The sequence below is a fragment of the Streptomyces uncialis genome (assembly GCF_036250755.1).
Taxonomy (GTDB): Bacteria; Actinomycetota; Actinomycetes; order Streptomycetales; family Streptomycetaceae; genus Streptomyces; species Streptomyces uncialis.
In genome coordinates, this window is sequence record NZ_CP109583.1 from 7188093 (window position 1) to 7245763 (window position 57671).

The 57671-nt window shown below is 73.9% G+C and carries 44 protein-coding genes, 1 pseudogene and 1 riboswitch (2 of these 46 cut by a window edge); of the genes and pseudogenes, 17 read left to right on the forward strand and 28 right to left on the reverse strand.

Translation table 11 applies throughout. From position 1 onward, the window contains the following. Positions 1–1482, reverse strand: the 5' portion of a protein-coding gene (locus OG711_RS30065; RefSeq protein ID WP_329561624.1) for an MFS transporter. The gene continues 216 nt to the left of window position 1, outside the view; only the first 1482 of its 1698 coding nucleotides appear in the window; it begins with the start codon at positions 1480–1482; the stop codon falls past the left edge of the window. 194 nt (positions 1483–1676) lie between these two features. On the opposite strand from OG711_RS30065, the gene OG711_RS30070 reads away from it, so the two are divergent. From OG711_RS30070 to OG711_RS30090, 5 genes are all read left to right on the forward strand, one after another. Further along, positions 1677–1997 carry a DMT family transporter gene (locus OG711_RS30070; RefSeq protein ID WP_073790778.1) on the forward strand — a complete coding sequence of 107 codons (321 nt, stop codon included), beginning with the start codon at positions 1677–1679 and terminating at the stop codon, positions 1995–1997. Next, positions 1997–2530 carry a TetR/AcrR family transcriptional regulator gene (locus OG711_RS30075; RefSeq protein WP_266514039.1) on the forward strand — a complete coding sequence of 178 codons (534 nt, stop codon included), beginning with the start codon at positions 1997–1999 and terminating at the stop codon, positions 2528–2530. The genes OG711_RS30070 and OG711_RS30075 overlap by 1 nt, the downstream gene beginning before the upstream one ends. A 58-nt stretch (positions 2531–2588) precedes the next feature. Then, positions 2589–3578 (forward strand): 2,3,4,5-tetrahydropyridine-2,6-dicarboxylate N-succinyltransferase, encoded by a 990-nt coding sequence (dapD, locus tag OG711_RS30080; protein ID WP_073790774.1) that lies wholly within the window; start codon positions 2589–2591, stop codon positions 3576–3578. A 197-nt stretch (positions 3579–3775) separates the two neighbouring features. Continuing rightward, complete coding sequence (locus OG711_RS30085; RefSeq protein WP_079184814.1) at positions 3776–4408, forward strand: SigE family RNA polymerase sigma factor; 633 nt, start codon at positions 3776–3778, stop codon at positions 4406–4408. Beyond that, on the forward strand, positions 4405–5586 hold the full coding sequence (locus OG711_RS30090; protein ID WP_329561629.1) for a WD40 repeat domain-containing protein: 1182 nt from the start codon (positions 4405–4407) through the stop codon (positions 5584–5586). The genes OG711_RS30085 and OG711_RS30090 overlap by 4 nt, the downstream gene beginning before the upstream one ends. A 62-nt stretch (positions 5587–5648) precedes the next feature. On the opposite strand, the gene OG711_RS30095 is transcribed toward OG711_RS30090, so the two are convergent. Then, positions 5649–7496 carry an endonuclease/exonuclease/phosphatase family protein gene (locus tag OG711_RS30095; RefSeq protein ID WP_329561631.1) on the reverse strand — a complete coding sequence of 616 codons (1848 nt, stop codon included), beginning with the start codon at positions 7494–7496 and terminating at the stop codon, positions 5649–5651. Between the two features lie 543 nt (positions 7497–8039). Between OG711_RS30095 and OG711_RS30100 the strand changes: the two genes are divergently transcribed. After that, positions 8040–9584, forward strand: a complete 1545-nt coding sequence (locus tag OG711_RS30100) for a hypothetical protein (RefSeq protein WP_329561633.1) — start codon at positions 8040–8042, stop codon at positions 9582–9584. Between the two features lie 259 nt (positions 9585–9843). Here the strand turns inward: OG711_RS30100 and OG711_RS30105 are convergent, their stop codons facing one another. Next, on the reverse strand, positions 9844–12597 hold the full coding sequence (locus OG711_RS30105; protein WP_329561635.1) for a protein kinase domain-containing protein: 2754 nt from the start codon (positions 12595–12597) through the stop codon (positions 9844–9846). Positions 12598–12828: 231 nt separating this feature from the next. Then, the gene (locus OG711_RS30110; protein ID WP_329561637.1) at positions 12829–15519 is read right to left on the reverse strand and encodes a protein kinase domain-containing protein; all 2691 of its coding nucleotides are present in this window, start codon (positions 15517–15519) and stop codon (positions 12829–12831) included. Positions 15520–16023: 504 nt separating this feature from the next. Between OG711_RS30110 and OG711_RS30115 the strand changes: the two genes are divergently transcribed. Then, positions 16024–16728, forward strand: a complete 705-nt coding sequence (locus OG711_RS30115) for a GntR family transcriptional regulator (RefSeq protein ID WP_329561639.1) — start codon at positions 16024–16026, stop codon at positions 16726–16728. Positions 16729–16849: 121 nt separating this feature from the next. Here OG711_RS30115 and OG711_RS30120 read toward each other — a convergent pair whose 3' ends face one another. The 6 genes and pseudogenes from OG711_RS30120 to OG711_RS30145 all read right to left on the reverse strand — a co-directional run bounded on the left by OG711_RS30120 (position 16850) and on the right by OG711_RS30145 (position 23436). Further along, positions 16850–18058 (reverse strand): TerD family protein, encoded by a 1209-nt coding sequence (locus tag OG711_RS30120; RefSeq protein WP_329564144.1) that lies wholly within the window; start codon positions 18056–18058, stop codon positions 16850–16852. A 246-nt stretch (positions 18059–18304) separates the two neighbouring features. Further along, a complete protein-coding gene (locus tag OG711_RS30125) occupies positions 18305–19186 on the reverse strand; it encodes an alpha/beta fold hydrolase (RefSeq protein WP_329561641.1) in 882 nt (293 codons plus the stop codon). A 38-nt stretch (positions 19187–19224) separates the two neighbouring features. After that, on the reverse strand, positions 19225–20505 hold the full coding sequence (locus OG711_RS30130; protein ID WP_329561643.1) for a hypothetical protein: 1281 nt from the start codon (positions 20503–20505) through the stop codon (positions 19225–19227). A gap of 111 nt (positions 20506–20616) precedes the next feature. Beyond that, on the reverse strand, positions 20617–21195 hold the full coding sequence (locus OG711_RS30135; protein ID WP_329561645.1) for a TetR/AcrR family transcriptional regulator: 579 nt from the start codon (positions 21193–21195) through the stop codon (positions 20617–20619). 117 nt (positions 21196–21312) lie between these two features. Further along, a pseudogene (locus tag OG711_RS30140) lies at positions 21313–21516 on the reverse strand (Tn3 family transposase); the annotation flags it as partial. 714 nt (positions 21517–22230) lie between these two features. Continuing rightward, complete coding sequence (locus OG711_RS30145) at positions 22231–23436, reverse strand: MFS transporter (RefSeq protein ID WP_329561647.1); 1206 nt, start codon at positions 23434–23436, stop codon at positions 22231–22233. Between the two features lie 227 nt (positions 23437–23663). Here OG711_RS30145 and OG711_RS30150 point away from each other — a divergent pair, with 227 nt between their 5' ends. Continuing rightward, positions 23664–24428: a TIGR03086 family metal-binding protein gene (locus OG711_RS30150; protein ID WP_329561649.1), complete on the forward strand. Its 765-nt coding sequence runs from the start codon at positions 23664–23666 to the stop codon at positions 24426–24428. 134 nt (positions 24429–24562) lie between these two features. Next, positions 24563–25099: a GNAT family N-acetyltransferase gene (locus OG711_RS30155; RefSeq protein WP_073790752.1), complete on the forward strand. Its 537-nt coding sequence runs from the start codon at positions 24563–24565 to the stop codon at positions 25097–25099. Positions 25100–25161: 62 nt separating this feature from the next. Here the strand turns inward: OG711_RS30155 and OG711_RS30160 are convergent, their stop codons facing one another. The 4 genes from OG711_RS30160 to OG711_RS30175 all read right to left on the reverse strand — a co-directional run bounded on the left by OG711_RS30160 (position 25162) and on the right by OG711_RS30175 (position 30226). Further along, positions 25162–26616 (reverse strand): penicillin-binding transpeptidase domain-containing protein, encoded by a 1455-nt coding sequence (locus OG711_RS30160; RefSeq protein ID WP_266513995.1) that lies wholly within the window; start codon positions 26614–26616, stop codon positions 25162–25164. 86 nt (positions 26617–26702) lie between these two features. Further along, entirely contained in the window at positions 26703–27392 is a 690-nt protein-coding gene (locus OG711_RS30165) for a response regulator transcription factor (RefSeq protein ID WP_329561652.1), read from the reverse strand. Between the two features lie 159 nt (positions 27393–27551). After that, complete coding sequence (locus OG711_RS30170; protein ID WP_329564147.1) at positions 27552–28865, reverse strand: sensor histidine kinase; 1314 nt, start codon at positions 28863–28865, stop codon at positions 27552–27554. 80 nt (positions 28866–28945) lie between these two features. Continuing rightward, entirely contained in the window at positions 28946–30226 is a 1281-nt protein-coding gene (locus OG711_RS30175; RefSeq protein ID WP_329561654.1) for a hypothetical protein, read from the reverse strand. A 160-nt stretch (positions 30227–30386) separates the two neighbouring features. Here OG711_RS30175 and OG711_RS30180 point away from each other — a divergent pair, with 160 nt between their 5' ends. The 3 genes from OG711_RS30180 to OG711_RS30190 all read left to right on the forward strand — a co-directional run bounded on the left by OG711_RS30180 (position 30387) and on the right by OG711_RS30190 (position 33184). After that, entirely contained in the window at positions 30387–31022 is a 636-nt protein-coding gene (locus tag OG711_RS30180) for a DUF1349 domain-containing protein (RefSeq protein WP_073791602.1), read from the forward strand. 139 nt (positions 31023–31161) lie between these two features. Further along, a complete protein-coding gene (locus OG711_RS30185; protein ID WP_099283514.1) occupies positions 31162–31914 on the forward strand; it encodes a DsbA family oxidoreductase in 753 nt (250 codons plus the stop codon). 187 nt (positions 31915–32101) lie between these two features. Continuing rightward, on the forward strand, positions 32102–33184 hold the full coding sequence (locus tag OG711_RS30190; RefSeq protein ID WP_405674191.1) for an aminotransferase class V-fold PLP-dependent enzyme: 1083 nt from the start codon (positions 32102–32104) through the stop codon (positions 33182–33184). Between the two features lie 173 nt (positions 33185–33357). On the opposite strand, the gene OG711_RS30195 is transcribed toward OG711_RS30190, so the two are convergent. Further along, positions 33358–33894 (reverse strand): MarR family winged helix-turn-helix transcriptional regulator, encoded by a 537-nt coding sequence (locus OG711_RS30195; protein ID WP_329561660.1) that lies wholly within the window; start codon positions 33892–33894, stop codon positions 33358–33360. Between the two features lie 332 nt (positions 33895–34226). On the opposite strand from OG711_RS30195, the gene OG711_RS30200 reads away from it, so the two are divergent. Further along, positions 34227–35309 carry an alkene reductase gene (locus OG711_RS30200; RefSeq protein WP_073790713.1) on the forward strand — a complete coding sequence of 361 codons (1083 nt, stop codon included), beginning with the start codon at positions 34227–34229 and terminating at the stop codon, positions 35307–35309. Positions 35310–35403: 94 nt separating this feature from the next. Here OG711_RS30200 and thpD read toward each other — a convergent pair whose 3' ends face one another. The 5 genes from thpD to OG711_RS30225 form a co-directional block, all read right to left on the reverse strand. Beyond that, complete coding sequence (gene thpD / locus OG711_RS30205) at positions 35404–36303, reverse strand: ectoine hydroxylase (protein ID WP_073790710.1); 900 nt, start codon at positions 36301–36303, stop codon at positions 35404–35406. A gap of 3 nt (positions 36304–36306) precedes the next feature. Then, on the reverse strand, positions 36307–36705 hold the full coding sequence (locus OG711_RS30210) for an ectoine synthase (RefSeq protein WP_329561662.1): 399 nt from the start codon (positions 36703–36705) through the stop codon (positions 36307–36309). Between the two features lie 220 nt (positions 36706–36925). After that, positions 36926–38197 (reverse strand): diaminobutyrate--2-oxoglutarate transaminase, encoded by a 1272-nt coding sequence (gene ectB / locus OG711_RS30215; RefSeq protein ID WP_073790704.1) that lies wholly within the window; start codon positions 38195–38197, stop codon positions 36926–36928. Between the two features lie 88 nt (positions 38198–38285). Next, entirely contained in the window at positions 38286–38840 is a 555-nt protein-coding gene (gene ectA, locus OG711_RS30220; protein WP_099283518.1) for a diaminobutyrate acetyltransferase, read from the reverse strand. Between the two features lie 464 nt (positions 38841–39304). Further along, positions 39305–40348 carry a pyridoxal-phosphate-dependent aminotransferase family protein gene (locus tag OG711_RS30225; protein WP_329561665.1) on the reverse strand — a complete coding sequence of 348 codons (1044 nt, stop codon included), beginning with the start codon at positions 40346–40348 and terminating at the stop codon, positions 39305–39307. A gap of 126 nt (positions 40349–40474) precedes the next feature. Between OG711_RS30225 and OG711_RS30230 the strand changes: the two genes are divergently transcribed. Together OG711_RS30230 and OG711_RS30235 are read left to right on the forward strand one after the other, a co-directional pair. Then, on the forward strand, positions 40475–41566 hold the full coding sequence (locus OG711_RS30230) for an amidohydrolase family protein (protein ID WP_266513966.1): 1092 nt from the start codon (positions 40475–40477) through the stop codon (positions 41564–41566). A gap of 347 nt (positions 41567–41913) precedes the next feature. Beyond that, positions 41914–42861 (forward strand): SCO1860 family LAETG-anchored protein, encoded by a 948-nt coding sequence (locus OG711_RS30235; RefSeq protein ID WP_329561668.1) that lies wholly within the window; start codon positions 41914–41916, stop codon positions 42859–42861. Positions 42862–43092: 231 nt separating this feature from the next. Here the strand turns inward: OG711_RS30235 and cobC are convergent, their stop codons facing one another. Next, on the reverse strand, positions 43093–44658 hold the full coding sequence (cobC, locus tag OG711_RS30240) for an Rv2231c family pyridoxal phosphate-dependent protein CobC (RefSeq protein WP_329561670.1): 1566 nt from the start codon (positions 44656–44658) through the stop codon (positions 43093–43095). A gap of 115 nt (positions 44659–44773) precedes the next feature. Between cobC and OG711_RS30245 the strand changes: the two genes are divergently transcribed. Further along, entirely contained in the window at positions 44774–45502 is a 729-nt protein-coding gene (locus OG711_RS30245) for a ZIP family metal transporter (protein WP_073790693.1), read from the forward strand. Positions 45503–46704: 1202 nt separating this feature from the next. On the opposite strand, the gene OG711_RS30250 is transcribed toward OG711_RS30245, so the two are convergent. From OG711_RS30250 to OG711_RS30280, 7 genes are all read right to left on the reverse strand, one after another. After that, positions 46705–48228, reverse strand: coding sequence for a cobyrinate a,c-diamide synthase (locus OG711_RS30250; RefSeq protein ID WP_329564149.1), 1524 nt, complete (start codon positions 48226–48228; stop codon positions 46705–46707). Positions 48229–48235: 7 nt separating this feature from the next. Beyond that, positions 48236–48862 carry a cob(I)yrinic acid a,c-diamide adenosyltransferase gene (cobO, locus tag OG711_RS30255; protein ID WP_073790690.1) on the reverse strand — a complete coding sequence of 209 codons (627 nt, stop codon included), beginning with the start codon at positions 48860–48862 and terminating at the stop codon, positions 48236–48238. After that, positions 48862–51015, reverse strand: a complete 2154-nt coding sequence (locus OG711_RS30260; RefSeq protein WP_329561673.1) for a putative cobaltochelatase — start codon at positions 51013–51015, stop codon at positions 48862–48864. The genes cobO and OG711_RS30260 overlap by 1 nt, the downstream gene beginning before the upstream one ends. Before the next feature lie 115 nt (positions 51016–51130). After that, entirely contained in the window at positions 51131–52672 is a 1542-nt protein-coding gene (locus OG711_RS30265; RefSeq protein ID WP_329561675.1) for a cobyric acid synthase, read from the reverse strand. Further along, a complete protein-coding gene (locus OG711_RS30270) occupies positions 52672–53631 on the reverse strand; it encodes a cobalamin biosynthesis protein (RefSeq protein ID WP_073790686.1) in 960 nt (319 codons plus the stop codon). Before OG711_RS30270 ends, OG711_RS30265 begins: the two co-directional genes overlap by 1 nt. A gap of 146 nt (positions 53632–53777) precedes the next feature. After that, a riboswitch (cobalamin riboswitch) is annotated at positions 53778–53902 on the reverse strand. 402 nt (positions 53903–54304) lie between these two features. Continuing rightward, the gene (locus tag OG711_RS30275; protein WP_073790683.1) at positions 54305–54541 is read right to left on the reverse strand and encodes a hypothetical protein; all 237 of its coding nucleotides are present in this window, start codon (positions 54539–54541) and stop codon (positions 54305–54307) included. Positions 54542–54552: 11 nt separating this feature from the next. Then, on the reverse strand, positions 54553–55815 hold the full coding sequence (locus OG711_RS30280) for an inorganic phosphate transporter (protein WP_073790680.1): 1263 nt from the start codon (positions 55813–55815) through the stop codon (positions 54553–54555). A gap of 865 nt (positions 55816–56680) precedes the next feature. Here OG711_RS30280 and OG711_RS30285 point away from each other — a divergent pair. Then, positions 56681–57671, forward strand: the 5' portion of a protein-coding gene (locus tag OG711_RS30285) for an alpha/beta hydrolase (RefSeq protein WP_329561678.1). 209 nt of this gene lie beyond the right edge of the window; 991 of the gene's 1200 nt are visible here — the first part of the coding sequence; its start codon is at positions 56681–56683; the stop codon falls past the right edge of the window.

Genomic DNA, 57671 nt, shown 5'->3' on the forward strand with positions numbered 1-57671 from the left:
GACCAGCACCCCGGCGACCGCCGTACCGAACGCCGTGGCCAGCGAGGTCACCGTCGCGATGGCCGCCGCCGCCCGGCCGCCCTCCCCGGGATCGGCGGTGGACGTCATCGCGGCCACGGACAGATGCGGGTACGCCGCCCCGATCCCCGCGCCCGCCAGGAACAGCACCGGGACCCAGACGGCCACCAGCGCGAGCGGCGCGTCCGCGCGCTGGAGCAGCCCGAGGACCGCGAGCCCCGTCGCCAGGACCACCGGTCCGGCGACCAGCAGCCGCCGCACGGTCCCGGCGCGGGTCACCGACGAACTGGCGATCTGGGTGAGCGACCAGCCCAGTGACACCGCCGCGCCGAAGAATCCGGCCGCGAGCGGCGGGAGCCCGCCGAGCCGCTGGCCGAACAGCGGGACGAACGCCTCCACGGCGACCCCGAAGGACAGCAGCGCGAGCGTCAGGTACACCCACTTCAGCGGGGAGTCCGACCGGTAGGTCGCGGCGGGGAACACCCGTACCGGACCGCGCCGCTCGTACGCCACGAACGCGGCCGTCAGCACCAGCGCCGCGGCGATGCCCAGGGCCATCGCCCAGGCCCGCTCCAGGACAGCGGTCACGCTCACTGCCGTGGTCGCGGCGGTGACCAGCGCGAGCGACCCGAACGGCACCGGGCCCGGTGTATCGCTCCGGCCACCGCGCGGGACCACCCGGACCACGGCGGCGCAGCACACCGCCGCGACCACCGCCATCAGCGCGAACGCCGTCCGCCAGGAACCGAACTGCGCGAACAGCCCGCCGAGCGCCGGACCGGCGAAGTTCCCGACGCCGTACATCGCGGACATCAGCGCGTTGCCCCGGGTCCACAGCCGCCGGGGCAGCGCCGTACGGATCACGGCGAAGCCGAGGCCGGACAGCAGTCCGCCGCCGAGCCCCTGCACGGCCCGCCCCACCAGCAAGGTCGGCATCCCCGGACTCACCGCGCAGACCAGCGACCCCGTGAGGAACAGGGCGAAGCCCGTGACATAGGCGCCGGTGTTCCCCCAGCGGGCCAGCGACCGGCTCACCAGCATCGTCGCGATCACCATGGCGACCAGGTAGACCGTCATGCCCCAGGCGTACAGCCGCTCACCGCCGATGTCGGCGACCGTCGTCGGCAGCAGGCTGGACGCGAGATAGATGTTGACCGCGCCGACGAGCACCCCGGCCGCCATCACCAGCGCGGCGCCCCGGTGCTCGGGCCCCAGCAGTTCCCGCCAGCGGGGCGGGGCGTCGGCAGCGGGGGTGGGGGCGGCGGGAAGGGCGGGTCCCGGCGGTGCGGAGGGGCGGGTGCGGTGGCGGCCGGCGGGGGCACCGTGGCTGTCGGGGTCGGCGGTGGTGTCGGGGTCGGCGGTGGTGTCGGGTCGGGCGTGCCCGGCGCCGCCGTCGGAGGCACCGGGTCCGCCGGGTCCGCCGTGGTTGTCGGGGCCGGTGTTCCGGCCGTTCGGGGGAGTCATGTATTCGAGCGTTCCATTGAAGGAACCCCGGAGACTTCGCCCCCGAATCAGGCGGCAGGGACCTCGCTGACCTGGGGGTTTCGTCGTTCCGCTCGGGATCGGGTCTCCAGTCGCGGTGCGGGGTGCCGGGGTCCGCCGGTGCCGGGGAGCGCCGATATGTACGGCCGTACCCATCGATAGGTACACTCGTACACATGGGATATCTGTTCCTCGCCGGTGCCATCGCCGCCGAAGTCGTCGCGACCACCTCGATGAAGTACAGCGAGGGGTTCAGCAGACTGTGGCCGTCCGTGATCACCACGATCGGCTACGTCATCGCGTTCACCCTGCTCGCGCAGACCCTCAAGACCGTGCCGGTCGGCTCGGCGTACGCGATCTGGGCCGGGGTGGGCACCGCGGTGATCGCCGCGATCGGGATGCTCTTCCTCGGGGAGGCCCTGACCGCCTTCAAGGTCGCGGGCATCGCCATGGTCATCGGCGGCGTGGTCCTGCTCAATATGGGCGGGGCCCACTGATGGCCCGCCGGTACGACCCCGAGCGGCGGCAGCGGATCATCGACGCGGCGATCCGGGTGGTCGCGGACCAGGGCATCGGCGGCCTCAGCCATCGCACGGTGGCCGCCGAGGCGGACGTACCGCTCGGCTCGACCACCTACCACTTCAGCACCCTGGACGAACTGACCGTCGCCGCGCTGCGCCAGGCCAACGAGAACGGCTCGGCGTTCTTCGCGGAGCGGCTCGACGGGGGCGGCGATCTCGCGGCGGACGTGGCGCGGGCGATCGGCGAGTGGATCGCCCGGGAACGCCGCTGGGTGGAGGTGGAGTACGAGCTGTATCTCGCGGCGCTGCGCAGACCCGCGCTGCGGCCGGTCGCCGCCGAATGGGGACGCGAATTCGTCGAGCGGCTCACCGCACGGACCGACCCCGTCACCGCGAAGGCGCTCGTCGCACTGGTCGACGGGATCTGTCTCCAGGTCCTGCTGACCGGCGCGGACTACGACGAGGAGTACGCCCGCGAAGCCCTGTCCCGGGTGGTCCGCGCACCCTGACCCGGGCCGTACGGGCCGCCATTGGCCCAGCCGCCCCCCGGCCGGTTAGGTTGCACTCATGACCGACACGACTGCTGTACGCACCACCGGCGCCGTCGCCGCCGGGCTCGCCACCGTCACCTCCGACGGCGCCGTCCTCGACACCTGGTTCCCCGCCCCCGTCCTCGACGCCGGACCCGGCCCGGCCGGCACCGAGCGGCTGAGCGCCGAGCGCGCCGCGGAACTCCTCGGCGAGGGTGCCGCGCGAGCCGTCGGCACCGACGCCCGCCGCGGGGTCGAGGTCATCGCCGTCCGTACGGTCATCGCGTCCCTCGACGACAAGCCGCTCGACGCGCACGACGCTTATCTGCGGCTGCACCTGCTGTCCCACCGGCTGGTCAAGCCGCACGGGCAGAACCTCGACGGGGTCTTCGGGCTGCTCACCAATGTCGCGTGGACCTCGCTCGGCCCCGTCGCCGTGGACGACATCGAGACGGTCCGGCTGAACGCCCGCGCCGAGGGCCTGCACCTCCAGGTCACCTCCGTCGACAAGTTCCCCCGGATGACCGACTACGTCGTCCCGAAGGGCGTCCGGATCGCCGACGCCGACCGGGTCCGGCTCGGCGCGCATCTGTCCGAGGGCACCACCGTCATGCACGAGGGCTTCGTCAACTTCAACGCCGGGACGCTCGGCACCTCCATGGTCGAGGGCCGGATCTCCGCCGGGGTCGTCGTCGGTGACGGCTCCGACATCGGCGGCGGCGCCTCCACCATGGGCACCCTCTCCGGCGGCGGCAGCGTCATCATCTCCATCGGCGAACGCTGCCTCGTCGGCGCGGAGGCCGGGGTCGGGATCGCCCTCGGCGACGAGTGCGTGGTCGAGGCCGGGCTGTACGTCACCGCCGGTACCCGGATCACCCTGCCGGACGGTCAGATCGTCAAGGCCCGTGAGCTGTCCGGCGCGTCGAACATCCTCTTCCGCCGCAACTCCGTGACCGGAGCGGTCGAGGCCCGCCCGAACAACGCCGTCTGGGGCGGTCTCAACGAGGTTCTGCACAGCCACAACTGACCCCTGCGACGTGCCGCTCCGGGCGGCCCGCACGGCACCGGTCCCCGGTCGCCGCGCGGGCCGCCCTTCGTCGTCCGCGGGCACCGGCGCGCCGTACGGGGAAACGTCCGCGCACAGGCATAGCCGCCGGGCACCGCACCCGTCCGACAGGGCAGACGCCCCTGCCCGGGGGCGCCCACGTGTCGAGGAAGGTGACGATGGATGCCGAAGGGCAGCAGAGTTTCCGGGAGTTCCTGGCGAACCGGTCGTCGGCGTTGCTGAGGACCGCCGTGCTGCTGAGCGGGGGCGATCAGCACGCCGGGGAGGATCTGCTCCAGAGCGCGCTGCTCAAGGTCGTCGGCCGCTGGAACCGGATCGACGACCATGAGGCGTACATCCGCCGCATCCTGTACCGGCAGCAGGTCAACCGCTGGCGGCTGAAATGGCCCCGGCGCGAGGTGGTGGTCGCCGAACCGCCCGAGCGGAAGGCCGCCGGTGACGCCCACGCGACCGCCGAGCTGCGGCTCGTCCTGATGGCGGCCCTGACCCGGCTCACCGCACGCCAGCGCTCCGTCCTGGTGCTGCGCTACTTCGAGGACCTGCCCGAGGCCGAGGTGGCCCGGATACTGGGCTGCACGGTCGGCACCGTCCGGTCCACCACCCACCGCGCGCTGGCCCGGCTGCGCTCCCGCTCCCCGGAGCTGGTCGCCCTGACCGGCGGCGAGCCCGGCTGGGCCCGTCGGCAGGACCCGCCCGGCGGATCACCCTCCGGGCCACGACCACTCGACCCGGCCGCCCCCCAGGAGACCCGGCGGCCCGGCGGCACCACGTACGCGGAGGCAAGCCCGTGAATGTCGAGAACGTGCTGAGGAGCACCCTGCGGGAACGGGCGGAGCACACCGGGGCCGCCCCCGCCGATCTCGCCGACCGGGTGCTGGGTGCCCGCCGCCGCAGGCGCCGCGTCCGCTGGGGCCTGTCGGTGCTGGTCGCCCTGACGGCCACCGGACTCGCCCTCGGACAGATGCTGGGCGGCTCGGTGGACACCCGTCCGGCCAGCGAACGGGACAAGCGGGACGTGATCGGCCGCGCCGACCAGAGCCCGCCGCGCGAGTTCGTCGCGGCGGGGGACACCGCGCTCGCCGCGCACTACACGATCCACTGGGCGGACGTCTCGTCGCAGCGGATCGGCCGACGCGACTATCAGCTCCTCGACCAGCGGACCGGCACCTACCGGCCCGTCCCCTGGCGCTTTCTGGACGTGGCACCGGGACTGCGGACCGCCGCCGTGCTGGAGCAGGACCTGCCCGCCCGCCGGGTCGGTCTCGTCGACATGACGACCGGCAAGGTCACCCGCTGGATCGATCTGCCGGGCAACAAGGCCGGCGCCGTCTCCTTCTCACCGGACGGCAACCGGCTGGTGGCCACGACGTACGACGGGACACCGGAGGAGATCACCCTCGGGCAGGGAAGCCATTTCGCGCGGGCCGACGCGCGGCGCACCGGGTTCTGGATCATCGATCTGCGCTCGGGCCGCACCGCATGGCACCCGGCACCCGACGAGGCGGAGTACACCAGCTTCATCCCCCGCCGGGACTTCGACTGGAGCTCGGACGGACGGCTCGTCCGCAGCCCGAACGACAAGAAGGGGTACGACTACTACGACCTGAAGGGCGGCAAGGCCACCGCGCCCACCGCCGAGAAGCACCTCACGTCCCACCCCGGTGAGGTGTCTCCGGACGGCACACTGGTGGCGGGCGGACCGGCCGGGAACACCACCTCCTGGCTGATCGACGCCCGTACCGGGGCCCGCGAGGACGATGTAACCGGCTCGGAGTTCCTCGCCTGGGCGGACGACAGAAGAGCCGTCTTCCTGGGCTGCCGGGGCCTGACCTGCGAAGACTGGGACAAGCGGGTGGAAACGCTGCTCCTGGTCGATGTGCGCACGGGCCGTGTCGAACCGCTCAGCGGAGAGCGCCCCATGAACAAGACCGAGAAGGAGCTCTGGCAGCCGGTCTTCGCGCCACGCTGACCCCCCCGGGCCCGGGACGGGGCGATCCCGTCCCGGGCCCGAGGGCCTGCCGCGACCGCCGGTCAGGGGCGGAAGCGCAGCACCTGCGGGTCGTGGTCGCTGTTCTGGTCCGCGAACTCCGCGTTGAGGTGGACCGAGTCGTAGGCGAAGCCGCCCCGGCGCACCGAAGGACTGATCAGGATCTGGTCGAGCACCTGGCTGTTGCCCTGGTACGTGTACGAGTACCGGTCCGACTCCGGCAGCGACCTGACCGCCGGCCACAGCGCCCCGCCGTCCGCCAGGAGCTCGGTGGTCCGGGAGAACTCGAAGTCGTTGATGTCGCCGAGGGCGATCACATCGGCGTTCCGCTGGACCTTCAGGATGTCCTTGACGAAGGAGTTCAGCTCGGTCGCCTGGAGATGCCGCTGGGTCTCCGAGGAGCGGTTCGGGGGCTGGAACTGCGAGGTCAGTGCCTGGTCGCCGCCCTTCGAAGCGAAGTGGTTGGCGATCACGAACACCGTACGGCCCCGGAAGACGAACTCGCCGGCGAGCGGCTTGCGGCTGCTCTCCCAGGCAGGTGAGGCGGGGGTGATCCGGCCCGGGGACACGGTCAGCGCGGCCTGGCCGCCGATCCGGGTGACCCCGGCGGCGGTCGTCGCGTCCCCGCCGGCGCGGTCGGTGAAGGACACCCGCTCCGGGTCGAAGAGGAACACCTGGCGGATGTTGCCGCCGGGCTGGCCGCCGTCCGCGCCGTCCACCGGGTCGATGGACCGCCACGCGTAACTCGGTCCGCCCTGCGCGACGATGGCCTCCGTGAACTTGCGGACCGTGGCGTCGGCGGACACCGTGCCGTCGTTCACCGGGCCGTTGCCGTCCTGGATCTCCTCCAGCGCGACGATGTCCGGCGAGGCCAGATTGCCGACCACGGCCTTCGCCAGCGCGTCGAACTTCTCCTGCGGGTCGCCCGGGTCGAGGTTCTCCACGTTGTAGGTGGCCACCGCCAGCTCGCGGTGGTGCTGCGGGCGGGTCCGCTCCCGCTCCGGACCCCGGTCCGCGACCGTGCCGAGCGTGCGGGCGGTCAGGGTGTAGCCGCCGAACTGGTTGAAGTCCAGCGGCCCCTCGGCGCCGCCCGTCAGCACATCACCGACATCGGCCACCGGGAACGGCCGCTCCGCGAGCGGGATCAGGGACTGGACCTGGAGCCGTCCGGTGTTCTGGTCGTCGTACGAGCCGTAGACCGTGCCGCCGCGCCGGTTGTCGTTCTCGTCCGGCTTCACCGTGACCCACAGCGCGCTGTACGGGTCGGTGGCGCCGACCACCCGCGAGGTGCCGACCCGGACGTTCATGCCCTCCAGGGACTCGTAGCGGTCCAGCGCGTAGGCGCGCGGGCGCAGCGGCAGCCCGTTCACCGAACCCTGCGCCGCCGGGTCGCCCACCGGGGCGTAGGCGTCGGGCACGGACCGGCGGTCGAGGGTCACCGGCGCGGGCAGCGCGTTGCCGGAGGAGTCGACCGTGACGGTCGCGCGGCTGAGCTGGGTCAGCGACTGGTTCCCGCTCGACGCGCCGCCCGGGACGTACTCGGCGACGGTCCCGGAGACCCGTACCGCGTCACCGACGGCCACCTTCGGGGTGGTCCCGGTGAAGACGAAGAGGCCCTCGCTGGTGGCCGGATCGCGGTCCGGGTTCGGGTCCTGGAACCAGAACCCTCTGGACGAGCCGTAGCCACGGACCCCGGTCACGATCCCGGTGACATCCGTGACCTGCTGCCCGGCGAGCGGGGATATCCGGGTGGTGCCCTGGACGTCATGGACGGCGACCGGGCCCGAGTCCGGCCCGGCCTGGGCGGGAGCGGTGAGGACCACGGCCGTCAGGGTGGAGCAGACGGCGGCGACGGTGAGCGTGGCGAGACGGGTCGAGGTGCTGCTCGGCAAGGGAGATCCCTCCAGGGTCGGGACGGGTCGGGTGGAGAAGGGTGGGGCTGGTCGGGTCGGTACGAGCGGGGCGGTACGGGTACGGCGGTACGGGTACGGGCACGGCTGTCGGGACCGGACGCCGGGACGGGTGGAACGCGGGCTGAACGCCGGGGCGGGCCGGACGGCGCGGGCCGGGCGTCCGGGGTGGTGCGGGGGTGGCATCGGGTCGTTCGGGGCGCGTGGTGGTGCGGGGGTGGTGTCCGGGCGGCGCACGGGGTGCCACCGGTGGTCGTCCCGGCGGTGCTCCCCGGCCGTCGCGGGTGTCGGCGGTGGCTGTGGTGCTGGTGATGAGGGCGGTCACGGGCCGGGCCGGTCCGGGCGACGCTCTGCCCGGGTCCCGTCACCGTGCGGTTTCTACGCGCGTCAATCTCTTGCGTCGGCGGGGGAGTTGTCAAGGTCCCGGAGGTGTACTCCACTTGTCGAGTACATGAACCAGGCGGCATGGGGTGAAATCCGTCTAGGCTGAGCGGCCGGACCATATGCCTGGAGGAGAACCCCCCGATGTCAGACCGTTCCCCGCTGCCCCCGGTGCTGCTGCGCCCCGAGGCGGAGCTCGCCCGGGAGGCGCTCGCCGCCCCCCTGTTCTCCCGCGCCGTGCGGCTCGCGCGGTGGGCCGCCCCCGGGACCCCGGTGAGCGCCGGGGGAGAACTGGCTGAGGAACTGCTGCCCGCGGCGGCCGTCGAGCTCGGACTCCTCGACCCCGGCGCGGTGGGCCTCGGCGAGGACACCGGCGTGAGCGGGTCCGTCCCGGCCGCCCAGGTCGAGGACGCGCTCGCGGACGCCGGTGAGGCCTGGCGGGTCGCGGTCGACACCGGACTCGTCGAGGTCACGGAACCGGCGGACGAGCCGGCGGACGGCTACGAGGACGGACCCGACGGCACCGCCACCCAGGGCGAGGAGCTGGAGCTGATCACCTCGGGCTCGCCGCAGGACGTCCTCACGCTCTGGCTCACCGCCCTCGACACCGTCCTGGCCGACGCGACCGTCCCCGATCTGGACGACCTGATCGGCTCCGTCGACGAGGAGGGCCTGGTCGACCTGCGGGAACTCGACTGGGACCCGGAGGCCGAGGCCGACTTCCTCGAAGGCGTGCTCGGCAATCTGTATCTGCTGACCGTCGACGAGGACGGCCCCGGCGACGGCCCGGTGCCGCTGCCCGCGCTCGCCGCGTCGATGCTCGTGCCCGACGACATGGGCGAGCCCACCGACGACGTGCTGGAGCAGGTGTCCGACGCGATGCTGAAGCTCGACGGCCAGTTCCGGATGCTCGCCCCGGTCGGCCTGGTCGAGTACCGGCCCGTGGACGAGGCGCTGATGGCCGACGCCGACGAGTCCGCCGCGCCCGGCGCCGACGGGCCGGCCGTCCCGGACGACGACATCGACGTGAGCCGCTACGGCATGGTCCGGCTCACCCCGCTGGGCCTGTACGGGGTACGGGCGCGGATGCTGGAGGCCGGTCTCGACGTCCCCCTCGTCGGGGACCTCGCGGACAAGGGCGCGGACGTCCTGCTGGACCGCGCCGGAGCCTTCCCGCCCGCCGCGGCCCGCGCCGAGACCGCGCTGTGGCTCGGCCGCCGCGAACCGCTCGCCGCCGCCCGGGAACTGCTGTCCGCCGCACGCGGCGAGGACGCGGACGGCCCGCTGCGCAGGCTCAGTTGCCAGCAGGCCCTCGCCGTGCTCGGCGCCCCCGCGGAACCGGCGGTACGGGAGGTGCTGGACGATCCGGAGCTGGGCGGTCTGGCCCGGGTGTGGCTCACCGAGCACGGCGCCACCGACGTCCCGCCGCCCGGTGAGGACATGATCTTCTGGCTGACCGTCGACACGGTCGCCGCCCAGCTCGCCGCCGAGGGCAACAGCGAGGAACTCCAGGGGCTGGTCGAGGGCATCGCCGCCCAGCACTCCGGGTTCTTCGGCACGGTGTGGCGGGTCGACCACCCCGCCACGGCGGACGTCCTGGAGGCGATGGGGAGGCTGCACCCCGACAAGGCGGTGGCCAAGCTGGCCCGGAAGGCCGCGTTCAAGGCCCGGTCGCACCGGGCCTCGTGACCCGGCGGTCCGGCGCCCCGCGCGTCGGACCGCACCCCGGGGGTTTCGGTCACCCCGGGGTGCGTCGGTTCGCCGGTTCGGCAAGCGGCGGTTCGCCGGGCATCGCCCGGAGCGGCCGGGCCGCGTTCCTGCCCCGGGCACCCCTGGAGCGGTCCCCCGGGCACTTACGGATGTGGGCTGTACGGGAACCGAGGACGGCCTGTGGTGGGAACCCGAGGACGGGCTGTTCCGGAGCCCGGCTCCGGGTGCCGAGGGTGACTCAAGTGCGTGCGGGGGCGTACGCCTTGACCTCCGCGCGGCCGAGCCGGACGTACCAGCCGTGGCGGTCGGCGGCCAGTTCGGCCACCGTCCCGCCCGTGTCCCAGCTGCCGAGCGGTTTCCCGTCGGAGCTCCGGAACGCCTCGCAGATCCGTCCGGCCACCGCGTACACCACCGCGCCGACCAGCACCGGCGGACAGGAGGCGGGGCCGTCGCCGACGCTCCTGGCGGACCAGCGCGGCTTGCCCGTACCCGGGTCGACGCATTCCAGCGTCCGGCCGCCCGACCAGTGCACCAGCGCTCCGCCGGTCCCCACCGGGGCGCGGGTGCCGCCCGCGCGCCGGGGCCAGTTGGGCTCCAGGCCGAGGGTCGCCCGGCCCCAGGACAGTGCGCCGGTCGCGGGGTCGATGCCGTGCAGCCGCCCGCCCGACACCAGCAGCGCGGCGTCCCCGACCCGGCCGAACGCGGTGGTGCCCGGTGACACGGTGAGCCCGAGTTCCCGCTCCCGGACGCGTTTTCCCCGGGCCGGGTCGAGCAGGACCAGCCGTCCCCCGGCGTCCAGCAGCGCCGGTCGGTCGTCCGCCACCGCCCCGGCGACCGCCCAGCCGGGCCGGCCGTCGCTCCGGCCGCCCTCCTCGTACGTCCAGCGGTTCCGGCCGTCGTCCAGGCCGACGTAACGGGCGATCGCGCCCGGGGCCGGGTCGGTGAGGAGCACACCGCCGGGGAACGCGACCGCCCGCTCCCACCGGACGGACTCCGTACGCCGCCAGAGCCGTTCGCCGGTCGTCAGGGACGCGGCGTGCAGCAGGTACTTCGCGGGGTCGCCGGTGTCCTCGTACAGGCCGACCAGGGTCCGGCCCGACACGGTGAACCACAGGGGGCCCGACGGGAGGCGCGGGTCCAGGGGCAGGGCGCGCCCGTCGCGCAGCCGCAGCGGCCGGGTGCCCAGATCGCCCGCCGTGAGCAGACCCCCGACGACACCCCAGGCGGTGGGGGCGGAGGTGGACGCCTTCGCCGCCCACGCCCGTCGGCCTCCGGCCGCGTCATGGGCCTGGACGGTACCGACGGCCGGGTACACATCGCGGGTGCCGTGCACGACCACCCCCGTCCCGCTCGCGAGGATGGCGTCCACCGCGCCGCCGTCGCCCGCCGACAGGGTCCAGCGGGGGGCGTCCGGGCCCGCCCCGCCCGTACGCACCTCCCACTCGGGAGGTCCGGACGGGCCGTCGTCCGGGGTGAGGAGGCTCGCCGCGTAGGCCACGAGACCGGCGAAGCCGCCCGCTCCGGCGATCAGCAGACCGCGACGCCCCAGCTTCCGCAGCCGCCGCGCGCGCTCTCCGGGCAGCGGGACGGGAACCTTCGGGACGGCAGGGGTGGCCCCGGACGGGGGGCCACCGGCTGTCGTCGTCCGAGTGGCGGTGTCCGCCCGGATCTTCAGGTCGGTCTTCGGGCGGGTGCTCGTGGCGGCTGGTGTGGCGGCGGCCGTGGCGGCGGGGCGCGGGTCCGGGTTCATGGCCGGGTCCGGGGTCGTGCCAGTGCTCGTGTCCGGGGTCGGGACGGTGGCCTGTGCGCGTGGGTCGGCGGGTCCGCTCGCCTTGTCGCCCGGGGTGCGCGGGGCGCCCGGGGGCGGCTGGGGTGGTGCTCCGACCAGGGTCCGTACCGGGTCCGTACGCCACCACAGGGGGGCCGCCCGGTCCGCCGTGCGGCGCAGGATCTCGGCCGGGCCGGGGCGTCGGGCGGGCTCCTTGCGCAGACAGTCCGCGACGAGCGCCCGCAGCCCCGCGGCCCAAGGCACCCCGTCCAGATCGGGTTCGTCGTGGACGGCCCGGTACAGCAGCACGGCCGCGTTGCCCGCCCCGAAGGGCGCCCGGCCGGACGCCGCGTACGCCAGGACCGCGCCCAGGGCGAAGACATCCGTCGCGGATGTCACGGGTGTGCCCTCCGCGATCTGCTCGGGGGCCATGTAGCCGGGTGTCCCGATCAGCGCCCCGGTCCCGGTCAGGCCCGGGTGGGTGCCGTCGGTGACCCGGGCGATCCCGAAGTCGATCACCCGGGGCCCGTCGCCGGTCACCAGGACGTTCGACGGCTTCAGGTCGCGGTGCACCAGCCCCGCCGCATGGATGTCGCGCAGCGCCTCCGCGAGGGCCCCGCCGAGCGCGAGCGCGGCGGCCGGGGCGAGCGGGCCGCCGACCGCGACGGTACGGCGCAGGGTGACCCCCGGCAGATACGCCGTGGCGAGCCAGGGCAGCGCGGAGTCCGGGTCGGCGTCCACCACCGCCGCCGTGAACGCGCCGGTCACCGCCCGCGCGGCAGCGGCCTCCCGGCGGAACCGCGCCCGGAAGTGCGCGTCCCCGGCGAGATGCGCGTGCACGGTCTTCACCGCGACCAGCCGCCCGCCCGGACTGCGTCCCAGATACACCTGCCCCATCCCGCCCGAGCCGAGCCGCGCCAGCAGCCGGTGCCCGCCGAGTTGTTCCGGGTCACCCGGCCGCAGCGGTTCACCGACTCCTGGCGGTGCGCCGGCCGGTGCACTGGCCGGTGTGTCCGGTGTGTCCGGTGTGTCCGGTGTGTCCGGTGGCGTCCCGTCCGCGCCGGGCGGTGTCCCGAGCCGTCCTCGGGGTGCCCGGTCCGGTCCGGGCCGCGTCCCGTCCGCTCCGAGGGGTGTCTCGGTTGCCCCGGGACGTGCCTCGCCCTCCCCGGCCGGGTCGCCGTCCCCGGGGGGTGTCCGCTCGGTCCTGGGCCGCGTCTCGTCCACTCCGGGGGGTGTGCGGGCGGCCCCGGGACGTGCCTCGCCCCGCCCGGCGGGTGCTCCGATCCCTCCGGGGGGTGTGCCGTCCGTTCCGGGTGGCTTCCCGCTCGCCCCCGGCGGTGTCCCGCTCATCGCCGTACCCGGCCCGTCACGGGCGTTCCCCTCTCGCCGTCAGCGGATCGGGCGGGGCGTCGTCCCGCCCGACCGTTGGCCATGGGTCCTCCGACCCGTACGTCATCAGTCGTCCGGCCCGCCGAGGGTGTGGACGGTTCCGGTGGCCCATACATGGACCACTCCGTCCCCCGCCGCCGCGCGGACCGTGTCGAACCGTTCCACGGGCGCGGCCCACACAGTGTCGCCCGTCGCCGCGTCCAACGCGTGCACACCCCAGCCGGGACGGCCGCCGCCCGGTGTTTCCCTGACCGCCGGATCGGGGCCCGCCGCGTACATCAGACCGTCGGCCACCAGCGGTACGTTGCTGTCCTCGGCGAGCGGGGCCACGTCATGGCGGCGCCAGCGGACGGCGCCGCCGTCCACGTCGAGCGCGCCGAGCCCGCCGCCGTCCGTGCCGAAGTGGACGAGACCGCCGACCACCACGCCGGTGATCCCGACCGGGTCGCCTTCCTCCGGCTGCCGCGACCAGCGGACGCCGCCGCTGGCCCGGTCGACGGCCTCGACCCTGTCGTACACCGCCTGATGGACGACGCCCCTGGCCCCGGGGCGTACCCCGGGCCGGGCGGAGCCGCCCGCGATCTCCTCCAGTACGTCGCCGTCCCGCTCGCGCAGCAGGAACAGCGGACCGGTGGGGGCGGCGCGCCGACGGTCGCCCGATCCGTCGACCGCGAGGGCCAGGACACCGTCCGCCAGCTCCGCGCCGATGGCCTCGGCGGCGGTGCCCTGACGGAACCAGAGCGGTTCGCCCCGTGCCCGGCCATAGGCGTACACGCGCCACGGCTTCCCCGCCGAGGAACGTTTCTCCCATCGGGTGCCGTACGGCCAGGTGGTGACGAGGCAGAGCCGGTCGGCGGAGCGGACGAGCAGCGTACGGGTGCCGTCCGGTGTCCACGCGTCGGTCAGCGGACCCGGACGGCCCGGAAATCCCGCGAGGCCCGGGGTCTCCCAGCGGACCGTACCGGCCGCCGAGTCGAGGGCGATGATCGCCGTGTCCCACATGGTGTGGCGCAGGGCGTGCACCGTCCTGCCGTCCGGATGGACGGAGTTCACCTCCGGGTACGTCCACGAGGTGGTGCCCGTCCGGGCGTCGAGCCGGTGGAGGGTGGTGTCCGTGTGGGCGAGGAGCGCGGGTCCGTCGCGGTGGAGGGTGACGGTGGACGTGGCGGGTGCGGCGATCTCACGGCTCCAGCGGACGACGCCCCGGGGCAGGGTCCGCGCGGACGGCGTCCGCCGCGGCTTCCCCGCCCCCGCGGTGTCCCCGGACGCGTTGTCGTCGCTGAGGGCGAGCGCCGTCGCGGTGGCGGCGGCCGAGGCCGCGGCCAGCCCGGCCGCCCCCCAGGAGAGAAACCGGCGACGGGCCAACAGGCCACGCGGGGGCTGCTCAAGAGCACCGCGCGGGGGGTCCCCGGTGGGGGCGGCGGTGACGGTGGTGTCGGCGGGGGCGCTGGGGCTGGTGTCGGCGGTGACGGTGCCAACAGCGGTGACGATGGCGGTGTCAGGGGCGGGAGGCGGTGGGCCGGTGGGGACCCGGCCGTCAGGTGCTGTGCCGTCAGGTGGTGGCCCGGCGGGGGCTTGACCAACAGGTGAGGGGCCGGAAGGTGATGCGCCACCAGGCGTTGGACCGGCGAGCCTTGGACCGGCGAGCCTTGGGTCAGCGAGCCTTGGGTCAGCGGGTGTGGGGGTGGCGGGAGCCGTGTGCTGGGCGTCGGGGGTGGCGGGAGCCGTGCTCCCGGACGCGGCCCACTCGGTGTACGCGGTGACCGCGCGGGCCGCCGCGAGGTCGTGGTGGCCGATCAGCTCGGTGACCGTGGGCGCCTCCCACCAGGGCGCCGACGCTCTCGGCGCGCACCAGGCCAGCAACTCCGGGACGGTGGGACGGTCCGCGGGCTCCTTGGCCAGACAGCGGCCGAGGAGATCGTCCCAGCCGCCGTCGGGGACCCCGATCAGATCGGGCGCCTCATGGACGGTGCGGTAGAGGATCTGGGGCGCGGTGCCGGAACCATGGGGGTTGCGGCCGGTCGCGCTGAGCGCGAGGAGCGCGCCGAGGGCGAAGACATCGGCGGCCGGGCCGGTCTCCCCGTCCCGGGTGATCTGCTCGGGGGCCATGAAGCCGGGGGAGCCGATGATCTCCCCGGTGCCGGTCAGCGTCTCCTCGTCGTCCGAGGCCGTTCCGTCGCCGCGCCCGGTGTCCCCGCCGGGGTCGCCGCCCGTGGCGCGGGCTATCCCGAAGTCGATGACCTTCGGCCCGTCGGCCGTCACCACGACATTGGACGGTTTCAGATCGCGGTGCACCAGTCCCGCCGTATGGACGGCCGCCACCGCCTCCGCGAGTGCAGCGCCGAGCGCGGCGAGGTTCCCGGAGTCCAGCGGACCGAGCGCGGCCAGCGCCTCCGAAAGGGCGGGACCGGCACAGAACTCGACGGCCAGCCAGGGGTGTCCGGCCTCGGGATCGGCACCCAGGACGGCCGCGGTGAAAGGTCCGCGGATGGCTCGTGCCGCTGCCGTCTCCCGCCGGAACCGTTCCCTGAATCGGGGGTCCGCCGCCAGGTGCGGGTGCACCACCTTGACGGCGACGAGCCGCCCCGAAGCGGAACGTGCCAGGAACACCCGGCTCATCCCGCCCGCCCCGAGCGGCGCCACCAGAAGGTACTCCCCGAGCCGCCCGCCGGGCCCGGCGCCACCGGGACCGCTCCCGTACCCGAAGGCGGAACCGCCGTCCGCGCGCTCCGGCATCTCTTCCGTGCCCCGCACCATCAACGTCCCTCCTCCGTAACGACGCTACGCCCGTACGCCGTCCTCCCGTCCGGTGAACACCGACGCCCGGACGATCACAGCGACGCACATGGGACACAACGGGGTTGCATCCGGCCGAAATCCTCCCCGGGACTTGTCCACGCAGGATCGAGATATCTAACATTTCACCGTATGGGCGGCGTACACGGTGCCGACGGAACGAGAGGCGTACGGATGCGGAACGCGAGCGGTTCCGGAGGGCCGGGCGGGCCGGGGCGTACCGGCATCGCCGGGGCACCTGGCCGGACGGCCCGCGTCGACGCGCCGAAGAGCCCGCCCGCTCCCACTCTCCAGCTTCTCCCGCTCGACCCGGCCGGTGCCGGGGACCGAGCGGTTCCGCTTGCGTGGGGAACCGGCACCGGCACCGGTCCCGGCGACTTGCGATATTCGGGGACTTCGGGGACTTCGGGGACTGTCGGGGCGGCGGGTGACAGCGGGGCCTTCGCGGGGATCGGTGTCGGCGGGGTGCGCCGGGTCCGGCGGACCCTGCTCCGCGACCAGGCGTACGAGTCGATCCGGGACGCCATCGTGGGCGGGGACATCCCGCCCGGCTCGGTCGTCCGGGACACCGAGCTCGCCGAACTGCTCGGCCTCTCCCGCGCACCGGTGCGCGAGGCGTTCTCCCGGCTCACCGACGAGGGTCTGCTGGAGTCGAAACCGCAGAGCTACACACGGGTGACCGAACTCGTCGCCGCCGATGTCCGTGACGCGGCGGCCGTGGTCCGGGCCATGCACGAGGTGGCCGTCCGGGCAGCCGTACCGCGCCTCACGGACACCGACCTCCAGGCGATGCGCGAGGCCGACGCCCGCTTCCTGCGGTTCGTGTCCGAGGGGGACATCGATGCCGCGCTGCACGCCGACGACGAACTGCACCACACCCTCGTCCGGGTCGCCGACAACCGCGCGGCGGCGGCCACCATCCGCCGCTACACCCCGCTGATCCGCCGACTGGAACGCGACCGCTTCGGTGATCCGGTGACCTGCCGGTCCGCCGGACTGCACGACCGTCTGATCGCCGCGTGCGCGGCCCGTGACCTCACGGCCGCATGCACGGTGACCACCGAGATCTGGCGTGGCCTGGAGCAGTTGGCGGACGACTGCGACGCGGACGGGCCGGGCCCGGTGGACGCCCTGACCGGCCCGGGCTCCCCGCGTCGTACGGGACGATAGCCGCCTTCGCCCAGCCCCGCCGAAGGCCGGGCGCCTTTCCCGTTTCGAACCATGCTGCTCGTCGGCCGTACGGCCGACGGCGGGTGGGGCCCCGGATGCCGGGTACCCCACCCGAAGGGTGTTACAGCGCCTGCGCGCTCGGCTTCACCATGCCGCGCACCGTGCGGGACTTGACGAAGTCGCCCAGGGCCGTCATCTCCCACTCGCCGCTGAACTGCCGGATGAGCTTGCACATGATGACGCCTGTCTGCGCCTCGGCGTTCGTCAGGTCGAAGCGGACCAGCTCCTCGCCCGTCGCCCCGTCGAGCAGCCGGCAGTACGCCTTGGCGACATCGGTGAACTTCTGGCCCGAGAAGGAGTTCACCGTGAAGACCAGGCCCGTCGCCTCCTGGGGGAGCCGGCCGAGGTCGACCATGATGACCTCGTCGTCCCCCGCGCCCTCGCCCGTGAGGTTGTCGCCGGAGTGCTTGATGGAGCCGTTCAGGATCGAGAGCTTGCCGAAGTAGCAGCTGTCGAGGTGGTTGCGCTTCGGGCCGTACGCGATCACCGAGGCGTCGAGGTCGATGTCCGCGCCGCGGTACGCGGGCTCCCAGCCGAGGCCCATCCGCACCTGGGACAGCATCGGACGGCCGCCCTTGACCAGCGACACCGTCTGGTTCTTCTGAAGGCTGACGCGGCCCTTGTCGAGGTTGATCTTGCCCGCGCCGAGCGGCGGCGCCGCGGGCGGGGCGGCCGGGGCCGCGGCGGGCGGCGGGGCCTGCTGCTGGGCGACCGGGGCCGGGGCCGGGGGCGGCGGCGCCGCGGCGACCGGGGCGGCGACCGGGGCGGCCGGAGCCGGTTCCTCCACGCTCACGCCGAAGTCCGTCGCGATGCCCGCGAGGCCGTTCGTGTAGCCCTGGCCCACCGCGCGGGCCTTCCACACGCCGTTGCGCAGATAGACCTCGACGATCACCAGCGCGGTCTCCCCGCTGAGCTGCGGCGGGGTGAAGGTGGCCAGGACGGAGCCGTCGTCGGCGTTGCGGATCGTGGCCGTGGGCTCGATGCCCTGGAAGGTCTGCCCCGCCGCGTCCGGGCTGGCCGTCACGACGATCTTCTCGATGCCCGCGGGGACGGCCGAGGTGTCCACCGTGATCGCGTCGGGCGCCGTGCCGTTGCCCGAGCGGTAGGCCACACCCGGGCCCGCGGGCTGGTTGTAGAAGATGAAGTCGTCGTCGGAGCGCACCTTGCCGTCGGCGGTGAGCAGCAGGCCCGAAACGTCGAGCCGCACCGGAGCGGCGACGTCGACCGCCACTCGCGCGGCGGTGAGAGGGATGTTCGAGCCGGGGGTCATAGCTGTCATGCCGGGGTAACGAACGACCCCGCACCGCCGTTCCCTCACCCGCACGACAAGTCGCGAATCCGCTCAAATGGACCCCCAGGTCGCCTTCGCTCGCGCTTCCGAGGTCCCCCGGCTGGACGTACTTGTCCCCGCACAGGCCGTCCGTGGGTGCGCAGTTCCCCGCAGGCCGCCTTCGCTCGGGCTCCGGGGCTTCCTGCCGGGCCGCTTCGGATCGCCGACCTCGGCGGCCGGGTGCGGTTACTGGTGCGTGGCCAGGAACGGCAGGAGGACGTCGGCCATCTCGTCGGGTACCTCCTCCGCGAGGTCGTAGCCGGCGTCGAAGGTGTGTCCGGTGACGTCGTGGGCCATGAGCCGCATCTGGGACTCGTTGCGGTCACCGATGAACGCGGATCCGCCGAGGGCCAGCACCGGGATGTCCAGTTTCTTCTGTGCGGTCCGCCGGTTCTGTTCGGCGTCGACGAGCATGGCCCGGTAGATGGAGAGCATCGCGCGGATCCCGCCAGGCATGGAGTAGCAGCGCACGTATTCGTCGACCGCGTCGGGGGTGGCGCTGTCCGGCCGGCTGCGCTCGTACTTGATCATGTAGGTGATCAGCTCGCGCTCGTGTCCGGCGATCAGCATCTCGGGTATGTCCGGCTGGAAGTAGAAGCCCAGGTGCCACAGGTGCATGCCGCTGGAGATGTTCTCGGGGGTGAGGGCTGTGTGGTCCTCGAAGCCGAATCCGGGGAACAGGGCCTCGGCGAACACGAGAGCGGTGACGTGGTCGCGGTGGCGGGCGGCGAGTTGGTAGCCGATCACCGCTCCCCAGTCCTCGCCCGCGACGGCGTATGTCCCGTGTCCGAGGTGGTTCATCAGCTCTGCGATGTCGTCGCTCATCGTCGCGGAGTCGTAGCCGTCCGACGGGCGGGCGGAGTCGCCGAGACCGCGAAGGTCCGGGACGACGACGGTGCAGTGGGGCGTCAGCTTCGGGACGAGGTGGCGCCAGTGGTAGCCGGTCTTGGGCACGCCGTGCAGGAGCACCACCGCGGGGCCGGACCCGGCTGTGCGGTAGTGCAGACTCGTTCCGTTCACGGCGGCTCGGCCCGTGCGGACGGGCGTTCCGTCATGGTCGAACATCATGTTTTTCCACCTTCTCGGTGTACGTCGCGATGCGGGTGTCAGTGGGCTCGCGCGGGGTCGACGAGGGTCACCAGGCGGCTCGGTCCGGTGCCGTCCGCGGTTGTCCGGGCAGCGGAACGGCCGGCGGGGCGCAGGGTGACGTTCTCCGGGTAGAGCCGGCCGAGCAGGGCCAGTACGACGAGGTCGTCCTGACCGGTGGCGTCCAGGGTGACGTCGCCGCTCCGCGTCCACACCAGTCCCGGCGCGCGCAGCGCGGACCAGGCGTCGGCGGTGCCGGACGCGTCACCTGCGGCGGGGTCCTCACGCTGGGTGTAGCGGTGGCCGCGCAGGGCTTGGCCGAGGTCGACGCGGGCGGTGGTGCCGTCGTGGGTGACCTCGATGCGGGCGGTGCGGGTCCCGTCGGCGACCGGCGCGGTGACGGTACGGGCGGAGAACGGGCCGGATGTGGTGGTGGCGGGCGGCAGGTCCTCGACGAGGGTGCGGGGTGCGGCGTAGTAGTCCCGCACCGCGGGGACGTACGTGGCGGCTTCACCGACGGCCGGGTCGGGGCGCCAGGTCAGCAGGTGCCGGGGTGCGGTCAGCGGTGGCTGGTCGAGGACGGCGGGCAGGGCGGTGCCGCCACCCGCCTCGAAGCCGTAGCCGGCCGGGCCGGAGGTGCCGGTGACGACGTGGCGGGCGAGGACCACGATGCTGGTGTGCCGGATCTGCCGGACCAGGAGTTCGGTGAGGAACGCGTCGCGGGCCGGTTCGGTGTGCCGCAGTCCGGTCGGGGTGATCAGGAGCGGGACGTCCTGCCAGTTGGTGAAGGTCAGCAGGGCGTCGCGCAGCAGGACCATCTGGTGGAGCCACTCGTTGTAGAGCTGCATCGTGACCGGTCCGCCGCGACGTCCGCGGAGCAGATCGGCTGCGGGAGGGGTGAGCAGGTGGCCGTAGCAGTGGCTGCGGACGACCAGCGGGCCGGCGGGCAGCGGTACCGGATCGGTGAGCAGCCTCTCCAGCGCCTCGGTCGACCAGGAGGCAAGTTCCTGGCCGATCGTCTCGGCCTGCGCGCCCAGTTCGCGTGCTGCCGGGGCACTGTCCGGGCCGGGGGACAGCGGGAGGGAGGTCTCCCGGGTGCCGAGGGCGAGTGCCGCGCGGATCTGGTCCTCCAGCACCTCGCTGTCGGCGCTGGTGAGGGCGTTGTCGTCGATGATGCCCTGGAGCAGCGGCTCGGTGGCGGTGAAGAACTCGCGGGCGGTCAGGGCGGTGCCGGCCGCGGGGAAGGTGTTCCAGCGGCTTCCGCCGAGAGCGGGCGTACTCGGGACGGGGGCGGGGGGCATGGGTCCTCCGAAGTCTTCGACCGAAGCGGGGCGGGGTCGCCTGATCCCGTGTCCGGGCGGGCACCGGCGACTTTTCTGGATCGTGCGATACAGATTCCGGGCATGAAAAACTCAGTCGAGGGCGGCCAGCGCGACCTCCACAAGGGGTTCGAGGGCGCGGACGTCCGGCGTGATCTTCGCGGAGACCAGCAGTCCGTTGAGGAAGGTGACGAGGAAAGCGGCGAGGCTGTACGGGTCGTGCCGCTTCGCGATCTCACCCCGCTCCGCCGCGACCCGCAGCACTTCGGCGAGCGCGTCCCGGCCGGCGTCCTGCATGTCGCGCACGGTGCGCCGGGTCGCCGCGTCCTCCGGCAGGCGCTCGCAGGCGGCATTGACCACCAGGCAGCCCCGGCCGTCGTCCTCCACGGCGATCCGGACCCGCTCGACCAGCATCGTGCGGATCGCCGACCGGGCGTCCGCCCCCTCCTCCAGACTGCGCAGGGCGTCCGCCGCGAGGGTGGTGCGGTAATGCTCCAGCGCCGCCCGGTACAGGCCGGCCTTGTCGCCGAACGCGGCATACAAGGACCCCTGCCCGATCCCCAGGTGTCCGGTCAGGTCGCGCACCGAGGTGGCCTCGTAGCCGCGCGTCCAGAACAGCTCCATCGCACGGCTCACCGCCGCCTCCGTGTCGAACTCCCGGGTCCTTGCCATGACCTCACCGTAACCTATCTGGATCGTGCGCTCAAGAAAAAATCCGCGGCCGCCCGGCCATTCGCTGACCCGCAGGCCGCCTCACGGCTGCTCGTCGTCAGCGTCCTCGGCGGTGTCCGGGTCGCGCGGCGGGCGCAGGCGCATGGCCTCGTCGATCCGCCCGTACTCGGCGAACGCGGCGCCGAGCGGGGTCGGGTGGCCTTCGCGGCCGAACATCCGCAGCGGGTCGTAGGCCCGGACCTGGTTGGTGATGAGCGATCCGGCGACGCGGAGCATGTCCGGCCAGTGCGCGGCGATCCGCTTGAGGTTCACCTTGTTGCGGCGCAGTTCCCCGCGCCCCTGAGGTCGCGCCCCTCAGGGTTCCTGTTCGGCTGCGGGTGTTCCTTGGTTGCTCGCGCAGTTCCCCGCGCCCCTGGGGTTCCCCACCTGGACGTACCTGTTCCTGTGCGGGTACGTCCGTGGGTGCGCAGTTCCCCGCGCCCCTGGATGCTGCCCCATTACGGTCGCTCTTCGGGTGCGGGCCGGTCCTCGTTTTTGCGCAGTTCCCCGCGCCCCTGAAGGGGCGCCCACCTGGGGCTGCCGTCCGTCTGCGGGCTGTCAGCAACCGGGGCCGGGGTTCATACCCCCCTCCTCGCGCACCCGCCGGACTCACCGAAGGGGGTGGGCGGGAATCTCTGCTCGCAGACTCCGATGCTCTTCAGTAGGACCAGCGAACGTCGTACCGAGCGTGTCGGATCGAGGACGGAGAATCCCGACCGGCACCGACCCGAAGAACAAACAGAACGCGCCCCAAAGGGGCGCGGGGAACTGCGCGAAACCACCGAGCGACGGCACAGGAACGAAGTACGCCCCGCCGGACAGACCTGGAAAGCGCAAGCGAAGGCGACCCGCGGGGAACTGCGCGAAACCACCGAACGACGGCACAGGAACGAAGTGCGCCCAGCCGGACGGACCTGGGAAGCGCAAGCGAAGGGCGACCCGCGCAAAACCACCGAGCGACGGCACCGGAACGAAGTGCGTCCCGCCGGACGGACCTCAGAGGCGCAAGCGAAGGCGGCCCGCCACGACCAGTCCGGCCGAGCCCAGCGCGAGCAGCAGCACCCGGTGGTCCACCCCCGCGACCAGCCCCGCGCCCACACCCAGCGCGACCGCGTTCGGCGCGAGCAGCAGCGTGTTCGCGGTGGCCACCGCACGGCCCAGGAACGCCTCGGGCACCGCCCGCTGCACAGCGGTCAGCGCCGCGATCAGCACACACGGCAGCCCCGCCCCGACGGCCGCCGACGCCACCAGCGCCACCGACACGTCCGGCACCGCCCGCGCCGCGACCGCCACCGCGAACAGACCCGCCCCGTACGCCGCGAACCGCCGCTCGCCCAGTCGCCGCAGCAGTCGTCCGGCGACCGCTCCCACCGCGACCGACCCCACGCCCTGTGCCGTGTACAGCGCCCCCACCCAGCCCGGTGGCCGTCCGAGCCCCTCGTCCACCACGGCGAAGACGACCGCGCCGTTGACCCCGGCGAGCAGCATCACCGCCCCGCCGCCGACCAGCAGGGGCCGTAGCGCGGGACGGCCCCACAGCTCCCGCACCCCCTCGGCCACCGCGCCGAACCCCCGCGCCGTGCCCGGCTCCGGACGGGGTTCGTCCACCCGTACCCGCGCGTAGAGACCGGCCGCGAGGGCGAACAGCACCGCGGCGAGGACGGCCACCGCCGGGCCGCCGTACGCGGTGAACAGGCCCGCGCCGGCGAGCGGGGCGATCAGTTTCACCCCCTCGTTGGCGGTCGTCCGCAGCCCGTTGAAGTCGCCCAGCAGATCCCGGTCCACGATCCGCGTGACCAGCGCGCCCTCCGCCGCGTCCTGGACGACACCGGTCGCGCCGTACAGCACCAGGACCGTGAACAGCAGCCACAGCCGGTCCGCCGAGTCCACCGCGCACAGGGTCAGGAGGAGCAGGGCGAGCGCCAGGTTCGAGCGGACCAGCAGGGGGTGGCGCCGGGTGCGGTCGGCCAGCGTGCCGAGCAGCGGGCCGAGCAGCACGGGCGCCCAGAGTGCGAAGGTGCACAGCGCCGCGAGGGCGTTCGATCCCGTGAGGTCCTTCACCCAGATCCCGGCGGTCAGCCACAGCAGCGACGCCCCGCATCCGGCGCCGACCACCCCGCCCAGATACAGCGCCGCGTCGCGGTCGCGCAGCACCCTGCCCGTCGCTCCGGTCCCGCCGGTCCCGCACTTCTCGCCTGTCATGAGAGGCGATCGTGCGGCTAAGACCCCCCGGCCGGGATCAGGCGGTTGCCTCAGATCCGGCCGGGTCCGAGGGGCGGACCGTATCCGCGGGTACCGATGAGTTCCGAGTCACCCGGGAGTCACCCCTCACACAGGACCTCACAGGACCGCATCACCGCCGCCCGACCGCTGACCCGCCGGCCGCCTACGTACGACGCACCGCCGGCCCTCCCCGTGAAGGAGCCACCATGTCCACCCCGCCCAGCCCGCCCGCGCCGTTCGTCGACCTCACCTCCCAGGCCCGGTCGGTCGCCCGGCTCGCCGAGGGGGTCCGTGAGGACCAGCTCGACGCGCCCACCCCGTGCCCCGACTACGCGGTACGGCACCTCCTGGGCCATCTCGTCTCGCTGTCCGTCGCGTTCCGCGACGCGGCCCGGCGGGAGCTGGGGCCGACCACCGACACGTCCCCCGGCTCGTCCCTGCCCGAACTCCCCGCCGACTGGCGCGTGGCGCTGCCCGGGGCACTGGCCGAGATGGCCGAGGCGTGGCGCGACCCCGCCGCCTGGGAGGGGGAGACCCGCGCGGGCGGGGTGCCGCTGCCCGGTGCCGTCGCGGGGCTCGTCGCCGTGGACGAACTCGTCGTGCACGGCTGGGACCTGGCGCGGGCCACCGGCCAGGAGTACGCGCCCGACGAGGCGGCCCTGCGGGCGAGCGAGGCACTTCTGACCCCCGTCGAGGACCCGGCGGCCGACCCCACCGAGCAATCGGTCACCGAGGACCCCGCAGCCAAGGACCCCGCAGCCAAGGACCCCGCAGCCAAGGACCCCGCAGCCAAGGACCCCGCAGCCAAGGACTCCGCCGCTAAGGACTCCGAAGACTCCGCAGGCGACCCCGCCGGTGACGCGTCCAGCGGTGCGGGGCTCTTCGGCCCGCCCGTGCCCGTCCCGGACGGCGCGCCCCTCCTGGACCGGGTCATCGGTCTCAGCGGGCGCGACCCCGGATGGCGCGCCTGATCCCACGGCCCGCCCGCCGGGACCCCGGGGCCGGACGCCCGCACGGACGGTGGCGGAGCGTCACCGTACGCACCGTTGTCACCGTTCGGGCCACTCGCCCGGCATGGGCGCGGTGTTTTTGGGAGACTGGCCGGATGATCGATATGCGTGTGGCGAATTCCGCCGACTACGACCGGATCGACGCCCTCGACGATTCCTTCACCACGGACCGGATCATGCATGTGACCTCCGGGGAGGCGGGCTTCGAGATCCGGAGCGTGGCCGTGCAGCCGCCACTGCGCAAGGAGTACCCGCCCACCGGCGAGGAGGGCGGCGGCAGCGGGGACCCGGACGCCCCGCACATCGTCGTCGCCGTCACGGACGGCGAGATCATCGGATTCGTCGCCGTCCGCTACGCCGCGTGGAACCGGCGGGCGCATGTCGAGCAGATCACCGTCGCCCCCGGGCACCGCGGCAAGGGCCTCGGCAGCGCGCTGATGGCCCAGGCCGAGGCGTACGGGCGCAAGTGCGACGCGCGGACGCTGTGGCTGGAGGTCACCAACGTCAACGCGCCCGCCGTACGGGCCTACCGGCGGATGGGCTTCGAGGTCTGCGGGCTCGACACCAGTCTGTACGTGGGCACGCCGTCCGAGGGCGAGATCGCGCTGTACATGGGCAAGTCGCTGATGTGACGGGCCCGGTACGGCCCCGGCGGGGGCCGTACCGCCGCCGCGAACGGCGTGCCGTCACGTCCCTACTTCAGGGCGGCGGCCATCATGGCCTTCGCGATCGGCGCCGCGAGGCCGTTGCCGCTGACCTCGGAACGGGCCGCGTCCGACTGCTCGATGAGGACGGCCACGGCGACCTGCTTGCCGCTGTCCGGGTCCTGGCCGTACGAGGTGAACCACGCGTACGGCTTCTCGCTGTTGTTCACACCGCGCTGGGCCGTGCCCGTCTTGCCGCCCACGGTGGCCCCGGGGATACGGGCGTTGCTGCCGGTGCCCTCCTCGACGACCGTCTCCATCGCGGAACGCAGGCCCCGCGCCGTGGACTCGCTGAGGACCCGCTCGGTGGCCGGGTCCGTGAAGTCCTCCAGGGTGTTCCCGTCGGCGTCGGTGACCTGGGAGACCATATGCGGCTCGACCAGCTCGCCGTCGTTCTCGATGACCGCCGACACCATCGCGATCTGGAGCGGTGTCGCCGTCACCTCGAACTGCCCGATACCCGTGAGCGCCGTGGACGGACGGTCCATGCCCTTCGGGTAGACGCTCTCGTACGCGCGGACGGGGATGTCCTGCTCGGCGTCGTTGAAACCGAACTTCTCCGACATGGCCCGGACCTTGTCCTCCCCGAGGTCCACGGCGGCCTTGGCGAAGACGTTGTTGCACGAGTAGCGCAGGGCCGTGCGCAGCGAGGCGTTCTCACAGGGGGCCGTGGCGATCGCGTTCTCCAGGACCCGGGTGGTGTCGGGGAGCTTGTACGGGCTGGGGCTCTTGGTGGCCTCGTCCACCGAGGAGTACAGGCCCTCCTCCAGCGCCGCCGCCGCGACGACCAGCTTGAACGTCGAACCGGGCGCGAGCGGGTTGCGTATCGCGCGGTTCACCAGCGGCTTGTCGGGGTCCTCACCCAGCTCGCTCCACCGCGCGACGTCCTGCTGGCCGGAGCCGGAGAACACCGACGGGTCGTACGACGGGGTCGACACCATCCCGAGGACCCGGCCCGTGGCCGGATCGAGGGCGACCGCCGCGCCCTTGGTGTCCCCGAGCGCCTCGAACGCGGCCCGCTGCACCTCCGGATCGATGGTCGTGACGACACCGCCCGGGTCGGCGCGCTTGCCCGTCAGCACATCCATCGGGCCGCCCAGCTCCAGGGAGGTGCCGTCGAGTACGTCCTGGTAGACGCCCTCCAGGAGGTTCGCCCCGTACACCTGCGAGCTGTAGCCGGTGACCGGCGCGTACAACTCGCCCTCCTTGTACGTGCGCTTGTACGCGAGGTCGCTGCCCGTGGTGCGCTTCGAGCCGGTGACCGCTTCCCCGGCCACGATGATGTCACCGAGCGGATAGGCGTACTGCTCGATCGCCTTGCGCCGGTTCTCCTTGTTGTCCGCGAGGGCCTGGCCTTCGTAGAACTGCACCCAGGTGACCCGCCCGAGCAGGGCGAGGACGAGGAGCAGCGAGAAGACCGAGGCACGTCTGATCATCTTGTTCATCCTGTCCGGTAGGACGAACGGCGCAGTTCAGGGGTTCCCCGCCAGCCCGCGCGCGGCGGCGCGGCGGTCCGATTCTCATGGAGTGTTCAGGAACTCCGGACGAACCCGGCCTCGTAGGCGGCGATCACCGCCTGGGTCCGGTCCCGGGCCCCGGTCTTCGCCAGGACCCCCGCCACATGGGTCTTCACCGTCGCCGCGCCGACCTCCATCCGGGCGGCGATCTCCGCGTTGGTCAGCCCCCGGGCCATCAGCCGCAGTACGTCGCCCTCCCGGCCGGTCAGCCGCGCCACCCACGGCGGGGCGGGCGCGGCCCGTCCGTGCGCCCCGGCGAGCGCCCGGACGGCCGCCGGGAACAGCAGGGTGTCGCCGCGCGCGACCAGCCGCACCGCCTGTACCAGGGTGTCCGCGTCGGTCCGCTTCAGCAGGAACCCGGAGGCGCCCGCGCGCAGTGCCTCGTACACGAAGGCGTCGTTCTCGAAGGTCGTCACCACCAGCACCCGGGGCGGGGTGCCGACGGGGGCGCCCACGATGCGTTCGGTCGCGCGGATGCCGTCGATGCCCGGCATCCGGACGTCCATGAGCACCACATCGGGCTGAAGCTCCCGCACCACGGTGACCGCCTCGGCCCCGTCCGCCGCCTCCCCGACGACGGTCAGATCCGGCTCGGCCTCCAGGATCACCCGCAGCGCGGTGCGCACCATGCGCTCGTCGTCGGCGAGCACCACGCGCAGGGGGCGCGGCGCGGCGGAGAATCCGGTGGGTGACGGGGTCGTCATGGGTCCCTTTCCTTAAGGCAGCGGGCAGCGGGCAGCGGGCAGCGGGCAGCGGGCGGCGGGCGGCGGGCAGCGGATACGTGTGCCCATACATGCACGTACGGGTGGACGCGTACGGGGTGCGGGGCGGGTGCGGTCCGGCCCGGGGTGCGAACGGCGGGGTCACCGTGGGGCGCGCAGGGGCAGCCGTACCCGCAGCAGCCAGCGGTCCTCCCGGGCGCCCGACTCGGTGCGGCCGCCCAGCAGCCGCGCGCGGTCCGCGATGCCGCGCAGCCCATGGCCGCCTCCCGGACGCGACGCGGTGTCCGCCGGTCGGGGCAGCGGGTTGTGCGCCGTGATGTCCAGGTTCCCGTCCGCGACGGTGACCGTCAGATCCACCCGGACCCCGGCGCCCGCGTGCCGCAGCGCGTTGCTCAGCGCCTCCTGCACGATCCGGTACGCCTCCCGGGACACCTGCGGCGGCAGCGCGCCGAAGCCGTGCGGGCCCGGGTCCAGGGTGGTGTCCAGCAGCGCGCCACCGGCGCGGGTGCGCCGCAGCAGCCCGTCCAGGTCGGTCTCCAGGGTCGGCGCGGGCGCGGTCGTGCCCCGCTCACCGGTGTCGCGCAGCACCCCGAGGACGGCGTCGAGTTCCCCGACCGTGCGCCGGGTGGTCTCCTCGATCGCGGCGAGGGCCTCCCGGACGAACCCGGGATCGGTGTCGAGGACCTTGCGGGCGGCGACCGCCTGGAGGGTGACCGCGCTGAGCGCGTGCCCCACCGAGTCGTGGAGCTCGCGGGCGAGCCGCCCCCGTACCGCGAGATCGGCGGCGCGCCGCTCCGCCTCCGCGAGCCGGTCGGCGGGCGCCGGGCCGAGCAGCGCGGGCGCCGCCCGGGCCAGCAGCGCCCCGGCGAGCGCGACGCACCCGGCGAGCAGCAGCAGCATCGCGGCGCCCGCGAGCGGTGACAGGACGAGCGCCCACGCGCCCCCGTCGCGGTAGAGCTCCCCGAGAGGCCCCGTCCGCAGCCCGGGGACCACCGGCAGCAGGAGCACCACCGAGGCGAACGGGACGACCGCGAGGGTCATCCCGCTGGTCACCGCGCCGACCGCCAGATGCAGGGTGAACCACACGGCCGTGCGCCCCCGGGCCGCTCCGCCGCGGGCGGGCCCGTCCGCCAGCTCGGTGCCGTCGCCGTCGCCGATGCCGCAGAGCGCGCGGACGGCGGTCACCGACAGCGGGCGGGTCGGCGGGAACAGCGCGGTGACGGCGGCCAGCGGCAGTCCGGCCAAGAGCGCCAGCACATGCGGGGGTCCCAGGAAGGCGGGACCGCCGATCTCCGTGCCCATGCTGACGAGCACGATCGAGCCGACCAGGTAGTACGGCATCGAGAGCGCGCCGCCGAGGACCAGATGGGTCCAGCGGCGCAGGGCCCGGCGCCCGTACAGGGCCGACAGCCCCCGGGCCGGGGCGGACAGCGCCCGCGTGACGATCCGGGTCATGGCCCCGGTCGAGTTCTCGGTCATGCTCCCGGCGTTGCTCCCAGCCTTGCTTCCGGCCATTCTTCCGGCCTTGCTTCCGGTCATGGGGACACCCGCCCGTCCGGTGCGTCTCCCGCGTCCGGCCCGTCCGGCGTCCAGGGCCGGGGAACCGGAGCGGGGGCCGACGCGGGGCCCGGCGTGGAGGCGGCAGCGGAGGCCGGGGCATCCGTCGGGCGGACGGGCGCCGGGGTGGCGCCCGCGTGCGCTCGGGCGCGCCCCGCGAGGAACCGCGCGCCGACGGCGGCGACGAGTGCTCCGGCGATCATCTGGCAAGCGTAGGCGAGGTACATGGGACCGCTGGTCCCCGAGGCGATGCCTCCGCCGCCGAGCGAGGCGAGGCTGATCCAGCCGCCCCAGGTGGCCGTGGCACCCGAGCCGAGCCAGGCCGCCGCGAGCGCCACCCACACCGGCACCCGTACCCGCACCCGCACTCGCACCCGCACTCGCACCGGTACCCGTACCCGTACCCGCGCCCGCACCGGTGCCCGCGCCCGCGCCCGCGCCCGCACCCCCACCCACCGCGCGCCGTCCCGCCCGAGGACCAGCAGCCCCGCACCGGCCACCGCCACCAGCGGGAACACCGCGCTGGTGGCCTCCATCACGGCCAGCTCCCCGGTGCTCCGTCCGGCGAGCCTGGTGCCGTCCGCGCCCATGGCGGACCCGGACGCCCACAGCGTGTGCAGGGTCGCGGGGACCAGGGCGACCAGTGCGGCGGCGCCCGTGACGGCCCGGGGGGCGGCCCCGGCGGGCGGCAGGTCCCGTACCCGGTCCCGCCACAGATGCCCCCAGCGGTCGCGGGCGTACAGCGCGAACAGGGCGCCCAGCGAAAGCCCTTGCACGATGAAGCCGCCGTAGACCATCCCGAAGACCCACTCGTGCAGGAAGGGTTCGGCCCCCTCCCCACCGCCTTCGCCATCCCCGGCGGACACGCCCGGTCCGCCCCCGCCGAGCGCGCGGACCAGCAGCTGGAGCGGGTACGCGGTCATGATCGGGGCCAGCAGCCCGGTGGCGGTCCACATCGGCACCACCAGCAGCCAGGCCGGGACGCGCCGCCCCCACGGCCGGGTGAGCAGCAGCGCGAGCACGATCACGCAGGCGTCGAGGACGAGGGTGACCAGGTTCGCGACGGCGGTGACGGCCGGGTCGTCGAGCAGCAGGCTGTCCTCGGGCATCCCGATACGACTGCCGCCGAGCCAGGCGGTCTTGAGGGCGAGGTACGGGACGCACGCGGTGATCGCCACGGCGCGCAGCACCCGACGGGCACGGTCGGGCGGCGCGGTCGTGGTGCGGGGCCCGCCGGTGGGCTCCGGGGTCGGTGTCATGGCTCCAACCTCCCGCGCCGGGGCCCTCGTCCACCTCCTGCCGGACGACGATCCGCCTCCGCCGCTCGGGGGAGGCCGGGCCGTCCCGGTCCCGGCCCGGGGCAGCCGAACGGACGGCCGCCGATGGATGCCCCCGCCCCGGAATGCCACACTGACCGTCATGGACCGAACCCCACCCACCTCCGCAGCCCCGCAGATACCCGAACTGCCCTTCGTGGTGCGCTCCTACGGACCCGAAGGCCACTGGACGTACGCCGACGGCGTTCTCGGCGCGCGGGCCGGTGCCCGGCAGGACCGGTTCGTGCCGCCGGGGGGCCACGCGCTCGCCCCCTCCTCGGACGCGCCCCGGCTGCTCGGCACGGCCCCGGAGGGCGACTTCCAGCTGAGCGCGCGGGTCACCGTCGGCTTCGCGGGGGACTTCGACGCGGGTGTGCTGTACGTCCACGTCGGTGAACGGGAGTGGGCCAAGCTCTGCTTCGAGCGCTCGCCCGGTGTCCCCACCATCTGCTCGGTGGTCACCCGGGGCCATTCCGACGACGCCAACTCCTTCACGGTCGACGGTGACAGCGTCTGGCTGCGTGTGAGCCGTACCGGCGACGCCTTCGCGTACCACGCCTCCACCGACGGCGAGCGCTGGACCTTCGTCCGTACGTTCGCCCTCGGCAGCCCCGGGGACACGGCCCGCGCCCTGGTCGGCTTCATGGTCCAGTCCCCGGTCGGTGACGGCTGCCCGGCCGAGTTCCGGGACCTCGCCTTCCACCGCCACGCCCCCGCGGACCTCCGCGACGGCAGCTGACCGGGACCGGGACCGGAACCGGCTCGGCGACCCGGCTCAGCGACCGGGCCCCGGGTGTGCGTGAGGGGGGAATGTGCCGATCCGCCACGGTGTTGCCCCGGGGAAAAGTGGTCCCGGAGAGAAGTGAGAGCGGTCTGTCATGCGCGTCGAGATCTGGAGTGACATCGCCTGCCCCTGGTGCTATGTCGGAAAGGCCCGCTTCGAGAAGGCGCTGGCCGGGTTCCCGCACCGTGAGCAGGTAGAGGTGGTCCACCGCTCCTTCGAGCTGGACCCGGGACGGCCCAAGGACGAGGTGTCGCTGGTCCTGCCGATGCTCAGCAAGAAGTACGGCATGACCGAGGAGCAGGCACGGGCGGCCGAACTCGATCTCGGGCGGAACGCGGCGGCCGAGGGGCTGGCGTACCGCACCGAGGGACGTGACCACGGCAACACCTTCGACATGCACCGGCTGCTGCACTTCGCCAAGGAGCACGGCAGGCAGGACACGCTGATCGGTCTGTTCTACCGGGCGAACTTCGCCGAGGAGGAGTCCGTCTACGGCGCCGCCGAGGACCGGCTGGTGGCCCTCGCCGCCGAGGCGGGCCTCGACGCGGACGCCGCCCGCGCGGTCCTCGCGGACCCGGAGCGCTACGCCGACGCGGTCCGCGCCGACGAGCGCGAGGCCGCCGAGCTGGGCGCGAACGGCGTCCCCTTCTTCGTCCTCGACCGCCGGTTCGGTGTGTCCGGGGCCCAGCCCGCCGAGGTCTTCGCCCAGGCCCTCGACCAGGCGTGGGGCGCCCGCTCCCCGCTCACCCCGATCGTCCCGGCCGGCGCGGACACCGACGCCGAGGCGTGCGGGCCCGACGGCTGCGAGATACCGCAGGACGCGAACCGGGCCGCCGACCGGGCCTGAGCTTCCACGGGCGCCTGAGCTGCCACGGGCCTGGGCTCTATCGGGCCTGAGGTTCCACGGGCGTGAACCCGGCCACCAGCCGCGCCTGAGCTTGCGCAGGCGCGAACCCGCCACCGGTCACGCCCGCGTTTCCGCAGTTCAAAGGCGGGCGCGGGGGCGTCCCCGGCCGGATACACCGGGAGGCGTCATGGACCGGGGCGCGGAGGGGCGGCACAGTGAGGCCATGGAGACACTTGCCGTTACCGCGATCCGTACCGAGTTCACTCCCGAGGCGACCTATCTGAACACCGCCAGCACCGGGCTGCTCCCCGCCAGATCCGTCACCGCGATGCGGGAGGCGGTGGATGCCACGGCCGCGGGGCGGCCGGCCGATATGTTCGAGGATCTGGAGGCGAGCCGCGCGAGTTTCGCGCGGCTCGTCGGCGTCCCGGCGTCCCGGGTCGCGGCGGGGGCGTCCGTCGCCGTCTACACCGGGCTGGTCGCCGCTTCCCTGGCGCCGGGCACGGAGGTGCTCACCGCCGAAGGGGACTTCAGCTCGCTGGTCACCCCCTTCCGTGTCCGCCAGGATCTGAAGGTGCGCGAGGTGCCGCTGGAGCGGATCGCGGACGCGGTGCGCCCCACGACCGGTCTGGTCGCGGTGAGCGCCGTCCAGTCCGCCGACGGACGGATCGCCGATCTGCCCCGTGTCCGGGAGGCCGCCCTCGCCCACGGCGCCCGTACCTATGTCGACGCGTCGCAGTCCGCGGGGTGGCTGCCGATCGACGCCGACGCGTACGACTACGTGGTGTCCGTCGCGTTCAAGTGGCTGCTGTGCCCGCGCGGTGTCACGTTCCTCGCCGTCCCCGAGGACTTCGGCGGGCTGAGCCCCGTGTTCGCGGGCTGGGTGTCGGGGGAGCGGCCCTGGGACAGCTGCTACGGCCCGGTCCAGGAGCTGGCACGCTCGGCCCGCCGGTTCGACGAGAGCCCGAGCCTCTTCTCGTACGTGGGGGCGCGGCACTCCCTGGCCCTGGTCGAGAGCGTGGGCGTGGACGCGATCCGTGCCCATGACGTGGCCCTGGCCGACCGCTTCCGCGCGGGTCTGGACGCCCTCGGGCACACCCCGGTGCCGTCCCCCGGCTCCGCGATCGTCTCGGTCCCCGGGCTCGGGACCCGCCAGCGGGAGTTCAGCGACGGCGGGATCGAGGTCTCGGACCGCGCGGGCAATCTGCGCGCGGCGTTCCACGTCCACAACACGGAAGGGGACGTCGACCGGCTCCTGAGCGCCCTGTAGGAACCCGGGGCCACCCGGGACCCGGGAACGGGAGCGGGACCCGGCAGCGGGACCGGGAACAGGACCGGGAACGGGCCCCGGGACCCGTAAGGCGAGCCGCCCGGACCGCCGTACGCTCCGCCCCCGCCCGTACGCGCCCGCCCCCGCCCGTACGCCCGCCCCCGTACGCCCGCTCACGGCCCGCCGTGCTCCTCGCGCGGCGGTGCCCCGGGCGGCACGTCCCCGCGCTCCCGGGGGGCCTGCCCGCACAGGTTCGTCTCGACCTTCTCCAGCAGCCGGGCCAGCTCCCGGCGCTCCGCGGGGTCGAGACCGCCGAGGGTCCGGGTCTCCAGTTCGCACCAGGCCGCCGCCATCCGGTCGTGCAGCGCGCAGCTCGGCTCGGTCGCCTCCACCAGGACCGCGCGCCGGTCGCAGGGGTCCTGTCCGCGCCGGACATGGCCCGCCTGCTCCAGCCGCTGGAGCATCCTGGTCACCGTCGAGGGGTCCAGGTCCAGCACCTTGATCAGCTCGGACGGGCGCACCGGCCCGGAGCTCCACAGATGCATCATCAGGAACTCCTGGCCCGGGTACAGGTCCAGGTCCCGCAGCAGTTCGCGGGCGGTGACGCGGTGCAGCCGCGCCACCCGCGCCAGGGCGTTGCTGACGGGGCCGCCCCGGGCCGCCGGGGGACAGTCGGGGTCGGACGGGGCGGGGCCGGAGGAAGCGGTCATGGGGAGGGCTCCTGGGTGGGCGGGGCGGACCGGGGCAGCGGGGGGTCCGGCTGCCGGGGGGCCGGTGGTGGCGGGGTCGCCGCCGAACCGCGTTACGGGCGTGGGGGGTTGGTCCGCCAGATTACCTTGGCCGGCCAAGGAATGAGTTACAGTGGCGCGCGGTTCTCTTGCTTGGCCGACCAACTATCGCCCCGGCCGGCCATCGCGCCGACCACCTGGAGCGCCGGCCGGACCATTGCGCCGGCCAACCATCACACCGCCCGACCTTCGTACCGCCCGACTTTCGCACCGCCCGACCTTCGTACCGATCACCGTGCTGGGGAGCAGTCACCATGACGACAGCGTTCGACCCGATCGACCTCGCCGGGACGCGGCTCGCCAACCGCGTCGCGATGGCGCCGATGACCCGCAGCCGCGCCGGTGCCGCCGGAGTGCCCACCGCGCTGACGGCCGAGTACTACGCCCAGCGGGCGACCGCCGGTCTGATCATCACCGAGGGCGTCCAGCCCAGCGCGGTGGGACAGGGCTATCCGGACACACCGGGTCTGCACAGCCCGGAGCAGACCGCCGCCTGGCGCGCGGTCACCGACGCGGTGCACGCGCGCGGCGGCCGGATCTTCGCCCAGCTGATGCACACGGGCCGGATCGGGCACCCCAGCCTGCTGCCGGACGGGCTGGTGAACGTCGGGGCGTCCCCGGTGGCCGCCCAGGGCGAGGTGTACACCGCCGAGGGCGCCAAGGCCTTCGTCACCCCCCGGGAGCTGACGGACACCGAGGTCCACGCGACCGTCGCGGACTTCGCGTCGGCGGCCCGCAACGCGGTGGACGCCGGGTTCGACGGGGTCGAGCTGCACGGCGCCAACGGCTATCTGATCCACCAGTTCCTCGCGGCCGGGTCCAATGTCCGCACCGACGCGTGGGGCGGTTCGCCCGTGGCCCGCGCCCGGTTCGCCGTCGCGGTGACCGAGGCGGTGGCGGCGGAGATCGGCGCCGCGCGCACCGCGCTGCGTATCTCGCCCGGAAACGGGTTCAACGACATCAGCGAGCCGGACCCGGAGCCCGTGTACACCGAACTGGTGCGGCGGCTGGAGCCGCTCGGGATCGCCTATCTGCATCTCTCCGAGGGCTCCGCGCGGATACGTGAACTGACCCACACCCTGCGCAAGCTCTTCTCGGGCGTACTGATCCTCAATCCGCCCTCGCCCGACGACGCGGACGGCACCGATCACCGGGCGCTCGCCCTCGTCGAGGACGGCACCGCCGACATGGTCGCCTTCGGCACACTGTTCCTCGCGAACCCGGACCTCCCGGCGCGGCTGCGGACCGCCGGTCCGTACAACCCCCCGCACCGCCCCAGCTTCTACGGCGGCGACGCCCGTGGATACACCGATTACCCGACGCTCGACGGAAGCTGACGAAGCGCCGACCCGTCTCCAAGTGCCACGGGAACGCGCGGCGGGGCGGTGACCGGAAGGTTCCGGTCACCGCCCCGCCGTACCACCGTGGTGCTCAGCGCACGGGGGTGAAGTCCCGTGCCCCGATGTACTCCGGCCTGCGGACCGGCGCGGCGAAGGGCTCCTGCGCCGTGTTCTCCACGCTGTTGAAGACGATGAAGACATTGCTGCGCGCGTACGGGGTGATGTTGTCGCCCGAGCCGTGCATGCAGTTGCAGTCGAACCAGGTGGCCGACCCCGCCGCACCCGTGAACAGCCGGATGCCGTGCTCGTCCGCGAACTGTGTGAGCGCCCCGTTCGACGGGATGCCCGCGTCCTGCATCTGGAGCGACCGCTTGTAGTTGTCCTTCGGGGTCGCCCCCGCGCAGCCCAGGAACGTCCGGTGCGAGCCCGGCATGATCATCAGACCGCCGTTGGTGTCGAGGTTGTCGGTCAGCGCGATCGACACGGACACCGTCCGCATGTTCGGCAGCCCGTCCTCGGCGTGCCAGGTCTCGAAGTCCGAGTGCCAGTAGAACCCGGACGCCCCGAACCCCGGCTTCACATTGATCCGGGACTGATGGACGTACACGTCCGAGCCGAGGATCTGCCGGGCGCGGCCCACCACCCGCTCGTCGCGCACCAGCGCGGCGAACACCTCACTGATCCGGTGCACCTCGAAGACCGAGCGGATCTCCTGGGAGGACGACTCCACGATCGACCGGGGGTCGGCGCGGATCGCCGGGTCGCCGACCAGCCGGTCGAGTTCGGCGCGGTAGCCGGTCACCTCGTCGGGCGTGATCAGCTGGTCCACGGTCAGGAAGCCGTCCCGCTCGAACGAGGCCAGGTCCTCGCGCGCGACGGGGCCCGGGGCGTCCGGGGAGTTCCAGACGACCGGGTCCTTGCGCGGCACGGACACCTCGGTGGCGCCCCGGCTCGGGTACAGGTCCGCGCGGATGTCGGTCGTGGTGGCCATCGTTCATACCTCCTCGGTCAGAAGCGGATATACGCCGTTCTCATCGTGGTCCTCACGGCCCGTGACGGGCGGGTTGAACACGCACACGCACCGGAAGTCGGTCTTCGGCCGCAGGGTGTGCCGCTCGTGCCCGTCCAGCAGATACATCGTCCCCGGGCTGATCCAGTACTTCTCGCCGGTCTCGTCGTCGGTCAGCTCGGCCTCGCCCTCGACGCACAGCACGGCCTCGATGTGGTTGGCGTACCACATGGAGGTCTCCGTACCCGCGTACAGCACGGTCTCGTGCAGCGAGAAGCCGACCCGCTCCTTGGCGAGGACGATGCGTTTGCTCTCCCAGGTGCCCGAGCGCGACTTCACATGACGGTCGGTTCCCTCGATGTCCTTCAACGATCGGACGATCACGGTGACGTGCTGCCTTTCTCTGGCGGACGGACGGCGCCGGACGGATGACGCCGGACGGACGGGTGTCCCCGGCGGACGGGCGCTGCCCGGGACCGGCCGGGACGGCGCCGGGACATGGATCAGGTAGGGGGGCCGGGTATCGGGACCGGGACCGGGTCCGGCGTGGGGCCTGGTCCGGTTCAGGGCCGGGTTCGGGGCCGGATCAGGGTCCGGGTCCGGGTCAGGCGGTCTCGCGGACCGCGCGGGTGAGGGTGCGCAGGCCCTCCTCCAGCTCGTCGGGGGAGACGGTCAGCGCGGGAAGCAGCTTGACGACCTCGCCCTCGGGGCCCGAGGTCTCGATCAGCAGCCCCAGCTCGAAGGCGCGCCGCGCCACCCGGGAGGCCCGCCCCTTGTCGTGGAACTCCACACCCCACACCAGTCCGCGGCCCCGGAACTCCTTGATCTCCTCGCGGTGCTCCTCGGCCAGCGCGCCCAGCGCCTCCTGGACCTGCTGCCCGCGCGACAGGGTCTGCTTCTCCATCGCGGGCCCGTCCGACCAGTACGCCTCCAGGGCCGCCGCGGCCGTCACGAACGCCGGGTTGTTGCCGCGGAAGGTGCCGTTGTGCTCGCCGGGCTCCCAGATGTCCAGCTCCGGCTTGAACAGGCACAGCGACATCGGCAGCCCGTAGCCGCTGATCGACTTGGAGACCGTCACGATGTCCGGCACGATGCCCGCCTCCTCGAAGGAGAAGAACGCGCCGGTGCGCCCGCAGCCCATCTGGATGTCGTCCACGATCAGCAGCATGTCCCGCCGCGCGCACAGATCCGCCAGCGCCCGCAGCCACTCGGCGCGCGCCACATTGATGCCGCCCTCGCCCTGCACGGTCTCCACGATCACCGCGGCCGGCTGGTTGAGCCCGGAGCCCTGGTCCCCGAGCAGCCGCTCGAACCAGAGGAAGTCCTGCACCTGGCCGTCCAGGTAGTGGTCGAACGGCATCGGGGTGCCGTGCACCAGCGGGATGCCCGCGCCCGCCCGCTTGAAGGCGTTGCCCGTGACCGCCAGCGAACCCAGCGACATCCCGTGGAACGCGTTGGTGAACGACACGATCGACTCGCGGCCCTTCACCTTGCGGGCCAGCTTCAGCGCGGACTCCACGGCGTTGGTGCCGGTCGGACCCGGGAACATCACCTTGTAGGGCAGGTCACGGGGACGCAGCACCAGGTTCTGGAACGACTCCAGGAACGCCCGCTTCGCCGTCGTCGACATATCGAGACCGTGGGTGACCCCGTCGCGCTCCAGGTAGTCGATCAGGGCGCGTTTGAGTACGGGGTTGTTGTGGCCGTAGTTGAGCGACCCGGCCCCCGCGAAGAAGTCGAGGTACTCATGGCCGTCCTCGTCGTACATACGGCTGCCCTGGGCACGGTCGAAGACGGTGGGCCAGCTGCGGCAGTAGCTGCGCACCTCCGACTCCAGGGTCTCGAAGACGCTCAGGTCGGGCTGGGTGATGGTCACGGCAGGTCTCCTGGCTGTTCGGGGTGACAGGTGGTGGGGCGGGTCGGCGTGAGCGGGACGGGCGCCGTTGGTACGGGTCCGGCGCCGGTCAGCCGGCGAACGGGCCGATGCGGTAGAGGATCTCGGGGTCGTGCCCGCCGTCGGGGAACACCCCGGCGCCGAAGAGCACCTCCCGGTCGACGGCCAGCCCGTGCCGTTCGGCGTACGAGAGGAACAGCCGCTCGGAGGCCGTGTTGCCGGGCGTGATGGTGGTCTCCAGCGCGTTCAGCGCGACGGGCGCGGACGCCCGGTCGGCGGTGACCCGCCCGGTGAGCCCGTCCAGCAGCGCCGCGGCGAGTCCCCGGCCCCGGTGCGCCGTGTCGACGGCGACCTGCCAGACGACGAGCGTGCCCGGACGGGTGGGCCGGATGTATCCGGTGATGAAGCCGACCGGCTGCCCGTCCGCGTCACGTGCCACCACGGAGGTGCCCGCGAAGTCGCGGCACCACAGGAGATAGCTGTAGGAGGAGTTCAGATCGAGGGTCCGGGAGTCCCGTGCGATGCGCCAGAGCGCACCGCCGTCGGCCACCGTCGGACGGTCGATCCGTAGTCCGTCGGGCATTTCTCGGAATTGCGTTCGCAGGTCTGCTTGTGCAGCGGTCATGCGGATTTAATTTACCGAGCAATTCCTTGGATTGCATGGCCCGGTGGGGTTACTTCCAGGGCGTCGTTGTGTTATCACGCGGGCGCATGCGGACGCGCGAGGAGGCAGCAAAAAGCCCGTTTCGTACTGGATTTATGGTACGAAACGGGCTTGATGTGGAATGGATCACAGGATCGTCGACCTGGCGGAACCTGCCGCAATTGCGCCGCCGTGCGTTCACGAAACCTTAGCGTTTAGGGTTTGGATAAGCGGGCAGGAGAATATGGGCGCCTGAGCGAAAACTAATTCCGAATATTAATGCCCGTACAGGCAACCCCGGCCCCGTGAATTACGTCCACGATTCCAGGAGGCCCGTACGGACCGCTCGGCGCCCCCGCCGGACGGACCCGCCGGGCGGACATGGTGGCCCTCCGGCGCCCGCCCGGCGGAGGCCCGACGGCCGCCGCCCCGGCCCGCCCAGGGGCTCAGCCCGACAGCGCCCCGGCCAGCGCCGCCAGCGAGCGCTCGACCACCTCGTCCGTCGCGTCCGGGCCGTAGTGGTTGACCCGCACCATCTCCCGCGCCAGCGCCCCGCCCCCGGCCACCAGCGGCAGCCCCGGGTCGAGCGCGAGCGCCCGCGCCACCACCGCGGACGCGTCCGCGCCCGCCGGGACCCGCAGTGTCGTCGCCACCGGGGCCGCGTCCCGCGCCTCGGTGACATACGGCTCCAGCCCGATGCCGAGGGCCGTCGCCCCCGCCCGGGTGGCCCGTGCCGCCGCCGCGTGACGTGCCATCACGGTGTCCGGCCCGACCGACTCGATCCGCTCGACGCACGCCTCCAGCGCCAGCATCTCCAACTGCGCGGGCGCGTGCAGCAGCGCCCGGCGCCCCGCGTCGATCCACCGCTCCTTCCAGTCCAGCAGCGACAGATACGAACGCCGCGGCGCCTGCGGGTTCGCGGCCATCCGCGCCCACGCCCGCTCGCTCACCGACACCGCCGACACCCCGGCCGGACCGCCCATCGCCTTCTGCGCGCCGATCACGCACAGGTCCACGCCCCACGCGTCCGGCAGCAGTGGTTCCGCGGCCACGGAGGCCACCGCGTCCAGCATGAACAGCGCGCCGTGCCGCCGGACGACCTCACCGATCGCGGCGACCGGGTTGGTGTTGCCGGTGGCGGCCTCGGCGTGCACGAGCGACACGAAGTCGATCTCCGGACGGTCCGCCAGCGCCCGCTCGACCTCCTCGGGCGTCACCGCCGCGTGGTACGGCACCGCGAGGTCGATCACCTTCGCGCCGCAGTCCCGCAGCCAGTCCCCGAAGGTCTGCCCGTACGGGCCGGTGATGACGTTCAGCGCGGTCGTGCCCGGACCGGCCGCCCCCCGGATACAGCCCTCCAGCGGGAGCAGGGCCTCGCCCTGGGTGATCACGACGTCCTGCTCGGTGGCCAGCAGACCCGCCACCCGCCGCTCGATCGCGGCGAAACGGTCGGCGGTCAGGGGCGCCAGGTCGAGTAGGGGATGGCTCACGGCGGTGCTCTCCTCGGTACGGGAAGCCGTGGACGGCTCACGGAACGACATGAGCGTAACCGCAGGTCGCCGGGGGCGGGACAGGAGCCTGCCGGGCCCGCGCGGGCGAGGGGTAGGTTGCGGGACATGAGCGATCGCACGGTGCTGCACGTGAGCGGACGGGTGCTGGTGGGACCCGACGACGTACGGGACGAACTGTGGGTGGTCGGGGGGCGGATCACCTACGAGCGGCCGGCCGGGGTCCGGGACACCGTCACCGTACGGGGGTGGGCGCTGCCCGGTCTGGTGGACGCGCACTGCCATGTGGGACTGGACGCCCACGGGCCCGTCCCCGCCGCGACCGCCGAGAAGCAGGCCCTCACCGACCGCGCGGCCGGGGCCCTGCTGATCCGCGACGCGGGCTCCCCCTCCGACACCCGCTGGATCGACGACCGCGAGGACCTGCCGAGGATCATCCGCGCGGGCCGCCATATCGCCCGCACCCGCCGCTACATCCGCAACTACGCCCATGAGATCGAGCCCGCGGACCTCGTCGCGTACGTCGCCCAGGAGGCCCGCCGCGGCGACGGCTGGGTCAAACTCGTCGGCGACTGGATCGACCGCGACGCGGGCGACCTCACGGCCTGCTGGCCCCGGGACGCCGTCCGGGCCGCGATCGCCGAGGCCCACCGGCTGGGCGCCCGGGTCACCGCGCACTGCTTCGCCGAGGACGCGCTGCGCGATCTGGTGGAGGCCGGTATCGACTGCGTCGAGCACGCCACCGGACTCACCGAGGACACCGTCCCGCTGTTCGCGGAACGCGGCGTCGCCATCGTCCCCACCCTGGTCAACATCGCCACGTTCCCCCGGCTCGCGGACGGCGGCGAGAGCAAGTTCCCCCGCTGGTCCGCGCATATGCGACGGCTCCACGCCCGGCGGTACGACACCGTGCGCGCCGCCTACGACGCGGGAGTGCCCGTCTTCGTCGGGACGGACGCGGGCGGCTCGCTCCCCCATGGACTGGTCGCGGACGAGGTCGCCGAACTCGTCACCGCGGGCATCCCGCCCGTCGAGGCCCTGTCCGCCACCACCTGGGGCGCCCGGCGGTGGCTCGGCCGCCCCGGCCTCACCGAGGGCGCCCCGGCGGACCTGGTCGTCTACGAGACGGACCCCCGGGCGGATGTCCGGGTCCTCGCGGCTCCGCGACGGGTGGTGCTCCGCGGCCGGATCGTCGGCTGAGCCGATCATCGCCCCCGGCGCGCACGCTGTTGACGAAGCGTCACCCCGGCGGTCCGGGGCCGGTCCGCGTTGCCCGAAACCGCACCGGCACCGGCCTGACCCACCCTCCCCGGGTCCGTCTCCCGCACCCCACGGGTGACCGGAGGGAACATCCGTACCCGCATATTCAAACAAAAGCGCGAAAACCCCCCTTTGGGGTGAACTCACGCCAGGTGGCTGTCCGTTCACTCTCGGTGCGCGAGTATTCCGGCAACGGCACGGTCACCGCCCACGACGGTCCCCCGTCGCGGTGCCGAGGTGACCCCGCCGCGCACTTTCCTGATGTCTCTTGTGGGGGTCCCACCACCTTGAACAGCAACGCCATCCGCCTGCCCGCACGCCGTCTCGCCCAGGCCGCCGCCGCCACCGTGCTGGCCGCCGCGCCCACGGTCCTGGCCGGAGCGGGTACCGCGCACGCCACCGGCGGCGAGGGCAAGGCGAGCGCCGTCGTGCTCCGCACCGGACTCGACGTCTCCCTGCTCGACAAGACCGTGCGCGCCCCGCTCGCGGTCTCCCTGAACGACGTCCAGGCGCCCGCCAGCGCCGACCGGACCGCCCTGACCGCGCGGCTCGACGGCGTCGGGGGCGGCAAGCCGTTCAGCCTGCTGCGCGCGGACGTGGCCCAGGCCAAGGCCACCGTCGACAAGCAGCGGGCCGAGGGCTTCACCAACCTCGTCCGCGCCCAGGTCCACCTCCCCGGACTGCCGCTGCTGTCCCTCATCGAGGTGCAGCAGGTCACCGCGAAGGCCGTGTGCGCGGTGGGGCAGCGCCCCGTCGCCGAGTCCGAGGTGCTCGGGCCTGTGACCGTGCTCGGCCAGAAGGTCACCCTGTCCGCCGGGGGCACCACCGAGGTGAAGGTCCCCGGGATCGGCGAGGTCCGGCTGGACCTCTCCCAGAAGTCCACGACCACCCGCACCGCCGCGGCGACCGCGCTGGAGCTCGACGTCTCCGTGAACCCGCTCAAGCTGAACGTGGCCGACGTGAAGGGCACGGTCACCCTCGTCGGCGCCACGTGCGAGACACCCGCGAAGGCCGCCGTCGTCCCGTCCGCACCCGCGGAGCCGTCCGCCGAACCGTCGGCGCCCCCCGCCGAGGAGAAGCCCGAGGCGCCTGGCGTCAAGCCCCAGTCCGGCGGCGAGAACCTCGCGGAGACCGGCGGCAGCTCCATGACCCCGTACCTCGCGGGCGGCGCGGTGGCCCTCCTCGCGGCAGGCGCCGCCGCCTTCCACTTCACCCGCAAGCCCCGCAACACCTGACACCACCCCCGTCCCGCACCGGGCAGCGCCCCGAAAGGGGCGCGGGGAACTGCGCAAGAGCGAGGGCGGCCCGCACCCGAGGGACGACCGCACCAGGCAGCGCCCCCAAAGGGGCGCGGGGAACTGCGCAAAAGCGAGGGCGGCCCGCACCCGAAGGACGACCGCACCGGGCAGCGCCCCAAAGGGGCGCGGGGAACTGCGCAAAGACGAGAGCGGCCCACACCCGAGGGACTACCGCAAGGGGGCAGCATCCAGCGGCGAGGTCGAGGTCGAGGTCGAGGACATGGGCATAGGCGCAGGCGACGGCGACGGCAACGCCGAGCCCAGCGCCTCCAGGAACCGTCCCACGGTCCCCGCGTCCCGCACCGCGACCCGAAGCCACCCGGCCCCCAGCCCGGGAAACGTGTCCCCCCGCCGCACGGCGAACCCGAGCCCTCGCAACCGCTCCCGGACCCCGATCCCATCGGGGACCCGGACCAGCACGAACGGCCCTTCGGGCACCCCGGCCACCGTCACCGCCGCGCCGAACCCGGCGAGGCCCGAGAGCAACCGCTCCCGGTCCTCGCCGACCCGCACCGCGACCCGTCCGGCCTCCGCCACCGCCTCCGGCGACACACAGGCCTCCATCGCGACCAGCCCGGGCGAGGACACGGGCCACAACGGCTGGGCCCGTTCCAGCAGCCGTACCGTCCCGGGGTCGGCGACCACATAGCCGACCCGCAGCCCGGCGAGCCCCCAGGTCTTCGTCAGGCTCCGCAGCACGATCAGCCCCGGTACGCGGTGCCCGGCGAGCGATTCCCGTTCGCCGGGCACCGCGTCCATGAACGCCTCGTCCACCACCAGCGTCCGGCCGGGCCGGGCCAGCCCCGCCACGACCGCGGCCGGGTGCAGCACGGACGTGGGGTTCGTCGGATTGCCGATGACGACGAGATCCGCGTCGTCGGGCACCGCCCCCGCCGTCAGCCGGAACCCGTCCTCCGGGCGCAGCAGCACCCGTTCCACCCGGTGCCCCGCGTCCCGCAGGGCCGCCTCCGGCTCGGTGAACTGCGGATGCACCACGACCGCCCGCTCCGGTGACAGCGCCCGCGCGATCAGGACGAACGCCTCGGCCGCCCCGGCGGTCAGCAGCACCTCCTCCGCCGTCACGGCGTGCCGCGCGGCCACCGCCGCCCGGGCCGCCCGGCCGTCGGGGTAGGCGGCCAGTCCCGTCAGCGACGCGGCGATCCGCTCGCGCAGCCAGTCCGGCGGCGTCCGCTCCCGGACGTTCACCGCGAGATCCGTCAGTTCCCGGCCGTCGTCGCGCACCTCGGCGTCCCCGTGGTGCCGCAGGTCGTACTCGGGCGCCTCGGCGGACAGCCCCGCCGCCTGCGGGAGTCCCGCCCCGAGGGCCAGCGCGCAGGTCGCCCGGGAGGGGCCCCCGTCCCGCCCGGCCGAGCGGCGTTTGGGGACCAGCAGCCGCCCGCCCCCGATCAGCGCCGCGGCCTCTGCCACGGACGGCGTGCCCACCGCCGCGCGTGTCCGGTCCGACGGCTCCGGGACCGGGACACCGGCCAGCCGGTCGGCCGGGTACGTCAGCAGCGGGACCCCGAGCCGCGCGGCGGCGCCGACCACCCCGGGCTCGCCGGCCTTCGCCGCCACCGTCGCGAGCGCGGACAGCGCGGAGCCGTCGGCCCCGGCCTCCCGCAGCACCGCGTGGACCAGCTCCAGCACCTCGTCCTCGGACACCCCGCGCGAGGCCCCGACCCCGGCCACCACCGGGCCGGGGGACGGCGACGGCGCGGGCACTGAAGACGTCATGGACGGTTCCTCTCGGCGGCGGGGGAGCACCCGGGTACGGGGCGAACAGGTATCGGTCGGGTGATCAGTGGATCTTGTACGTGCGCACGGGCGGCCGATCGGCTAGCAAGGGACCATGGCCGTGCTGGTGGCGCTGGGTTCGTTCGTGATGACGCTGGTCGGCGGCTGGGCCGCGCTGCGGGTCGTCGACCGTCGGCATCTCGTGCTCGGCTTCGCGGGCGGTCTGATGCTCGGCGTTGTCGGCTTCGACCTGCTGCCCGAGGCGATGGAGGGCGCCGGTCAGCGGCTGCACGGGGTGCCGGTCGCGCTGCTGCTGTTCGTCGGCGGTTTCCTCGTCGCCCATGTCGTCGAACGGCTTCTCGCGCTCCGCCAGTCGGAGCACGGCGCGCACGAGCCCGGCCATGTCCCGCAGGCCGGACTCGGCGCCGGTGCCGCGATGGTGGGGCACAGCTTCGCCGACGGGGTCGCCATCGGCGCGTCGTTCCAGGTCGACGCCGCGATGGGTACGGCTGTCGCGATCGCGGTGATCGCCCATGACTTCGCGGACGGCTTCAACACGTACACGGTCACCAGCGCGTACGGCAACGACCGGCGCAAGGCGCTCGCGATGCTGTTCGCGGACGCGCTCGCGCCCGTCGCCGGGGCCGCGTCGACCCTGCTGGTGACGATCCCGGAGGACGTCCTCGCCTGCTACCTCGGCTTCTTCGGCGGCGTCCTGCTGTACATCGCGGCGGCCGAGATCCTCCCGGAGGCCAGCCACCGCCACCCCGCGCGCTCGACACTGCTGTGCACGGTGGCCGGGGCGGCCCTGATGTGGCTGGTCATCGGCACAGCGGTCCACTGACCCACCCACCCCCCAACCCCGGCACAGCAACGCCCAACGCGAGCCCGGGCGTACCTCAGGGGCGCGAGGAACTGCGCACCCCGGACGACGGCGCAGCAACGTCGAACGCGAGCCCGGGCGTACCTGAGGGGCGCGGGGAACTGCGCACCCCGGACCCCGGCGCAGCAACGTCGAACGCGAGCCCGGGCGTACTTCAGGGGCGCGGGGAACTGCGCACCCCGGACCACGCCACAGCAACGTCAGACGCGAGCCCGGGCGTACCTGAGGGGCGCGAGGAACCGCGCACCCCGGACCACGCCACAGCAACGTCAAACGCCCACCCGGGCGTACTTCAGGGGCGCGGGGAACTGCGCACCCCGGACGACGGCGCAGCAACGTCGAACGCGAGCCCGGGCGTACCTGAGGGGCGCGGGGAACTGCGCACCCCGGACGACGGCGCAGCAACGTCGAACGCGAGCCCGGGCGTACTTCAGGGGCGCGGGGAACTGCGCACCCCGGACGACGGCGCAGCAACGTCGAACGCGAGCCCGGGCGTACCTGAGGGGCGCGGGGAACTGCGCACCCCGGACGACGGCGCAGCAACGTCGAACGCGAGCCCGGGCGTACTTCAGGGGCGCGGGGAACTGCGCACCCCGGACGACGGCGCAGCAACGTCGAACGCGAGCCCGGGCGTACTTCAGGGGCGCGGGGAACTGCGCACCCCGGACGACGGCGCAGCAACGCCGAACGCGAGCCCGGGCGTACCTGAGGGGCGCGGGGAACCGCGCACCCCGGACCACGCCACAGCAACGCCGAACGCGAGCCCGGGCGTACCTCAGGGGCGCGGGGAACCGCGCACCCCGGACCACGCCACAGCAACGCCGAACGCGAGCCCGGGCGTACCTCAGGGGCGCGAGGAACCGCGCACCCCGAAGTACGGCACAGCAACGTCAGACGCGAACCCGGGCGTACTTCAGGGGCGCGGGGAACTGCGCACCCCGGACCACGCCACAGCAACGTCGAACGCGAGCCCGGGCGTACCCCAGGGGCGCGAGGAACCGCGCACCCCGAAGTACGGCACAGCAACGTCAGACGCGAACCCGGGCGTACTTCAGGGGCGCGGGGAACTGCGCACCCCGGACCACGCCACAGCAACGTCGAACGCGAGCCCGGGCGTACCCCAGAGCCGCGGCCCCCCGCACCCCCGCACCCGACCGGAAAGGTCACCCGCCCCCACGCCCCGCCGCCCCCGCCGCCCCCGCGGCCACCGCGGCCACCGCAACGACGAACCGCTCCGCGACCCCCGCGGCCCCAGCCCAATGCGTATGCAGATAACTCGCGTGCACACCGCCCCGCACGAACCCCTCCACCCGGCGCTCCGCCCCCCGGAACCCCCACGCGGGGGACGACCCGGCACCGGGCTCCAGCACCGTCCGGTGGAACTCATGGCCCCGCATCCGGGTCCCGGTCACCGCCAGCGGACTGTCCGACACGGCCACCGCGTCCCGGTACCCCAGCGTGAGCCGTCCCGACATCCGGGCGTCCCCGGGCACCACCCCGCACATCGGCCGCCCGTCCAGCGACCGCGCCAGGTACAGCAGTCCCGCGCACTCCGCCGCGACGGGCGCGCCCGACGCCGCGAGCCCGGCGACGGCCGCCCGCAGCGACTCGTTCGCGGCCAGCTCACCCACGTACACCTCGGGGAACCCGCCGCCGATCACCAGTCCCGCCGTGCCCTCGGGCAGCCGCTCGTCCCGCAGCGGGTCGAGGACGACGACCTCCGCCCCCGCGGCGGTCAGCAGCTCGGGGTGCTCCGCGTACAGGAACGAGAACGCCGGCCCACCCGCGACAGCGATCACCGGCCGACGCCCCGCACCCACCGCCCGGACCGAAGTCGACCCAAGGACGGACGACCCAGGGACCGAAGGCGACCCAGCGACCGACGACCCAGCGACCGAAGGCGCCCCAGGGACCGACGCCCCCGCGACCGAAGTCGCCCCCGCGGCCGACGCCAGCGCCTCCGCCGGATCCCAGGGCTCCTCGTGCAGCGGCCCCGCCGTCCTCGCCAGCGCCAGCAACGCGTCCAGATCACAGCCCCGCCGGACCGCCGCGGCCATCCCCGCGACGGCGTCCGCCGCGTCCCCGTGCCGTTCCGCGACCGGGACCAGACCCAGGTGCCGGGACGGCGTGGCGACCCCCTCGGCGCGCCGCAGCGCGCCGAGGACCGGCATCCCCGCCTCCTCCAGCGCGTCCCGCAACAACGCCTCGTGCCGGTCGGAGCCCACCTTGTTGAGGATCACCCCGCCGATCCGCACCTGGGGGTCGAACGACGCGAAGCCGTGCACCAGCGCGGCCACCGACCGCGACTGCGACGACGCGTCCACGACCAGTACCACGGGGGCCCGCAGCAGCTTCGCGACCTGCGCGGTCGACGCCAGCTCGCCCTGCCCGGAGGCGCCGTCGTAGAGGCCCATCACCCCTTCGACGACGGCCAGTTCACAGCCCCGCGCCCCATGCGCGAACAGCGGCCCGACCAGCTCGGGGCCGCACATGTACGCGTCGAGGTTGCGGCCGGGACGGCCGGTGGCCAGCGCGTGGTAGCCCGGGTCGATGTAGTCGGGGCCCACCTTGTGCGGGGACACCCGCAGCCCGCGCTGCGCGAACGCCGCCATCAGCCCGGTGGTCACCGTGGTCTTGCCGGTGCCCGACGCGGGCGCGGCGACGACCAGTCTCGGTATGTCGATCAGCACGCCGTCACCACTCGATGCCCCGCTGGCCCTTCTGGCCCGCGTCCATGGGGTGCTTCACCTTCGACATGTCGGTGACCAGGTCCGCGAACTCCACCAGCTCGGCGGGGGCGTTGCGGCCGGTGATCACCACATGCTGGTTCCCGGGCCGCTCCCGCAGCACCGACACCACCTCGGCCACATCGATCCAGCCCCAGTGCAGCGGGTACGCGAACTCGTCCAGCACGTACAGCCGGTACGTCTGCGCCGCCAGGTCCCGCTTGATCTGCTCCCAGCCCTCCCGGGCCTTCGCCGCGTTGACCAGGTTGGAGTCGGCGCCGTCCGCGGCCTCGACGGGCGCGCGCTGGATCCAGGACCAGCCCTCGCCCATCTTGTGCCAGTCGACCGTGCCGCCCTCGCCGCTCGCGCCCAGCACCCGCAGCGCGTTCTCCTCGCCGACCTTCCACTTCGCCGACTTGACGAACTGGAACACCCCGATCGGCCAGCCCTGGTTCCAGGCGCGCAGCGCCAGCCCGAACGCCGCCGTCGACTTGCCCTTGCCGATGCCCGTGTGCACCATCACCAGCGGCCGGTTGCGGCGCTGACGGGTGGTGAGTCCGTCGTCCGGGACGACGGACGGCTGTCCCTGTGGCATTACGCGACCCTTCCCCGGGCGCCCGCTCCGGCGCCCCGTACATCCCTGACCAGTCCCGCGAGCACATCGGCCCGCAGCTCCTCCAGCGTCACCGGGGTCCCGCCGAGGTCCACGGCGAGCCGTCCCGCGAGCCCCAGCCGCACCGGGCCCGACTCGCAGTCCACGACCACCGACGCGATCCCGTCGGCCGCCAGCAGGCCCGCCGCGCGGGACGCCCGGCGGACCGGCTCGACCCCGCCGGTGGCGCGGCCGTCCGTCACCACCACGAGCAGCGCCCGGCGCGCGGGGTCCCGCAGCCGCTCCACCCGCAGCACCTCACGGGCCCGCAGCAGTCCGGCCGCCAGCGGGGTCCGCCCGCCGGTGGCCAGCGACTCCAGCCGGTTCGCCGCCGTGTCGACCGACGACGTCGGCGGCAGCGCCACCTCGGCGTCCGCGCCCCGGAACGTCACCAGCCCGACCTTGTCCCGCCGCTGATAGGCGTCCAGCAGCAGCGACAGCACCGCGCCCTTGACGGCGCTCATCCGCCGTCGCGCGGCCATCGAGCCCGACGCGTCCACCGCGAACAGCACCAGATTGCCCTCGCGGCCCTCCCGGCTGGCCTGCCGCAGATCGTCGCGGCGCACCACCAGCCCCGGGCCCGAGCGGCCGCGTGCCCGCTGGTGCGGGGCGGCGGCCCGGACGGTCGCCGACAGATGCAGCTTCGTCAGGGTGCCCCGGGGCCGGTGCGAGCCGGTGGTGCGGCCGTGCTCGGTGCGCGCCCGGGAGCGGCGTCCGGCCGCGCCCTCGCCCAGCCCCGGCACGGTCAGCGTCCGGGCCCTGAACGGCTCCGACGCGGCCACGGCGGCCTGCTGCGGGGCGGCGGCCACGGGCTGGGCCGCGCCGTCCCCCTCGGCGGGCGCCGGACCGTCCACGGGGTCGCCGTCACCGGTGGCATCCGGCGCGCTGTCCGGGGCCTGGCGTGGCGGCGGGGGGCCGTCGGGGCCGTCGCCGTTCCCGGGGCCGCCCGGTCCGTCCGGGTCGTCGGGGCCGCCGTCGGGACCGTCCGGCTCGGGCTCCGGATCGTCGTCGTCCTGCCCCTCGCCCCGGCCTTGTTCCTGCTCCTGGCCCTGGTTCTCGTCCGGGACGTCGTCCTCGTCCTCGTCGGGACCGAACCGGTCCAGCACCTCGTCGAGCTTGTCCTCGTCCAGTCCCGGCGCGTCGAACGGGTTGCGGCGCCTGCGGTGGGGGAGTGCCAGCAGGGCCGCCTGCCGGACGTCCTCCGTGCGGACGGCCGTCCGGCCCGCCCACGCCGCGAGCGCGGTCGCCGTCCTGGCCATCACGATGTCCGCGCGCATCCCGTCCACCTCGAACGCCGCGCAGGCCGCCGCGATCCGCAGCAGCGCGCCGTCGCCGAGCCGTACCCGGGGCAGCAGGGCGCGGGCCGCCACGACCCGGGCCCGCAGCGCGGTCTCGTCGTCCGTCCAGCGGACGGTGAACGCGGCGGGGTCGTCGTCGTACGCGAGCCGCCGCCGGACCACCTCGACCCGCTGGGCGGGCTCCCGGGACGCCGCCACCTCGACGGTCAGCCCGAAGCGGTCCAGCAACTGGGGCCGCAGCTCGCCCTCCTCCGGGTTCATCGTGCCGACCAGCAGGAACCGGGCCGCGTGCCGTACGGACACCCCCTCCCGCTCGACGTACGAGGCGCCCATCGCCGCGGCGTCCAGCAGCAGATCCACCAGATGGTCGTGGAGGAGGTTCACCTCGTCCACGTAGAGGATGCCCCGGTGGGCGTCGGCCAGCAGGCCCGGCTCGAACGCCTTCACCCCGTCCGCGAGGGCGCGTTCGATGTCGAGCGCGCCGACCAGACGGTCCTCGGAGGCGCCCACCGGGAGCTCCACCATGCGGGCGGGCCGGGTCAGGCCGGTGCCCGGTTCATGGGGCCCGTCCGGGCAGGCCGGGTCCGGTGCGGCCGGAGCGCAGGAGAAACGGCAGCCGGTGACCACCGCGACCTCCGGCAGCAGGGTCGCGAGGGCCCGGACCGCGGTGCTCTTGGCCGTGCCCTTCTCCCCCCGCACCAGGACACCGCCCACCGCGGGGGACACGGCGTTGAGCAGTAGCGCGAGTCGCAGGTCGTCCTGGCCGACGATCGCCGTGAATGGATACGGGGTGTTCACCCGTGGCCCTCCCTGTCGTTGCTGTGCGGGTGCCTGTCTCGGCCGGTTCCCGCGCCGGCCGGTCGTCGTCGCCCGGCGCGGGCTTCCGTGCCCCGTCCGCCGGGGCCGGGGTGCGTCATGGGGCGCCGGGCGGGACGAAGGGGAGATCCGGCGCGGGGCCCGACTCGATCAGGCGCCACAGCGCGTCCGTGTCGGCGTGCCGCTCGATCAGATCGCCCAGCCGGTCCAGCTGCTCCTCACGGAGCGCGGCGAACGAGGTGTCCGGCGCCGCCACGAAACGCCGCCCGGTCAGCGCGGCGACCTCCCGCAGGAACGCCCGGCGGAACCCGTCCGACTCCAGGGAGCCGTGCCAGTGCGTCCCCCACACCGCGCCCGAACGGCATCCGTCCAGGAACGGTTCCCCGCCCAGCACCTCGGCCACCCCGTGATGGATCTCGTACCCCTCGACCCGTTCACCGAGAGCCGTGCCCGAGGGCCGCCCGAGCGTCTTCTCCCGGGCGAAGCGGACCCGTACGGGCAGCAGCCCGAGCGCGTCGACGGCGCCCGCGCGGGACTCGACCTCGTCCTCGATGTGCGCGCCGAGCAGCTGGAACCCGCCGCAGATCCCCAGCACGGGACGCCCCTCGACGGCCCGTTCGCGCAGGACCCGCGCGAGCCCGCGCTCCTGGAGCCAGCGCAGCGCCCCGACCGTGCCCCGGGTGCCGGGGACGACCACGAGGTCGGCGTCGGCGGTCTCCTCGGGCCGGTCGACGAAGCGGACCACGACACCGGGTTCGGCGGCGAGCGCGTCGACATCGGTGAAGTTCGACATCAGCGGGACCGCGCACACCGCGATCCGCAGCACCTCCGCCCCGGCCGGCGGCGCCACCGACGACTCCCGGACCGTGCCGCGCAGCGAGACCCGCAGCCCGTCCTCCTCGTCGATACCGAGCCCGTGCTGGAACGGCAGCACCCCGTACGTGGGGCGGCCGGTGAGACCGCGCAGCATGTCCAGGCCGGGTTCCAGCAGCGAGACGTCGCCGCGGAACTTGTTCACCAGATAGCCCGCGACCAGGGCCTGGTCCTCGGGCGCGAGCAGCGCCGTCGTCCCGAAGAACGACGCGAACACCCCGCCCCGGTCGATGTCCCCGACCACGACGACGGGCAGTCCGGCGGCCCGCGCGACGCCCATGTTCACGATGTCCGTGCGCCGCAGATTGATCTCGGCGGGGCTGCCCGCCCCCTCGCAGATCACGGCGTCGTGGGTGGCCCGCAGCTCCTCCAGGCACTCCACGACGGTCCCCAGCAGCGCCTCCCGGCCACCGGGCACCGGCTGCCCCGCCGCCGGACCGCCCGCCGGGCCGAAGAACCCGTGCGCGCTCATCTCACCGACCGGCCGCCCCATCAGCACGACCTGACTGGTGCGGTCCCCGCCGGGCTTCAGCAGCACCGGGTTCATCAGCGCGCTGGGCTCCACCCGCGCGGCCTGCGCCTGCATGGCCTGGGCGCGCCCGATCTCGGCGCCGTCCCGGGTGACGAAGGAGTTGAGGGACATGTTCTGCCCCTTGAACGGCGCGACCTTCACCCCCTGACGCACCAGCCACCGGCAGATCCCGGCGGTCACCACACTCTTGCCCGCGTCGGACGTCGTCCCCGCGACCAGCAGTCCGCCGCCCATCAGCGGCCCCCCGTCCTTGTCGTGGTCCGCGCCCCGAGCGCGAGCCGTCCGGCCGCGCAGACCCCGAGGGTGAGCCAGGCCACCCGCCGGGACAGCCGGACCGCGCGGTCGATGTCCGCCACGGTGACGGCCCGGCCGCCGCCGTTCAGCTCGGGCCGGTGCTCGACCCGGCCGCCGTAGGAGAGGGTGCCGCCCAGCCGGACGCCGAGGGCCCCGGCGAACGCGGCTTCCGCGACGCCCGCGTTGGGGCTGGGATGGCGTCCCGCGTCGGCCCGCCACGCGCGGGCGGCGCCCTTGGGCGATCCGCCCGCCAGTACGGCGAGGGCGCCGGTGAGCCGGGCGCCGGGCCAGCCGACGACATCGTCGAGCCGTGCCGAGGCCCAGCCGAAGCGGCGGTGCCGGGGCGACTTGTGGCCGACCATCGCGTCCAGCGTGTTCACGGCCCGGAACCCGACGAGCCCGGGGACCCCGGCCACGGCACCCCACACCAGGGCGCCGACTACGGCGTCGGAGGTGTTCTCGGCGACCGACTCGACCACCGCGCGGGCGATGCCGTCGGCGTCCAGGGCCTGCGGGTCGCGCCCGCACAGATGCGGCAGCCGCGCGCGGGCCGCGGTCAGATCGCCCGCGTCGAGGGCGGCGGCGACGGTCCGCGCCTCCCGCCCGAGGCTGGTCCCGCCGACCACGGCCCAGGTGGCGGCGGCGGTCAGTACGACGGAAGCGGTACGGGAGCCCCGCACCGCTCGGGTGGCGAGGGCGGCGGCACCCGCCGCGCCCCCGGCGCACACCGCGGTGTGGAGCGCGCCCCAGCCGCGGTGGTCACGCCACAGCACGTGTTCGACGGCGCCCGCGGCACGGCCGAAGGCGGCGACCGGGTGTCCGCGGCGGGGATCGCCGAGGAGCAGGTCGCCGATCAGACCGGCGGTGGCGCCGTACGTGAAGATCCGTCCGGCACTCATCGGCTCAGTCCGCCGGGCCGTTGAGGACCTTCGTACGCTGCGTGGGTCCCGCGCCGGTGCGCGTGGGACCGGGTGACGGGCGCCCCGGCATGACTGTGTGTCCTCACTCAGGGTCCGCGCCCTGGGTCGACGGATACGCCGGCGAGAGTCTCCTGGCTTCCGGATCGGCGCCGCCCCCGGCCTTCCAGCCCCTGCGGGCCGTGACATCCGGTGTGGGGGAGCGCTCCCCGGTGACAGTGGCGGGACCGCGCCGGATTCGCACCGGCTTCCTCTGCTGCCGCCGTAATGGCCCCGGAAGTCCACCACGCCCCCGGAACAGCCGTCAACCACGCGCTGACCTGCGGCGGCGCAGTGTGTGAAGACCCACACGCACTCGGTGACGGCGGGGGCGACGGCGGGGGTGACGACAGCCCTCGCGGGAGCCCTCGCGGGAGCCGTGCCGGGAGTGATGACGCCGGCCGGGACGAGGGGAGGATGACGGCGGCCGATACGACAGCGGGGCGGCCGGGTGACGGGGACCTTGGGGGTGACGACAGCGGTCCGGCCGGTCACCGCGCTGGAGGCGGTGACCGGCCGGACCGGTGGTTCATCGGATGCCGCGACCCTGTTGGCACAGGGCGACGGGGGCCGGAGCCGACGCGGGGGCCGGGGACCGGCCGTGGGACGGCTCGGCTCAGATGACGATCAGATAGATGCCGTAGCTGACCGCGGCCACACACAGCGCGAAGCTGGCGTAGGCGCTGGTCGCGGCGACTGCCGCGGCCCCGCTCTTCGCACCGCCGTTGGCGGCGACGGCCGCGTCACGCTTGGAAAGTCCGACTATACCGAGTGTGAACAGGCCCACCAGGGCCACGGTGGCCACGAGGCTCACTCCGAACACCGTGCCCAGTGCTACCCAGTCGATCTTCATGGGAGGGTTCCTTACACCTTGGCGGTCCGCGGAGCGGACTCCGTCGAGGGACCGTTGTCGGCCGGGATGGTTGCCGTGAGGTCACCCGTGACCGTCACCGTCTCGGCGGCCGGCCCCGCCGGGGGAGGGGTGACAGCGGCCATGGCGTTGGTGACGACACCCGCGGGCTCGCCGTCCACGTCGTTGACGTTGTTGTGGTCGACGATGTCACGCCGCGACAGCACCCAGATGACCGCCGAACCGGCGATCAGCAGTGTGCCGGTGGCGATGACGCCCCAGGTGCCCTGCTTGGTGAGCAGCTCGGCGAGCGCGCCGACCAGACCGGCGGCCGGGAGGGTGAGCCCCCAGGCCACGAACATCCGGGTCGCGGTCGACCAGCGGACGACCCCGCCCTTGCGGCCGAGGCCCGCGCCCATCACGGCACCGGAGCAGGACTGCGTGGTGGAGAGCGAGAAGCCGAGGTGCGAGGAGGCCAGGATGACCGTCGCGGCGCTGGTCTGCGCGGCGAAGCCCTGCGGCGGCTCCAGGTCGGTCAGACCCTTGCCCATGGTGCGGATGATGCGCCAGCCGCCGAGGTAGGTGCCGAGCGCGATGGCGATACCGGCCGAGGCGATGACCCACGCGGGCGGGTTCGACCCGGGCACGAGGACACCACTGGTGACCAGCGCCAGGGTGATGATGCCCATCGTCTTCTGCGCGTCGTTGGTGCCGTGCGCCAGCGAGACGAGACCGGCCGAGGCGATCTGACCGGCGCGGTAGCCCTTGGAGGCCGCCTTGCCGTCGGCCTTGCGGCCGATCCGGTAGGTCAGGCGGGTCGCGATCATCGCGGCCACACCGGCCACCAGCGGGGCGGCGATCGCGGGCAGCAGAACCTTGGTGACGACCGTGGAGCCGTTCACGGAGGACCAGCCGGCCGACATCACCGCGGCGCCGATGAGGCCACCGAAGAGCGCGTGCGAGGAGCTGGAGGGCAGACCCAGGAGCCAGGTCAGCAGATTCCAGAGGATCGCGCCGACGAGCGCCGCGAAGATCACTTCTGTGCGGAGGCCCTGTTCGTTGATCATGCCGCCGGAGATCGTCTTGGCGACCTCGACCGACAGGAAGGCACCGACAAGGTTCAGCACGGCGGACATGGCCACCGCCGTCTTGGGCTTCATTGCGCCAGTGGAGATGGTCGTCGCCATCGCGTTGGCTGTGTCGTGGAAACCGTTCGTGAAATCGAACACGAGAGCGGTGACGATCACGATTCCGAGGAGGAGCGTGATGTTTTCCATTTACCCAGGCTTCTGTTGGACGACAGTGGCGGTTGGAACGTAGGCAACCTGAGTGAACGGAAGATGAACTGAGGCAGGCATCGCGGTGTCCCAATCTGGAGCAAGGCTATTCCGCATAGCGGAACCCGGCGAGCGTGCCGCACCGGCGCCGCGGAATCCCGGACTCCGGGGCTCCCGGGGGACTCCCGGGACGCACCCTCCGGACCCCGGCGCGGACCCCAGGAGATCCTGGTCACGCACGGTTTCGGGGTCCGTCCACCACCCGCCCGACCGGTACTCACCGACCGTTCACCCACCGGGCGACGCCCGGCGGCAGGCCGCGCGGACCTCGCTGTCCGCGCCGCGGTGTTCGTCGGTGCCGGAACGCCCTGTCGATCGGAACCGCTCACGGCCTGTCCTCGACACCTCTTCCGACTGTACGGCCCATGACTCGAACTCCTGACATTAGAGCCGATTTGCCCCCGTATGTAAGGAAGGTCACCTGATCACCCTCGGCCCCACCGGTGCCATCCAGCCGCAGGACCCCCGCATACCCGGTAGGCCGGGCCCCGACGGGGATCCGGCCTACCGCTGCATGGCCCGTAGGGCCTGTGCCGGACGGGGCAGGGGAGCGGGGGCGTGCGGAGAGGTGAAGCCCGGGTACCGGCAGCCCGGGTACCGGCGACGGGATCGGCCGCTGCCGAGGCCCGCGCCGAAGGGCGAAGCCCGAGCACCCCCGCTGCACCCCGGCCCGGCCCCGCTCCATCCCGGCCCGGCCCCGCTCCATCCCGGCCCGGCCTCCGCTCCATCCCGGCCCGGCCCCGCTCCACCCGGCCCGGCCCCCCGTCGACTGGCCGCCCGAACCCCCACCGCAGACACTGGACGAGTGCGTACCGCCCAAGCGACGGCAGCGGCCGTCACCGCCGCAACCACCACCGCCCTGGCAGCCCTGGCCGCGGGCCACGTCGCCAGTGGCGCGGCCCTGAGACCCGCCGCCGGCCGCCCCCTCCCCACCGAACCCCGCCTCACCCTGCACGCCGTCACGGCGGGCGACGCGGCGGGCGGGGCGACGGCCTCCGCGACGAGCTCCGCAGGGAGCCCCGCGACGAGCTCCACGGCGGGCCGCGTCACCCTCACCCGCGCCCTCGCGTCCCTGCGCCCCGGCGTCTACGGCCTCGCGGGCGACGGCACCCACGCCGTCGTGGGCCCCGTGGTCACCTCGGCCCCCCACACCGCCGACACGGTCGTCCGCCGCCTGGAACGGGTCACCCACGGCACCCTGGAGCCGGGCGACAAGGTCTGGCTCACCCCCCAGGTGCACATCGGCAATCCCCGCACCGCCCTGGGCCTCGACCACGCCGACGTCAGCGTCCCCGGCGAACTCGGTTCCCTGCCCGCGTGGTTCGTCCCGGGCGCCCGGGACACCTGGGTCATCGCCGTGCACGGTCTGGGCACCACCCGCGAGCACCCGATGGTCGTCATGGAGCAACTGCACCGGCACCGCTTCCCGGTCCTCGCCCTGGCCTACCGGGGAGACCTCGGCGCGCCCCGTCCCCCGGACGGGCTCAGCCACCTCGGGGAGACGGAGTGGCGCGATCTGGACGCCGCGATCCGCTACGCCGTCCGCTACGGCGCGGCACGCGTCGTCCTGCACGGCTGGTCCACCGGCGCCACGATGGCCCTGCGCGCCGCGACCCACTCCGCGCTGCGGGACCGTATCGCCGGGATCGTCCTCGACTCCCCGGTCCTGGACTGGGAGGCGACCGTGCGCGCGCTCGCCGCCGCCCGGCATGTGCCCGGTCCCCTGCTCCCGCTGGCGGTCCGCGCGGCCCAGGGCCGCACCGGACTGCGCCCGCACCAGATCCGCGAGCGCGCCG

Coding starts and splice junctions, on each gene's coding strand:
- OG711_RS30130 (WP_329561643.1), bottom strand. CDS start 20,505: ATGCCCCCCGCCCCCGTCCCGAGTACGCCCGCTCTCGGCGGAAGCCGC.
- OG711_RS30125 (WP_329561641.1), bottom strand. CDS start 19,186: ATGATGTTCGACCATGACGGAACGCCCGTCCGCACGGGCCGAGCCGCC.
- OG711_RS30150 (WP_329561649.1), top strand. CDS start 23,664: ATGTCCACCCCGCCCAGCCCGCCCGCGCCGTTCGTCGACCTCACCTCC.
- OG711_RS30245 (WP_073790693.1), top strand. CDS start 44,774: ATGGCCGTGCTGGTGGCGCTGGGTTCGTTCGTGATGACGCTGGTCGGC.
- OG711_RS30275 (WP_073790683.1), bottom strand. CDS start 54,541: ATGAAGATCGACTGGGTAGCACTGGGCACGGTGTTCGGAGTGAGCCTC.
- OG711_RS30175 (WP_329561654.1), bottom strand. CDS start 30,226: ATGACACCGACCCCGGAGCCCACCGGCGGGCCCCGCACCACGACCGCG.
- dapD (WP_073790774.1), top strand. CDS start 2,589: ATGACCGACACGACTGCTGTACGCACCACCGGCGCCGTCGCCGCCGGG.
- OG711_RS30085 (WP_079184814.1), top strand. CDS start 3,776: ATGGATGCCGAAGGGCAGCAGAGTTTCCGGGAGTTCCTGGCGAACCGG.
- OG711_RS30120 (WP_329564144.1), bottom strand. CDS start 18,058: ATGACCCCCGGCTCGAACATCCCTCTCACCGCCGCGCGAGTGGCGGTC.
- cobC (WP_329561670.1), bottom strand. CDS start 44,658: ATGACGTCTTCAGTGCCCGCGCCGTCGCCGTCCCCCGGCCCGGTGGTG.
- OG711_RS30155 (WP_073790752.1), top strand. CDS start 24,563: ATGATCGATATGCGTGTGGCGAATTCCGCCGACTACGACCGGATCGAC.
- OG711_RS30185 (WP_099283514.1), top strand. CDS start 31,162: ATGCGCGTCGAGATCTGGAGTGACATCGCCTGCCCCTGGTGCTATGTC.
- OG711_RS30195 (WP_329561660.1), bottom strand. CDS start 33,894: ATGACCGCTTCCTCCGGCCCCGCCCCGTCCGACCCCGACTGTCCCCCG.
- OG711_RS30200 (WP_073790713.1), top strand. CDS start 34,227: ATGACGACAGCGTTCGACCCGATCGACCTCGCCGGGACGCGGCTCGCC.
- OG711_RS30070 (WP_073790778.1), top strand. CDS start 1,677: ATGGGATATCTGTTCCTCGCCGGTGCCATCGCCGCCGAAGTCGTCGCG.
- OG711_RS30230 (WP_266513966.1), top strand. CDS start 40,475: ATGAGCGATCGCACGGTGCTGCACGTGAGCGGACGGGTGCTGGTGGGA.
- OG711_RS30180 (WP_073791602.1), top strand. CDS start 30,387: ATGGACCGAACCCCACCCACCTCCGCAGCCCCGCAGATACCCGAACTG.
- ectA (WP_099283518.1), bottom strand. CDS start 38,840: ATGACCGCTGCACAAGCAGACCTGCGAACGCAATTCCGAGAAATGCCC.
- OG711_RS30135 (WP_329561645.1), bottom strand. CDS start 21,195: ATGGCAAGGACCCGGGAGTTCGACACGGAGGCGGCGGTGAGCCGTGCG.
- OG711_RS30145 (WP_329561647.1), bottom strand. CDS start 23,436: ATGACAGGCGAGAAGTGCGGGACCGGCGGGACCGGAGCGACGGGCAGG.
- OG711_RS30165 (WP_329561652.1), bottom strand. CDS start 27,392: ATGACGACCCCGTCACCCACCGGATTCTCCGCCGCGCCGCGCCCCCTG.
- OG711_RS30160 (WP_266513995.1), bottom strand. CDS start 26,616: ATGAACAAGATGATCAGACGTGCCTCGGTCTTCTCGCTGCTCCTCGTC.
- OG711_RS30110 (WP_329561637.1), bottom strand. CDS start 15,519: ATGGTGCGGGGCACGGAAGAGATGCCGGAGCGCGCGGACGGCGGTTCC.
- OG711_RS30190 (WP_405674191.1), top strand. CDS start 32,102: ATGGACCGGGGCGCGGAGGGGCGGCACAGTGAGGCCATGGAGACACTT.
- OG711_RS30170 (WP_329564147.1), bottom strand. CDS start 28,865: ATGACCCGGATCGTCACGCGGGCGCTGTCCGCCCCGGCCCGGGGGCTG.
- OG711_RS30280 (WP_073790680.1), bottom strand. CDS start 55,815: ATGGAAAACATCACGCTCCTCCTCGGAATCGTGATCGTCACCGCTCTC.
- OG711_RS30075 (WP_266514039.1), top strand. CDS start 1,997: ATGGCCCGCCGGTACGACCCCGAGCGGCGGCAGCGGATCATCGACGCG.
- OG711_RS30270 (WP_073790686.1), bottom strand. CDS start 53,631: ATGAGTGCCGGACGGATCTTCACGTACGGCGCCACCGCCGGTCTGATC.
- OG711_RS30265 (WP_329561675.1), bottom strand. CDS start 52,672: ATGGGCGGCGGACTGCTGGTCGCGGGGACGACGTCCGACGCGGGCAAG.
- cobO (WP_073790690.1), bottom strand. CDS start 48,862: ATGCCACAGGGACAGCCGTCCGTCGTCCCGGACGACGGACTCACCACC.
- OG711_RS30100 (WP_329561633.1), top strand. CDS start 8,040: ATGTCAGACCGTTCCCCGCTGCCCCCGGTGCTGCTGCGCCCCGAGGCG.
- thpD (WP_073790710.1), bottom strand. CDS start 36,303: ATGGCCACCACGACCGACATCCGCGCGGACCTGTACCCGAGCCGGGGC.